Source organism: Robbsia andropogonis (assembly GCF_000970345.1).
Lineage (GTDB): Bacteria > Pseudomonadota > Gammaproteobacteria > Burkholderiales > Burkholderiaceae > Robbsia > Robbsia andropogonis.
The window spans coordinates 1-57,671 of the sequence record NZ_LAQU01000011.1; the positions used below are offsets into that span (position 1 = coordinate 1).

A 57,671-nucleotide genomic window follows, 5' to 3' on the forward strand; every position below is an offset into this window, starting at 1 on the left:
CCGGGACTAATTCCGGGGTACGGTCACATTTGGAACGGACTCTACATCATTCGCGTACTAATCGCGGGGAGCAGGTCAAACAGGTTTTTCGCACGTCAAGGAAGATGTATTGACGAGAATTACGTGCAATCATTTTTTATGAATCTTTTGCGTTTCACCCTAGATGTTCAGGTCGGATCTTCCAGAAAATTCGCATAAGATTCACATTGGTTTTGAAAATTTTACGTCTCTTCCCAGTAGTTCAATAAGGTCAAAGATGTGCCACCGCTCTGCACAGTGGTCTACCTTGCCTTCACCGAGATGATTGCTTTTGCCGAGACACACCCGCAGCACGGATCATTATGCGCAGGATACTAATCTACCCCTGGCCAATGACCGGCAGTGCGAGCGCAAATTCGATTATGCGTTTTCTGAGCCATGCATGAGCGGGGTCGTGGTCGAGATGGCGTGGCCATACGAGCGTCTCGACAATTCTTGGCATACCGAGCGGCACGTCTCGCACGACAACCGGCAAGTATCGAGCGAAATGTGCTGCCAGCCGGCCGTACATGGTGGCTGTGCGTTGCGTTCCAACAATGAGATGCCCAAGTGTACTGAAGTTATCGACAGTTGCTTCAATACGCCGTTCCTGCCCGTAATGCTGTTTGAACCAATCCTCAAAAGCCACGGCCCGGGAATCCCCAAACCGGACGGCGACATGTCCGAGGCCAAGATAGTCGTTTATATCCATTTGACTTTCGGCCATTGCGTGCCCCGACCATAGCAGGCACACATGCTCATCATCGAACACCACTTGTTGGGGATGGGGGAGCGTAGTGGCGTATTGCTGAGGCACGAACAGCAAATCAATCATTGCCCTATCTAGTGACTCCTCCAACCCGGGTGGCGGATTTCGAATGTCCAGTGTCACGCCGGGCGCTTCTTTTGCGAGTTCCTGCATCAGTGCCGCCAACAACACGGTGGTGACATAATCTGACGCGCCAATACGGAAACTGCACCGTGCACGGGCTGGGTCAAAACTTGAGCGATAGGAAAGGGTCACCCTCGCCTCGTTCAACGTGTCTCGAACTGGCTGAAGAAGGGTTTTTCCTAATGGACTTAGCACCAGTCCGCGACCAACGGGAACAAGCAATTCATCGTCGAAATAATCACGGAGCCTTGCTAATGCAGCACTGGCTGCCGATTGTCCCACATGCATGCGGGCGGCGGCATGCGTGACGTTGCACTCTTCGAGTAAGGCTTCGAGCGCAATAAGAAGATTAAGGTCGAAGCGATCCAAGCGCATTGAGGACAAGAAAGCTAAAAAGAAAAACGTTAGAACCTAGCGGCAGCACCTCAAACGGAGGTATCGATGCTGTCGATGCCAGTGACCAATACGATTGGTTTCCCATTATAGACCGCCATCCCTAATATGACTCTTATAAAGCGTCCGGGGTCCCGTCGTAGCGGACATCGAACTAAAAACAAGCGTTGTACGTGATTGGAGACAAGCATGACTACCCCGGACACCCTCGGCGGGCGATTCACCTTAACCATAGCGCATGTCGTAGGCATGATCGATATGGTTGCGCTGCCTATCTGGGTTGGCACACTGATGCAGTACAACCATTTCAGGCCGGCTCAAGCGGGTTTTGTCGTTACGCTATTTCTTCTCGGCGCATTAACCACGAGTATTTTATGTGCGCCACTGTTCAACCGACTGCCCCGCCGCTGGGCAGCGGCCGGCGGGTTTGGCATATCAGCCGCAAGTTTTGCCCTCGCCGCCCACTACTCCATCGCGTCGAACAGTTTCGCAATGATTGCCGCCTTCCATATTTTCGCTGGATTTGGGGTAGGCACGGCCCTTTCCCTCACGGATGGGAGCATCGGACGAAGTGCGAATCCTCATCGACTTTTTGGCATCGTCAATGTGATGCTTGGTTTGTCCGCATTGCTGTTCTTGGGTATTGTTTCAAAGTGGGTTGCAAGCGGTGGTTCCCCTGTCCTTTTCACGGTCTTCGCAATAATGATGGCCTGCGCGGCAACCGCAGTTCTTTTGGCATTCCCAACGGTACTCCCTAGGGACGACGATGCGAAGCAATTGCGGTTAGAGCGTATACCACCAGCAGTCTGGTTGCTAGTCGGGGTAGTGATATGCATCACGTTGACGCAGGCCATGGTGTTTAGCTTCATGGAGAGGGTCGGCATCTCTAAAGGCTTCACCGCGCAACAAGTGCACCTTGTACTGGTTTCACTAGGATTCGCCAACTTGCTACCGGGATTCCTGGCGGCCGCTTTGCAGCGGCGCATCAACCCGCTAGCAGTCGGCATGATCGGACCGCTAGCGCAAGCCACGCTCGCTGTCATCTTGTCGCAGAGTACCAGCTTCTGGCCCTACGCGGTTGCGTCCGTGATCTTCGTGCCGGTGCTAATTTTCACCCACACGTTTCTCTTCGGCCTCATCACCCGTCTCGATACAACTGGACGAACCGCGGCAGCGACGCCAGCAATGACAATGGCAGGAGCTTGTATCGGACCAGCATTCGGCGGAGTTATCGTTCAAGCGATCGGATATACCGGCCTTGGGATGGCAGCTTGTCTACTTTCGTTCGTGGCGATCGTGCTGATGGTTCTCGTCCGCCATAACATTCGCAACAAAACTGCGCAGCTGGTACGCGTGCAAGTTTGAATACCTGCTGGCAAACACCAACCAGCGACGTGCTTTTGTATTAGCGCGGAATCTTCTTATCACACGACTATTACCTGATACGACTAAGGAAAGTGCATCATGGATTCGCAGAAAACAAACCCCATCCGTTTCCCCGACGACGTCGTGTTTCAGGGCTACGCGGCGCCTGTTCGCATAGAAGCCGATGTCTATGATTTAGAAGTAATTGGGCAGATCCCAACAGCGCTAAACGGCGCCTTTTTCCGCAACAGTGCGGACCATTGTTATCCACCTCTTCTAGGCAAGGATATTTTTCTGAACGGAGACGGCATGGTGCATTGCGTCCGATTTGAAAATGGACATGCGGATCTGAAAACCCGTTTTGTTCGAACTGAAAAATTTCGGCTTGAAAGACTGGCAAGGCGCGCCCTTTTCGGCGCTTATCGCAATCCTTACACCGATGATCCGAAAGTTTTCGGCCGTGATAACAATACGGCGAACACCTCTATCTTGTGGCATCACGGTAAGCTGTATGCGCTCAAAGAGTCCGGGCGGCCATATGAGCTTGATCCGAACACCCTGGATACATTGGGCGAGCGGGACTTTAACGGTGCGTTAAAGAGTCGAACCTTTACGGCACATCCTAAGGTCGATCCGCAAACAGGCGAATGCATTGCTTTTGGATACAACACCGAAGGCGTTCCGGATAACTGGATCGAAGTCTATACAATCGATCCCGACGGGATACTCGCACGCACCGAGCGGTTTCAAGCGCCATATTGTTCTATGGTTCACGATGTACTCGTATCGCGTAATTACATCGCGTTTGTGATCTGCCCGATGACCAGTGAACTCGAGAGAATCAAGCGTGGAGAACCTTACTGGCATTGGGACAATACAAAAAGCACGTTCGTAGCGGTGATCCCACGTAAAGAAGGGGTCAGCGCTATCCGATGGTTCAAAAGTTCAAGACGGGTTTTCCAGACGCATACTTTTAATGCGTGGGAAGAAGATGGCCCGCATGGTGTTCGCCTGCATCTTGAACACTTCATCACGGAGTCGGGCTGGCTTAGTCAGTTCCCTGACCTGTACGATCCCGCCGCTGAAGAGAAGCCACCGTTCGGCGAGCGCTGGACGCTGGAACTTGGACTTCCGGGAGATCACTTCGAGACAACACGTTTTATCCAGCACATTGGTGAAATGCCGGTGGTTGATCCGCGTTACGCTATGCGAAAAACACGCCACTATTGGTTTGGAACAAGCAACCCGGCTCTGGGCCCCATGCTGCCGTGGGGGCCCAAAGGGCCGCCATTCACCTGTCTAGGGTACTTGGATAACGAGGTTGGAAAACTTGATTTTTGGTATGCCGGCCCGGACGCATCACCTGAAGAACCGCATTTCGTACCTCGTAGCCCGGACGCCGTGGAGGGAGACGGCTGGCTGCTCAGCATGGTGGGCCGGCGTGCCGACAATCGCACTGATTTGGTAATCCTGGATGCGTTGCGACTCGGTGCCGGCCCGGTTGCAACCATAAGGTTCCCCTGTCGGGTGCATGAAGGATTTCACGGACTTTGGGTTAGCGCTTCGGCGCTTGGCTGGTAAAACGCAACCCTACGCATTTCTCACTCCATGAAGCGCTGGGTGCTTCTTAGGCGCAGCATCACGCTTGAGCCTTGAGAAAACTCCGAAAACGGCAGATATGGATTGCTTTCCGTCAATGAACTTGGAAAAACATTTACTTCATAGATGTATAACACAGACAGAATATGAGATCGATTGTTCAGATGTTCGTTAGTGGCCAAAATAGAGGGGCAAGCAACGGTGCTACTTTCGAGCGTCGCAACCCGTTAGATGGTGAGCTAGCCTCGTTGGCCCCGGCAGCCACGCTGGAGGATGCGACAGCCGCGGTACAGGCCGCCTCCTCGGCATTTCCCGCATGGGCAGCACTAGGCGTACGTGAGAGGCGTATGTTGCTGCTCACCGCTGCGGATGTGTTGAAATCATATACATCAGATTTTACGGCGGCAATGGCCGCCGAGACAGGGGCCTCGAATCAGTGGGCTTCGTTCAACGTGGAACTCGCTGCTGAAATAATGCGTGAGGCGGCGGCACTCGTTACCCGAATTGATGGACAAGTTATCCCGTCTGATACGCATGGTTGCCTCTCCATGGCAATACGCCAGCCAGCAGGTGTCGTTCTGGGCATCGCGCCGTGGAATGCTCCCGTGATACTTGGCGTACGAGCGCTAGCCACACCGCTTGCATGCGGCAATACGGTAGTCCTAAAAGGAAGCGAACTGTGCCCAGCAACGCATAGCCTAATCGTTCAGGCATTACATCAGGCCGGGTTTCCTGCCGGTGTCGTGAACTTTCTAACGAATGCACCATCGGATGCTGGTGCGATCGTGGAAAAGATGGTGGCGGATCCGGCGGTTCGCCGGGTGAATTTCACGGGGTCGACCCACGTGGGCCGTCTTGTAGCGCAAATCTGTGCGCGATATCTCAAGCCAAGCGTTCTCGAACTGGGTGGAAAAGCGCCTGCGTTAATACTGGACGATGCCGACTTGGACAACGCCGTGGAAGCAATCGCCTTCGGTGCTTTTGCAAATTCAGGCCAAGTATGCATGTCCACCGAGCGCATTATCGTGGATGAGTCGATCGCGGAATCGTTCATAGCAAAACTTCGCGATCGCGTTTCCACGTTACCGATAGGTGATCCACGTCACGAGACCGTCGTACTTGGTTCAGTCGTGGACAATGCTACCGTGTACCGATGCAACGAACTTATTAGTGATGCACTTGATAACGGCGCGAAGTTGGTATGCGGCGGCATGTCTGAGACGACCCTCATGCAAGCCACGTTACTCGACCGCGTCACGCCAGCTATGAGAATCTTTCATGAGGAAACGTTTGGACCCGTCAAGGCCATCGTACGTGTTAACAGTGAGAAAGCGGCGATCGCATGCGCGAACGATACTAAGATGGGATTGTCTTCGGCCGTCTTCAGCCGTGACGTTGCCCGCGCCTTGCGGGTCGCTCGCCGGCTTCGAACTGGCATTTGCCACATTAACGGCCCAACCGTTCAAGACGAGGCGCAAGTACCGTTTGGCGGTATAAACGACTCTGGTTGGGGTCACTTCGGAGGGCAGGCAGGCATCGACGCCTTCACGGATCTACGTTGGATGACGGTAAAAAACACGACGGGAGACAACGTTTTCTGACCTATCGAACACCGTTCATGCATATCGATTCAAGAATATAAAAAGTAAAAATATTATTGGAGACAAGAATGAACATCGTGAAGAAAGTGGCGATCACAGTCTGTTCGGTGACCACGGCCATATTTTCACCTTTGACTTTAGCACTAGAGGGAGGCGTTTCATCTTATCCCGCCGGCGCGGCCGGCAATAACATTGCATCAATGCCTCCTGTATCAGGTCTTTTCGCGTTACAACAATTCAATTACGCATTCTCCAACGGACTTTATGGAAACGACGGCAAGAAGTTGCCGATCAGATTCCATTCTTCCAGTTTTTCGGCAACGACTCGCCTGCTGTTTGCCTATCCGGTGACGTTTCTAGGAGCAAATGTCTACTCCCAGTTGGTCTTGCCGGTCGTGTCACTTCACACAAACGTCGCTGGGAATAGGATGACACAGAACGGCTTATCTAACATTACCCTTTCGCCAGTAATCTTGAAATGGAACTGGTCATATCTTGCGATTTCTCCGGGGTTTGATTTCGTATTCGCAACGGGCTCCTACAGTGCTTCGAAACCAAGTGTCTCGGTAGGATACAGCTCAATCCAGCCAGTATTATCAATACGATACGACGTTCCCAACGGCTTTGATGTTGGTGTCTCGAATCATCTGATGTTCAACCAGAAAAACGGGGACACCGGCTACCGATCGGGAACCGCATATATCGGCGAGTTCCAAGCGGGTTGGCATTTCAATAAATGGGAGGTTGGGGTCGTTGGCGCATATCTAAACCAGTTTACCGATGATCGGATAAACGGTGTCATCGTTGCTGCCAACGGATATCGAACGCGTACCCTTGCCTTGGGCCCGTCGATTGTCTACGACGCGGGGGCCTTTAAAATCAATTTCAATTACCAGCAAGGTATTTATGCAGCCAATGCATCGAAAGGTAACAGCGCCTGGGTAAATCTGACAGTACCGTTACGGGTACTGACCGGGCGATGACCCTGTAGTATGCCCCAACCGTGACCCGATCGACCTCGTGCTAGGGACAGTTGGGCAGGCTGCGGTCCGATCCAAGAGGATGACTGGATTTGCTGCGGTTGGACTTTGCCGTTGCTGATAGCATGACGCGTCTCACCCGTCAGTTCGATGCAAAGCGGCGCTTGATCCGGATATGTTTATTCAACAATCCGAAAAACCTGCACAAGATTAGCCATTGAAGCAGACTGCGTGGCCATCGATTGCGCGGCAGCGGCAGCCTCCTCGACCAACGCAGCGTTTTGCTGCGTTGCGCCATCCATCTGCGCTATGGCCTCGTTGATTTGCTCGATGCCGTGAAGCTGTTTCTGAGACGCTGTCGTAATCTCGCCCATGATGTCGGCGACTTGTTGCACTGATCGGACGACAAGACTGATCGATGCGCCAGCGTGCGAGACCAACGTGGAACCGGCATCCACACGCCTCATGGACTCAATAATCAGTGATTTGATTTCCTTGGCGGCGTCCGCACTACGCGTGGCCAAGGTTCGTACTTCGCCGGCAACCACGGCGAATCCGCGTCCTTGTTCTCCTGCTCTTGCCGCTTCCACCGCCGCGTTTAGCGCGAGAATGTTCGTCTGGAAAGCGATACTCTCGATTACCGTGATGATTTCCGAGATCTTTTTTGAACTCTCCGCAATGCCCTCCATCGTGATGACCACCTCTTCCACAACCTGTCCTCCCTGCTTCGCCTGTTCCGATGCCGTATGCGCCAGCTTGTTTCCTTGTTCCGCGCCTTCCGTATTGTGCTTTACCGTTGCGGTGAGTTGATCCATGTTGGACGCAGTTTTCCCCAACGATGCTGCTTGTTGTTCGGTCCTTTGACTAAGGTCGGTGTTGCCTGAAGAAATCTCCGATGCGCCAGTTGCAATGCTTTCACTGGTATCACGCACTTTGTGTACGATATCGCGTAATGCACTATTCATTCTATTAAGGGACCGCATGAGCGTTGCCGTTTCATCGTGCCCAGTCACCGGAATCGCCGTAGTCAAATCACCTTGTGCAACGCGTTCAGCAACGGAACATGCGTCAGCAATCGGCCGGGTGATGGCACGAATGAGATACCACGCCATGATAAATGTCGCAGGGACACCAAACGCTAAAGCAATAAAAGTGTAGATGATCGTAGTCCGGTAAGCGTCATGCGCTTGGCGTGCGGATTCCGTTCCTCCCATGCGCTTGATGGCAATATCACGTTCAATTGCCTTGGACACTTGGGCGAAGACGTCCACTGACATTTGCCCAGCAATTTTCCTTGCTTCGCCAAATCGGGCTTCTCCTGCTTCCGCAGCAGCGATCATCGCCTTATTGACCTCCAGATATTTCACCCATTCGCGCTCTATATTATCCGCGACGGCCTTCTCTTCCCGTGAAGCGATCAGGGCAAGGTAACGTTGCCAGACAACGGCGTATTGCTCGACTTTTGCGGAAACCTTTTTTATCGCATCACGCTTACGCGCCGGGTCCTCCTCGAGAACCGAACGCAAACCAGCGCGTCGAACGTCATTTGCCGAGGCTGCCAGTTCACCCAGTATCTGAATACTCGGCAGCCATTTCTCGCTCATCGCCAACGCTGTGACATTCATAGTTTGCGTTTGTCGAAGCGATAACGCTGCCAAGGCACAAAGAATCAGGCAAGAAAACACATATCCGAGCAGCAATTTTGACGCCAGGGTACGAGTATTTAATAGGTGCATGTTTATCTCCAAACGACTTCTTTGGAAACTTAACGGACGAAAAGGAACTTGCTGAAGTGTTGTTGGCAAATTTTTTAAGAAATGGCTAGCGCGTTTTTCGCTTGCGTACGCCATTAATCAGCCAACTCACGCAAAGCAACGTGCCTTCGCCGAATGCCGTCGGTGCCCATTACGAGATGCGCATCCTCGATCGGAAGATTTATTATTTCTTGTAAACCCTTGGGCTTCTTAACCGCGTGACATTGCTTTTACAGATAACATCGTTGCGCCTTAGGGAACGAGGCACCGCGCCGATCGTTTCTTCGGTTGCTAGAGATCCAATACGAGCACTGGCGAACGAGCGCGCGAGCAGCATGGCAGGAAGTAGTCCCCAGCCGCTTTTTCTTCGTCGGTCAGGTAGCTGTCCCGGTGATCGGGCTGACCTTCCAAGACACGTGTCATGCACGTGCCACACACGCCCTGCTCACACGATGTCACCACGTCCACGCCTTGTCTCGCGAGTGACTCGACGACCGAGCATCCAGGAGGCACCTCTACCAACATGCCATTGCTCGCAATGCGCACGTGAAACGTGGTCTCTTCATGCGAATGCGCTTTGGCATCCGCCCCCGAGAAAAATTCTCGATGCAACCGATGATCAGCCCAGCCTTGTGATTGTGCTTCGGCCAGCACAGCCTCCATGAAGCCGCGCGGGCCGCAGACATAGAGATGCGTGTCTGGGGGGGCCGCCGCGATTACGGCGCCGACATCGAGAGCTTGTGGCGCGCCTGCATCGTCGAAATGATACTGTACTCGCTCGCGAAACGCGGCGGCTGTCAGCCGCTCTTTGAACGCCGTTAGCTCACGCGAACGCGTGCAGTAGTGCATGTCAAACGATGCGCCCTGGCTTGCAAGATATTCGGCCATGGCTAGGATCGGCGTCACGCCGATTCCCCCGGCGATCAACAGATGATGCCGGGCTGCCCCTGCCTCGACAGGAAAATGATTACGCGGCGCGCTAATCCGGATCAGATGGCCCTGTTGCACCTGATCATGCATCGTTACTGATCCGCCTCGACCGTTTGCATCGCGCAATACCGCGATTTCGTAGCGGTCGTTACATGCCGGATTACTACAAAGGGAGTACTGGCGAATAAGCCCATCCGGTAGGTGCACGTCGATGTGCGCGCCTGCGTCGAAGTTCGGCAGAGGCGTGCGATCCGGGCGTCGCAGCTCGAAACAGCAGATTCCGTGAGCCTCGTCCCATTTACGCACCACTTCGACCGTCAGCATAGTGTCATTCACGAAGCCTCCTTTGACGATACGATTGGCACCGGGGCGTGTCCGAATTGTTGAGACCTCTCCTCCGCCAGCAAACGGTCGATCACCTTGCGAGACAGTACGCCGCCGGCATCGATGTTGAGCTTCAGTAGCGCACGCTCTGGCCAGGCCAGAAGGTTCTGCTGCTGTCGCTCAAGTATTTCCAAATCTTCGGCAAAGATTTTTGCTTGTCCTTCGCGAATCTGCGCCGTCAGATCGACGTCGTCTGGCCGGAAGCTACGCGCCATGCCCCAAAAATACCAGATCGACGTTTCCGTTTCGGGTGTGATGAAATCGACAACGATGGACGACGCCTTGCGCTCCGTGGGCGCTTCGTAGCCGCCATGTCCCGCATGCGCAACACCCACCTCGATCATGACGTGACTCGGTGGCGTGAAGCGGCAGATCTGCCAGCGATCGACCGGCACGTCGTCGGCGAGGCCGTTGCCGCGTAGCGCCATTTGCCAGAAAGGCGGTGCCGCGATGTTACGCATGAAGCGGCTCGTCACCACTTCATCGCCGTGACTGGTGGTCTTCGGCGGTGCCTCGTCGATTTCCTTCTGGCCTATGCTGCCGGCATGCACATAGGTTTCGTGCGTCAAGTCCATCAGGTTGTCGATCATCAGCCGGTAGTCGCAGCCGATATGATATAGCCCACCGCCATATGCCCAGCCCGGGTCTGTCGCCCAGGGCAGTGAACACCGCTTCGTAGGATCTGCCCGCGAGGCCTCGCCTGGCCACACCCAGACAAAACCGTCTCGTTCGAGCGCCGCATAGCGCTTTACTGCCGGAAAGCCCGCGACCCGTTGCCCCGGCATTGACGCCACCTTGCCATCGCAGCCCATCTCCAGGCCATGATAGCCGCAGACTAGCTTGCCATCGCGGACGAATCCAAGCGACAGCGGCGCGCCGCGATGCGGACAGAAATCCTCAAGGACAACTACCTCGCCAGCCGCGTCACGGTAAAACACCATCTGCTCGCCGCAGATCCGCCGTCCCAGAGGCTTGCCATCGAGCTCGTCTGGTGTGCATGCGACGTACCACGCATTTTTAAGAAACATGGCTCTGCTCTCCTCCTGATATAGATGCGGTTCGATTCGAGCAATACGAACCGTACACAGCAATCGTCACATTCGGTACACTGAATGTGAATCAGTGTACTGAGTGCGGAGGTACTCGGCAACGCGAGTGGCATGCGGGTTTTCCCTAAAAACAATCGCGTTGCCGTACAAGCGGCTCAGCGAATAATTATCTGCTTACCTTGCCATGAATGAACGAAATGTTCGCAATGCGCCGCGTTCGCCGATGCAACTGTATGAAGAACCCGGTCATTTGATCCGGCGCGCAAATCAGATCGCCGTCGCGATGTTTTATGAAAAGCTCGGGCGCGACATCACGCCAGTACAGTACGCGGTACTGCGCATGCTGGCAGAGCATCCGGGACTTGATCAGGTGACGCTGGCACAGAAGACCGCCCTTGACACATCGACGACGGCTGATATAGCGGCGCGCCTTGAAAGCAAGGGGTGGATCGTCCGGCAAATATTGCCACGCCGTCAGCGCAGCCTTGCGCTGACGGCGAAAGGTGAGGCCTTGCTCGAACGCTTGACGCCGTTGCTGCACGATCTGCGCGACAACCTGTTTCAAGGCTTGCGCGAAGAAGAGGCCTTTGATCTGATGCGCTTGCTGACCAAGTTTGTTCATCTTAATAACGAGCAAAGCCGGGCACCACTCAAGGCATAGTCTGGACGAAGCGCGGCTTTCTTTCGTCGACGTGGAGCGCAATGTTGCCGCCTAGGCGAGTTGAATCCGGCCAACGCTATCACTACTCCCCAAGCTGGTAAAACATCACATTGAAAAGCAGTGGATTCTATTTTTTTCGAAATAGCGTGAAATCGAAGAGCGCTTATGCCGAGCGGTCTAAATAGTGCCAAAATTACACGTTTCCCCTTACTGAAAATTCCATACTTTCGTTTAATCGTTTTAAGTAGGATGCGGGCGTGGCTTAATGACTGGCATGTGAAACGACCACTGTGGCAATTACGCAGATGTATAAAAAACGACATCCACCCAACGTATATCGAGAATTCTTGACAGTTACATTTAGGTCGTTGAAAGTTACATTAAGGCGTCCTCTTGCCATTCGACTACAGCAATCCCTTTACATCCTCTTTTTCTAACGTTCTGTTTTCACGAAGCATCCCACTTGTTTTCGCGGGTGGATTCGCTTAGTCGGCCGTTTTGGGAAGGCGAAAGCACATCGCCGTCCTTTTTCATGTTGCTTAGCGCCGTATTTACGGCTGCAATTCTTGTTCGAAGGAATAAATAATGAATAAGCGCTGCATTAATACGATGTTCGTGCTTCTTGGAGGCATTGCGTCCGTGGCTTACGCCGATGGGCCAGTCGAGGATTACGATCACAGCAGTCCTGCCGTAGCACGCACGCTGTCACCTGGTGAATATCTGGTCAATGCAGACGGTGCTCAGGAAGATCCCGAACACCGGATGAGCGATGTGGCAAGAGCTTACCGGAATGGATTGATCGCGGGGCGGAAGGAAGCGGCGGCGAAACAACAGGCTGGTAGCGTACCGCCGCTTCCTCCTGATATGCAAAGCGTCGCCGTCAAGCCGCCGCTTGTCAGTCATCGCTATGTCTATGCTGAACGCCCAACGGCACCAACGGTGCCGGCTGAACAGGAGGTCGTACAGTACCAACAGCCGCAACAACGGTTGGCGCCAGCGCCAATGCAATATATCGCGCAACAGAACGTTTATACGCAGCAGCCGTCTTACGCGGAGCCGCAGGAGTATGCCGTCGAAAGCTACGCCCCTCCTCCGCCAGTATACGTTCAGCCTGAACCGCGCTACGTCGTAGTCCAACGTCCACCGCGACGTATGTGGGCGCCGCCGATGGGCTACTGGCAAGGCGGCGGGTATTATCCACCTGAGCCGATGGGGCGCCCATATGCCTACCAGCCTTACTGATTTGGTTTGGTGACCTTCGTATCATGGCGGTATTCGACGCCGCCGGGCAACGGCTGAGCGATCGGCGACATATCGACACCTAAAGTCCCGATCGGCTTTAAGTGGATAATGACGTGACTAGCGATGCCTTGCCGGCATTGAAACACGGATCGCCTTGTTCATGAAATGTCGGTATGCCGCGTACCAAACGGCACAGGCGGAACATCCCGGCGAAGGATGCGGGTGACAATTGCTTTCGGAAGCGCGAGCGATAGTCGAACAAGAAGTCCCATTTGCCATGGAAACATCGTGTCTGCACGTTGCCGGCGCATTGCCGCCAAGATATGATCGACCGCTTTGTCTTCGGACATCTCCAGCGGGGCCGGCATGCCATCCCCTATTGTTGCCTCTGTCGCGATAAACCCGGGATAGACGGAAACGAATTTGATTCCCAGATGTCCAAACTCGACGCGACAAGCGTCGATCAATAAGCGAAGTGCGCCTTTTGCCGCGGAGTAAGGCCCTTGCAAGGGAACGCCAAGAAAACCGGCGAGCGAATTGGTTTGCACCACCATGCCCTTGGTTTGGTGGCGCATCTGCTGAAGCACGGGAAAAAGGTAGTTGACTGCAACGTCGTAATTTGAGCGCATGTAAGCATTGACTTGGTGCGCACGCATTGCGCGCATATCGATGGCTGGTGCGCCCCCCGCATTGAGTATCAATATATCGATCCTCCCATGTAACTGGAGGCAAGTATTCACAACGTGCTCTGCTGCGTGGGGACTTTCCGCATCGGCCGCATATGCTACGCAATGTCCTCCGATTCGCACAATGTCATCGGCGACTTTGTCCAGTCGGTCTTTGCGTCGCGCCGTAATAACCACACGCGCGCCTTCTGAGGCAAGCCTCAAAGCCAATATTCTTCCTATCCCCGACGACGCGCCTACAATCAGCACGACCTTTTCATCGAAATGCATTGCCCCTTCTCCAAGCCTCGAAAATACCTGCAACCAGACGACGCCGATAAGCGCATCTGAAATTGTTTGTCCGGCGGTTAGAAAAACGCGTTGTGTGGAACGCGATCTTCCGTGGTTGGCCCACCTACGAAATTACCCCTCTTTGAACTCGATATTCTCTGGAAGAAAAGTGCGGCAGTAGGACACCGCGATCAAAACACTTTCTTCCGCATATTCGTCAGTGATCGTGCGATGCTTTGTGTACGACAAGCTCCAGACTGCATCGACCAGGGTCAGCATCAGATGCCACTTCCGTTGCGCATTACGGATGACGGGCATGTGGAAGTATCGGTCATAGGCGGCTTCCATTTCCTCTGCTATCTGCTCATTGAACCCGGCTTCGGCGAGCACTAATTCCCGGGTCGCGTGCGTACCAAGAAATAGCTTTTGCATTGGAGGATTTGCGTTATATACCGCGGCCGCTCCGAGGAGGCGCTGACGCAGCAACGTCTGCCACCGACGATCCTCGGGTATTTCTAGATCGAGCGTTATTTCCCTGAAAGACTGATGATAACGCTCGGCCAGCGCAAGAAATACCGCCACGGGCGTAGGAAAAAAATGATACGCCGATGCTGGTGGCACGCCTGCTTTTTCAGCGATGTCATAGAGCCCGATGGCGTTGAGATCTTGCTCAAAGAGCAAGACATGCGCCGCATCAAGCAATGCGTTATAACGCGCAACGCTTCGCCCTTGTTGCGGTCGCTTTGGGGCATTCGCGTCTTTTTTTGTGCTGGTCGAAGTAGAACGCATTTGGTTGCGATGAATTGGTGGATGCCACGGCTTGAAAATCGCGCGAGATGGCGGCCCGCAAAGTATGGCATAAGTTCCCGTAGAAACAAAATTACTCGATAAATATCATGTTTAAAAAAGACTAGGTTCCGCCCTGGCAGCGTAGGTTGTCTCTTTGGGTTCAGGGATGGTGTGCACGTTTGTTGCCCGGTGATTGCGCAGACGGTGTTTACTTATCCCATCGACCAGCATCGTATGTAATAGCGCGGCTGAATTCGAGGCCCCTGAAAGGCGAGTCAGGCGTCGGCCATTCGGCAAAGGTGTTGTCTGACTCCGCACGGAACGTTCTCAAGTGGGGCGCCATCGCACCAAAGACGTCATCGCGGGATTCAAGATGGTGCAAGTGCGCGCGAAAGTGTCGCTTGGAAAGCCTGCCACACAAGCATCTCATATGGCACAGCATTTGCTTTTATGTCAATAAACGATATTTATCGACTTTAAATTTTCAACACGCTACGCTACACGTGCTTGGATCGAATGGGAGTGGCGCTCATGAAGCACACCTGTAGTCGGAGGGAGAAGTGAGGTAGGTTTTCTGATTCGATAAGCACGCTCGTCAAATCAGTGCGTCACCGATCGTGCATGTGCTGTTTCTAGCGATCCACATAACGACACGGCTATTTATGTCTGAATAGAGGCGCAGCGGAAGAAAAGTTGTTTACGAGTCGTGCATAAACATGAAATTCTATTCTATGAGTAGCATTACTAATTTAATTTCGCGATTGAGAAGTACTTACCAATCGGCACCCTACCGATTATTTCGCCGGTCACCTGCAGCATGTAGTCAACGAAAAAAATGGGTTCATACCTTGAAAAAATGAGCCGATCTACGTCTTTTCTTTTGGGGATTTGATGGCACACATTGCCCATACGAAGCAATAAGGTTAAGAAAAGCGTCCTATATCTTCTGACTGGATCTTTACTTACGCTTAGCAAGTAATAAAAAATGCATATGTCATCTTTGGAATGACATGTGGAAAGTCTAGGAATGAAGGCGTCCCGGATCTTCATGTCCAGGCGTTTATCGTGTGCAAATGTCTCGTGGTGCAACAAGATCGATTGCAAAGATATTACTTTTAACCCTTTCATGGCCTAGTTCTTAATAGAACGAAAATACAGGTAAACTTCATGGACACACAATATCTACGATTCGTACTACTTATTGTAATAATCCTGATCACAGGTACGAGTGCTTATGCGGATGATAACGTCGAGATAGCATCCTACTCAATTGATCGGAAAATCAGCCTTCTATCAGATATTCGCACACGAGGCACATCCGACTCCTTGAGTGGGCCGGGTGCACGGCTTGAAATTGACGTAGCTCACCAAAGCGGGTTGATCGCGCTTGCAGAGATCAATAATGTCAGCAAAAAAGTCATGACAGGGGGCGACGGGGTAGGCATGCTTTTCGCAGTGGGGTGGCGTACTGGCAACCCGGAAAAATGGCACTTCGGGATTGGGCTTGCCGCAGAGGTATTTCCCGGCGCCCAATTTTCCGCGCCGCACTCAATTGATTTGGACACCGGGACGCCTGGCGACCAACGCACCACCAACTATAACACCGACTACGCGGTACTTGAGATTGGGTATGGCAACCTCCAAGGCCGAATCATCAACGTGATTTCGCGGACATACCGCGGAGCCGATACCGGTGGCGTGTGTGGTGCAATGCTCCAGTACTCGTCGGATCCGACAAAGGCGCTGGAATGCTATGCACGAGGCGATCACGGGTCACGCGGCACCTGGTTATTCGATCTCGACTACAAATATCCGATACGCAGCGATACCACGATCACCGTGCACGGTGGCTACCAGAAGGTTGCCAACTTTCCAGAGGCGGACAGCTTTGACTACAGCATCGGGGTTTCACATGTTCGTTGGGGAATTGAGTGGCAGGCAGCCTGGACCGGTGCGATCGTAAGAACGCGAGAGCTATATCTCGTGCAGGACGGCGATTCGACCAAACGCACTTATAGGCCAACACTTGTTGTTTCGGCAACGTATCGATTCTGAAATCGGGTTACGTGGCCTGCCGCCTTCCATCATCGCGTGGCAACTTGCCCACTAACCCGTTAAATATCGATTTGTTTTTTTGAATCGGCCACAATTCAGCACGACAGCACCAAAAAGGATGCTCGCATGTCAAACCAACATCGCATTGCGCCAACTCCCGGGCAACTGATCTGCTCGTTACTCTTGGGGAGTATCGCTGTTCTTATCGTGGGGGTGCAGCCCATTCTTCTCGGTGCGCTCGTGGACGCCCACCGTCTCATGCTCGATGACGTCGGCGTAATGGCCATGGGAGAGATAATTACCTTGGGGATTGGCGCTACGATAGGAGGTGTTCTGCCTCTACGACATTTTCGCTTTATCGCTATTCTCTCCGCGATGCTTTGCGCGGTTGCCGATGTCGCGACGCCATTGGCCACAAGCGCGATGGGATTAATTGGGGCCCGCGCGCTTGCGGGGTTGGCCGAAGGAATCCTTCTCTGGACGAGCACTTGCATCATTGTTCGTACTACCGCACCGTCTCGCATTGCCGGCGTTTTCATGGTTGTCCAGACACTTGCCCAAGCTGGCGTCGCCATGCTGCTGGCAAATTTTGCCCTCCCACGGGCAGGCTGGGCCGGTGGCTTTTATTCATTGGCCATTTTGTCAACATTTGCTGCCTTTCTGGCGCTGTCCCAGCCTGCCGGCCTCGAACCGCTGCGGCGAACTGGCAACGATGCCGCACGTCGAAGCTGGACGCTCGGTAATGCATTCCCGCTGGCGGTGGTTTTCCTCGAACAGGCGACCATAGGCGCACTGTGGGCCTACTTCGATCCTTTGGGCCAAGCCATTGGACTCAATGCCCAGGCTAGCCAGACGATGGTCTCACTGGTACTGGTCGCGCAGCTATTTGGTGGCGGACTAGGAGCGCTTGCGGTCAACCGCATAAGCCCATTACCTGGTTTGACGTTGAGTTGCATGCTGCTTACGGGCGTTGCACTCGGGATACAGGCACTCGGCTATGGCGAGTCGACGCGATTCATGCTTCTAGCGATGCTTTTAGGTTTTGTCTGGGTATTTTCATTTCCTTTCCAGATTGAGCTTTGCTTTAAAGCGGATCCTACGGGAAATGTTGCCACCATGGTTCCGGCCGCGCAATTGTTAGGCAGTGCGTTTGGGCCGTTGATAGCGTCCTTCGTAATCGTCGGCGACGACGCACGGCCTGCCACGCAAATCAGCCTGATTTTTGGCGTACTTGCAATCACCTTGCTTTTGACCGGCTGGCGCCTCACTACCCGAGCCTGGCGGCGAAGCGCTTAGACGCAGACCTTCCCTTTAGACAAGACCAGGGAACATCATCGGCCCCAAAACAGGGCAAATCGCACCGATCAAGTGCGGCCGCACCAAAAAATCTTTTTTAAACATACAAATGCCTCGATCTGGGCGTCTTTTTAGCCCTATTTGACGAAGGTCGCGCCGCTTTTGTTCCAAAAATGCCAGGCACAGATAATGCCAAGCAATCTAAAACCGATAAATATCGGTTTTAGATTGCTTGCTACGTAGCGAAACTTTATTACGAACATATCAGGTGAAGCTTATGAATTGGTCCCAAAAGCAAGATCTCGATCTACGCGAGCGTGCACAAGCAGTGATTCCCGGGGGCATGTATGGCCACATGCATACGGCGCTGCTGCCCAAAGAATATCCGCAGTACATCCGCCAGGGCAAAGGGTGTCATATCTGGGATTATGACGGGCATGAGTATATCGATTACATGTGCGGTTACGGTCCGAACCTGCTCGGCTACGGTCATGCAACAGTAGAGTCGGCCGTCCAGGCACAACTTGTGGAGGGAGATGTGCTCACCGGACCAAGCGCCGTGATGATCGAGGCGGCGGAGACGTTTGTTTCAATGGTCTCTCATGCTGCATGGGCGATGTTCTGTAAGAATGGCACCGATGCCACCACCATGGCGATGGTCATGGCGCGTGCACATACAGGACGAGAGATTATTCTCGCCGCCCGCGACGCTTATCACGGCGCTGCGCCGTGGTGTGTGCCGCCATTGTTCAGTACTGGCACCCTCCCACAGGATCGCGCCAGTATCGTGTACTACGATTATAACGATCCGGAAAGCCTGACTGACGCCTTCAAAGCGCACGACGGCAAGATTGCCGCGGTTTTCGCCGCGCCATTCCGTCATGACACGTTTCGTGATCAGGAAGAGCCGGACGCCGAATATGCAAAAGCCGCCCGCCGCCTGTGTGATGAAAACGGCGCGCTACTTGTCATCGACGATGTACGGGCTGGATTCCGGCTGGCCCGCGACTGCAGCTGGTCAACTGTGGGCGTAGAGCCGGACCTGAGCTGTTGGGGAAAATGCATCGCCAATGGTCACCCCATTTCCGCTGTTCTAGGGCGGGAGCATGTACGCGCTGCCGCGTCACGAATATTCGTGACGGGCTCTTTCTGGTTCGCCGCTGCACCGATGGCCGCGGCGGTGGCCACGCTCAAAATCATTCGCGACACCGATTACTTGGAACGGATCATCGCGGCCGGACAAGCGTTGCGAACCGGCCTCCATGAACAAGCTCTGTCACATGGATTTATTCTCAAGCAGACAGGCCCCGTGCAAATGCCTCAGATCCTATTCGAGGACGATGCCGATTTTAGCAAAGGGTATGCGTGGGTAACGGAATGCATCAAACGTGGCGTCTATTTGCATCCTTATCACAACATGTTTTTATCAACTGCCCATACGCCACAGGACATCACCAAGACGCTCGCGTCGACCGACGAGGCATTTGAAGTGTTGGCGAAGATGCAGCATCTCGACGCAATTCCTCCAGCCTATCCGCTAGCGCCCCTATTCGAGAAATACATGGCAAGCCTTACCGCCGAGTAACAGTCCATGAGACATGGTCGGCCACGTTAGTTGGCGGTCGACTGCAGCCGACGAGTATTGCGTCTGTACGTGTGTGACTCGTCAGTCTCTCGACCACGTTTGGTCGCGAATACCGTAGATGCGCTTGTCGATAAGAAAATCACGAGAATAAAACGGAACTAAAATATGTCTGACTATCCTCAGCGCGTTGCCGTCACCGGTGGTAGTGGATTTATTGCTTGTCACCTTATCCAGCAACTTTTATCGCGCGGATTTCACGTCAATACCACTGTTCGAAATCTATTTAGTACTGGAAAAGTCAAACCACTTCAGATCCTGCAACAACGCTATCCAGGAATGCTTAAGTTGTTCGAAGCGGACCTGCTGAAACATGGATCGTTCGATGCTGCATTAAAAGATTGTGCCGTGCTACACCATGTCGCGTCACCGTTTCTATTACCAGAAAAAATCACCGATGGCCAAAGGCAGTTGATTGACCCGGCTTTGCTCGGTACCCGCAACGTTCTTCAAACCGTCAACCGCACTACCAGCATCCGTCGCGTCGTTCTCACGTCCACTATTGGTGCAATTTTTGGTGATTACATCGACGTGATGAAAATGACGAACCAAACTTTATCGGAGAAATACTTCAACACGTCCAGCTCCGTAGAAAATAATCCGTACCACTACTCGAAAGTGCTTGCCGAACAAGAGGCGTGGAAAATTCATGGCGCGCAAAGCCATTGGTCCATGGTTGTCATCAATCCAGGCATGGTCCTTGGCCCCTCGCTTACACCAAACTCGGAGTCCGGCAGCCTTTTCCTTCTTGACGAAATGCTAAGGGGATATTTCTTTTATGGCGTTCCAGATCTCAGTCTTGGTAGCGTGGACGTCCGAGAAGTTGCGGCGGCCCACATCAATGCGGCGACCAATGAAAATGCCAGTGGTCGATATATATTGGCTGAGAAAAAAATGATTTCACTTCTCGAGATTGCACACATCCTCCGGGAGACCCACCACCGTCCCATCGTCCTGCCACGCAACCAGATTCCTCATGTATTGGTCAAGCTTATAGGCCCTTTCTTTGGCTTGAGCCAGCAGTACATTCGCAATCATGTCGGCATTCGATTCGCCATCGACAACACGCGTAGCATCCGCGACTTGGGTATTGTCTATCGTCCCATCGAGGAAACGTTGACCGACCATTACTACAGTTGGCGAACGCAGCGTATGTCTTCGAGTAACTAAGCGACGTCAACGTCGTCCTATTTTAACGAGCCTTGAGGTCTTGCAAATGATGCGATCAATGGTCTTTTTGATGTGTTCCCTGGCAGCGCTCCAATCGGCGGTTGCAGCCACGGCTTCCGACGTCACGGGTCTTTGGCGTTCCGCCGATGGACAAGCAATCATCGAGTTCAAAGCATGCCCTGATGCACCGTCCGCAATATGTGGAACCCTTGTATGGGAGACCACTGCGGATAAAGCCGATACGTCGTGCGGCGTGCATATCGCCAAACTCAAGTCATTTGACGGCGAGGCATGGCGTGATGGTTGGGTATACGATCCACGCAACAATAAGTACTACAAGGGCGTTGTTCGAACGAATGAAAAAGGCTTACTTATACGGGCCTATATTGGTACGGAAATGCTTGGCGAGACTGAACAGTTGACGCGAGAGGCATCCCTTCCAACAGCACCGGTCTGCAAAAAATAGATCTTCAGAAAAAGTGCTTTCGCCATCCCGGTGATCGCCCAGGAATATCTTTATTAACACGGAATAGACATGACGACCAATACCATCATCACCGAGACCATTGCGAAAGTGAAAGCGGCACTCACAGTGAAAACCGCACCGTCGAAGAGTATCAGAATCGATATCAAGGAAATTGGAACGATCTTTGCAAGTGCCGAAAAGGTAGTCGAACAAGATCTGAGTGCAGACACGACACTTACCATTTCAGCTCAGCACTTGCGTGAACTGGCATCGAAACAACTCAATCCGCACATGGCTTTCCTGCAAGGCAAAATCAAGATTAAAGGCGACCCTGCCTACGCCCTGCAATGGCTCCCTATTCTTCAATGGAACGGCGATTGAACATATCGATCTATAAGTACGATAAAGACAATGTTGGTACCTGCTGCCCAGGAAATTGGGGTAGGAGGCCAGCAATATGGCGTCGCACTTTCTGCGAGCCTGACGATAGGCCGAAATCGATGAACGGGGAGCCTTCCGATAACAGTCGCCTGGAAAATCATGTAGTTCACGTTATTGACGAATTTCACTTGCGACGCCTTGCAAGCGTGTGAACGCGTCGAACCGCCGCAGGTGTTGTTCGGCAATATCCCCAGTGGACGGTTCATAATGCCTTTTAACTTTCGCCATCTGACGCATTGCCGAACGTAGATCGCCAAATTGTCCCGCCGCGACCGCCCCCAACATGGCTGCTCCTAGCAGCACCGGCTCATCGGCTTGCGTGGCCAATACCGGCTTTCCCGTGGCATCCGCCAGTAACTGGCGAACCAAATCAAGCCGGCCAGCACCACCACTGATGATGATTCGGTCCACCGGTGCACCGGCCGAAGCTTGTACGTCCATGATTTGACGCAAGCCGTATCCAATGCTGCAAATTCCAGCAATGTAAAGTGCAATCAGGCTATCCAGATCCCGGTCCATACCTAGGCCGGCAATCACCGCTCTTGCGTGAGGATCCGCCATTGGTGCCCGATTTCCCAAAAACTCCGGAACGATATGCAAATCCTTCGCCAACGATACCGTTTCAGATAATCCGCCCGCTGACTCGACCGCAAGCCGCGCCAGCATGCTCATCACGGTGACACCGTCCTTTTCCGCCTGATGCCGTGCCTCAATGTTCGCAGGATGCATCAATAGAAGTTGTTCGATCGCGGCGCCGGCAACGGATTGCCCGCCCTCATTCAGCCAGGTATCTGGCACCATCGCTGAAAAATACGGTCCCCACACACCTGGCACAAAAACCGGCTGCACAGTGGTGGTCATCGTGCAGGATGATGTGCCAAAGACGTAGGCGAGACAAGACTCCGGATCGCCGTCGGCTCCCACCGTACCAATTCCCCCTGCATGCGCGTCTATCGCGCCCGCAGCCACGAATGTGCCGACAGGCAGGCCGAGTGCCTCAGCGGCGTTTTCGGTAAGGCCGTTGCCAAGCGCGGTACCCGGCGCAACCACCTGCTGACCGATGCGCATGAAATCTTCGTCGGCCAAAATGCCAAGTCCGATTGAGCGAAAATAACTTTCATCCCACTTTTTTTCATGCGCTAGATACGTCCATTTGCATGTGACGGTGCAGGTAGAACGAGCGAGACTTCCGCTGGCACGCCAGGTCAGATAATCCGTGAGATCAAAGAACTGCCACGCCGCCGCGAATACGCTTGGCTTATTCTCAAGCAGCCAAAGCAGCTTGGGGGTTTCCATTTCCGGAGAGATCTTGCCGCCGACAAATTTCAATACGTCGTGACCGGTCGCGTTGATCCGTTCCGCTTGATCCACGGCGCGATGGTCCATCCAGACAATAATATCCCGGTTGATATCACCGGATGTGCCCACCGGCATCGACTGTCCTTCGGGCCCTATCACAACAAGAGAACACGTGGCGTCGAAGCTGATTCCCACGATCGCTTCGGGAGCCAGCCGAGCACTGGACAATGCGTCTTTCACAGTCCAGCAGACCGCATTCCAAATTTCCGAACTGGATTGTTCTACAACCGATCCACTTGCCTGGTGCAGGGTAATGTCGTGTTTTGAAAGGGCGATCATTCGCCCCTCAAGATCGAATATCGCGGCGCGGGCACTCCCCGTACCGACATCGACCCCTATGACGTATCGTGTACTCTCGGTCACGGCGGTTGTTGGATGTGTTGGCACCATGATTTCAGAGATCGACGTTATTGGGCAGGATGACGAGATCGCGGATAGTAACGTTGCGAGGTCGGGTCAGCATGAAAAGCACCGCGTCAGCCACTTCCCTGGCCTGCATCAAGCTACCCGAGGCCAATGCCTCGTCCATTTTTTCTTTTGGCCAATCGTCGAGTAATGCGGTGACCACCGGTCCAGGAGCGACGGCCCCAACCCGCACGCCATGCTTCGACAACTGTCGCCGAAGCGTATGAACGAACGCCTGCACGGCGAATTTGGAAGCGGTGTAGACAGGCTCCCACACGACAGGTACGATTCCGGCGATTGAACTGGTAAAGATAATATCGCCCGATTTCTGCGCAACCATATGTGGCAAAACCGCGTGTACAGACCGAAACGCGGCGTTGACATTCAGGTTCAAAACGAGATCCCACTGGTCCGGATTGCCTGTCATCACGTCACCGCCGACATACGCGCCGGCGTTCGCGTGGAAAATATCCAGGCCACCCGCAAGCGCAAGAATGTTCGGCAACAAATTAGATACGGCCTTCGGATTTAACAGGTCAACGACCAACGGTACAGCGCCTGATCCAAGGTCGGCGCAAAGCTGTTTCAGCTTATCCTCTGCCCGATCGATCATCACCACGGTAGCCCCGGCAACCAGAAACGTGCGCGCACATTCCAGACCGATTCCCGATGCCGCACCGGTAATGGCAACGACCTTTCCCTTTAGCGATTCACTCATCTTTAGATTCCGTCGAGCAATGGATTAGGACCGACCGTGAGAAACACGGGATCGCCTGGCAAGCGAATCGACGATCACGGCGATGGCGAGCACGGCACCCGTAATCATGAAGCGTAGAGAAGAAGAGAGATTCAATAAGGTTAGGCCACTAGCGATAGATTGAATGACGATGATCCCGAGAACCGCCGAGTATGCGCTACCTCGTCCGCCGAAAAGACTGGTTCCGCCAATGACTGCCGCCGCGATGGCGTTCAGGTTGACATCCCCGCTTCCTGCCTGCTGACTCGCGGATGCGAGGCGCGCGGCCGTCAGTACCCCGCCGAGCGCAGCTAAACTGGCGCATAGCACAAAAGCACTCGTATAGATCGCACGGACATTGATGCCGGCACGTCGTGCTGCTTCATGGTTACCCCCTACCGCGTTTATCGATCGTCCCCAGCGCGTTCTGGTCAATGCGTATTGCATGATGACGGACAAACCGAGAAACAGACCAAACATCAACGGTATGCCACGACCTCTGTTCAAATAAAGTACGAATACTTCGAGCAATACCGTTATTGCCAGGCTGCGCACGATCAGCGCGTTCACCGAAGGCGCTGAAAGATGCATCGTGCGTCGGCGTCTTCCGTTCTGGATGCCTATCGTCAATATCACGGCGCCGGGTACTAACGCCAGTAAATGCGATATGGGCGCCGGGATGACAATCAACTGTCCCAGACTCACGAGGGCCGAGTCATAGGGCAGATTGATGGATCCGCTGGTCCCCAGTACGTAGAGTTGTAGTCCCAAGAGCGCCAGCAAGCCCGATAGCGTCGCGACGAAACTCGGCATGCCCAGCCGATTGAACAGCACCGCGTAAAGTGCACCTACAATGGCGCCAACGGCCACAGCGGTGGCGATTGCGAGCAAGACGGGCCAACCTTGGTTGACCCAGAGTACGCCGACCAATGCCGATGCAAAGCCGCTGATGGAACCTACTGAAAGATCGATCTGCCCGACCATCAGTACGCAGACAATCCCCAGGGAGATGACCCCTACGGTAGAACAGTCAAACAACAGATTGACCAGATTGTCTGCCGATAAGAAGACTGGATTGAGAGCAGTGAATACAGACCAGATAATGATCAGTCCCACCACTACCGGCAACGAACCCAGGTCCCCAGATCTCACACGACCAAGGAAAGCGAGCACGGTGCTCTTGATACCACTGGCGTGCTTTACGCGGACATCACTACGATCGAGGAGTGGTGGGGGTGTAATGTGATTTTCATTGCTCATGGTCATCCCTTTGCCGTAGCGCTCTGTTCGGCTTGTTCCGGCGCGGCTTGACGTCGACCCGCACGACGCGACACGGCATTTTCGGTGGCGCCTGTAATAGCCGCCACCAACTCTTGATTTGATGAGTCTGGATAAAAGACGCCGTTGTTGCGCCCAAGCCGCAGCACCACGATACGGTCCGCCACCGCGCGGACGTCTTCCATGTTATGGCTGATCATAATCACGGCATGTCCACGATCACGCACCCGTTCGATCAGATTCAGCACTTCAGCAGTCTGAGCCACCCCCAAGGCAGCGGTCGGCTCGTCAAGCATGATCAGCTTCGGGTCCAGCAGTAGTGAACGAGCGATGGCAACGGTTTGCCGCTGGCCGCCCGATAGTGATGCAACAACATCTCGTACGCTAGGGATACGCGCAGATAACTCATTGAGCAGGGTCCAGGCGCGTACTTCCATCGCGACTTCGTCAAGCCGAAGCGCATTCAGCTCTCGCCCTAAATAGATATTCGCAACCACATCAAGGTTTTCACATAATGCCAAATCTTGAAACACCGTTGCGATTCCCAAATCAAGCGCAGCTCCTGGCGTGGATAACGTTATCTCTTTTCCCCCGAAACGAATCGTACCGGAGGTTGGCTGATGAACACCCGCGAGAATTTTGACCAACGTGGATTTACCCGCGCCATTGTCGCCGACCAATGCCACTACTTCACCAGCGTGGACGTCCAGGTCGATATCGGTAAGTGCGGATACTGCTCCAAAATTTTTTGAAACGCCACGCAAGCTCAGTACAGGCTGCGTGGTGCCTAATGGATTTAACGTATCAGTCATAGGACGGAATCTCATTGTGCGGAAGGTGCAGCCGAATATAGGCGGCTGTCTTCCGCGTTCCTGTAGGCGATGCGCCTAAAATCAGTGAGTGATTCCCAGGCTTGCGCATCCGGCCGCATAGCGCCCCGTGCACAGCTCTTTCGCCGTTGCAAAACCCTTATCCACCACTTCGGCTTTCAGATTCTTTGCCGTGATGACACTTGGCGTAAAGAGCTGCGAAGGCGTCTTAAAAAGCGTCGTCTCCGCTTTTGGCGTTTCTCCGGAAAGATACGCTACGGCGACTTTCGCAGCGGCAGCTGCCACAATCTCACTCGGCTTTAGAATGGTATTGTATTGATCGCCGGAGATAATCAATTGCAAACCAGCTAGTGTCGCGTCGTTGCCTGTCACAGGAGGTACCGGGCTTACGCCCGCGGCCTTGAATGCTGCAACCGCCCCACCCGCCGTGCCGTCATTTGCCGCAACGACCCCTACAATCTGCGATCCAAATCGTGTGATTTGTCCGCTAACCCACTGCTGGGCTTTTGGCGGAGCCCATTCGGGGGTATCGTACTCCGCCAGGGTTTTATAGCCACTCGCTTCCAAGCCGGCGTGCATGCCCTTTTTTATCAGTCCAGCGGCAGCATCCGTCGGAGATCCATTTACCGCAAGGATTCCTCCTTTGCTCGTAGCCACTCCTGTATCTTTCAAATGTTGCACGAGCGACTGAGAAATCAGCTTGCCAATGCCTTCGTTGTCGAAAGAAATATAGTAATTCGCTGGCGTAGTTGGCACTGGCCGATCATAGGCGATGACCTTGATGCCTTGTGCTTGAGCCATACGTACCAACGATGCCGCCGCTGTAGAGTCCACGGGATCGAGGACAATCACTTTAGCGCCTTGCGAAATCACTGAATTGAACTGTTGTTGCTGTTGTGCCACGTCCGCGTTGGCATTCTGATATAGCACCTTGCACGCGGGACAAAGTTTTGACATCTCTGCTTTGAAACCCGGGAAATCGTGTTGCTCGTAACGCGTGGAGGCTTGATCTGGCATCAGAAATGCCACCGTTCCGCTTGGCGCCGCCTGCGCCACCGTACCGCCGACAAGACTTAACGTCAGGCTCAGGGTCCGGACCGCATTCAAGCGATTGAACAATCTTTTCATTTTTGTGTCTCCTTTCTTCTTGGAAATCCCAGCGTTTACCGCCGTGGTTCATTAGATGGTTCCAACAGCGATGCCTCTCCGTCTTTACGCGCTACTCAAATCAGTTCTGCGTTTTCATGCGTGGCGTGTGTAGATGCCTCCTGATCAAGTTTGTTTAACAAGCACTGCGCACGCCACCGGGACGGAGACATGCCCTGCAACAGGAGAAATTGCCGGTTAAAGTTCGATAGATTATTAAAACCGACCTTGAAGCAGATATCGGTAATGGAAAGCTCGCCCGCCATGACTAATTGACACGCGAGATTGATACGTAAGCGATTGATATATTGGACGAACGAGACGCCGGTATGTCGCCGGAAGTATCGAGAGAATGCGCTGGGGCTTTGTCCCGTGAGTTCGGCGAACTCCGTTTCGCGCATCTCTTGCGAGATATTCCTTGCAATATAAGACAGCACATTATTGATACGCGCTCGCGCTTGCTGCGAAGCGTCGGCGCGGTAAACGGTGCTTGCCAACTGAATGCGCTCCGCGCTTCGGGCGAGCAGGTCAAGTAATGTCACAAACAAGCTGATCCGCAAAGGTCCTTTTGCTTGCAACAGCTTACGGAAGATGGGCTCGGCCAACGCGCCGGTCCGAGCCGAAAATAGCACTCCACGCCGTGACGCATCCAATAAAGGCTCGACACTCGCTAACTCCGGGAATACGCCAATAGCTTCTGAAATAAATTGTGCATCGAATTGCAATACGAGAGATCGTTCGTCAACGTCACAGCCTCCAGGCACACTGCTTACCCAATTGTGCGGGAGATGCATTCCAGTCATCACGAGGTTACCTGGCACGAAGTCCCCAATATAATCGCCGACAAAATATTTTCCCGATGTCTCAGTGATCAAATGAATTTCGTATTCCGGGTGGCAATGCCAGCGCACTGTACGATATGGATAACCATGTGACCAAACCTTGAAAGACTCGTTGCGTGGCACCTCGACCAATTCGATGTCCGGCTGAACGCCATGGCTGTCCTGGCCATCCGAAATGGCATGATGTCCGCTGGTATCGATAGTGCCTGAACGCGTCATTTTTCCTCCTGCCGACCTACCCCTCTGTCTTTTTGCACTCTAATAGACCACATTACATGCAACGATACAGCAAAATTACCTCTTTTATCGGTTATCAACTACTTAAAAATGAAGCGTCGACCGATACTTTTTTGCATCAGGGTTAATACTTATCTAACCGGACTGCGGGCAGTCCGTACTGATCGCATGCTGTTGAAGCGTGGTCGGTGCGTCCACGTTTGAAAAAGACACGTGATAAGTATAGGTAGCGTTATCTTTTCGCCATCCATCCACGCATTGCCTGCCCGTGCCATTGCGACCATCGGCCGATAAAGCGACAAGCCGCGGCAAGTAGCATCTCGACGGTTGTTGAATCAACCTTGTCCGCCGGCGATGTGAGAGGTCCATCTGACACGGTTGCTTCTCTGCTTCTGAAGAAGCAACCGGTCAGTAACGATGCCTCCTTTATTTCATACTTAAAAGACCTAAGTATCTTCGAAAAGATACGAATGTAAGCGGTTTTAAGGAAACCCTTTTAGAACAGCACAGGCGTTTCGATTGCTTTCTCTGCCCGAAGGTAACTATCGCTTATCGCTTACGCGCATCGGTGCTTGGCATGCAATTCGCCTTAACGAGACCGAGAGCACCGGATTTCCTTGCACCGACACGGCCATATATACAGGCGTCACACGGTGTTTTTATTCCGTCAACGATACACTCCTGATCTATTCACAATAACCATTGGTTACTTGCTGAAACGTTTCCAACCCTTGTTCTGCCATATTGGCGCCGAAGCGTCACAGCGCGATCGCAATGAGAATGCTATTTGAGCGCGGAAATTTCTCTTGCGCGTATCAGTCGTGCGCGAAGTACGTTTCTGCTGATGCCAAGTAACTTTGCCGTCTGGATTTGGTTTCGGTGACAGAAGTCAAAAGCTACACGAAATACCGTGCCTTCGATGTTCTCCAACACGTGCTCACCGCCAGCGCTATAAATAGCGCGCAGCACGTCCTCCAGGCGTGTCGTATCCGACACGATGGAAACATGCGACGTAGTGATCGGCGCTGGCCGCATATCGATCGTGGACAGCGGAAGGTCACCCTCACGCAAAAGATCTCCTCGGCTGACCAGCAACCCATGATGGATCGCATTTTCCAGCTCACGAATGTTCCCTGGCCAGCCGTATTCGCAGAGCTTGCGCTGCGCTTCGGCGTGTATGGTCACCGGCCCATAGCCCAGGCGGGCGCGATATTCTTCAACGAAATGGCGTGCCAGCGGCAGGATATCGCCCGGTCGTTCCTTCAGAGTGGGCACCGCGAGCGGCACGACATTCAGTCGATAGAAAAGGTCTTCCCGGAAATTGCCTGCAGCTACCGCCGCTTGCAAGCGAACGTTGGTGGCTGCCAGCACACGCACATTGATCGGTATGCTTTGACGTGAGCCGAGGCGGACAATCTCACGCTCTTGCAAGACCCGTAGCAATTTCACCTGGATCGGCATCGGCAGATCCCCCACCTCGTCCAGGAACAATGTGCCGCCATTCGCCGCTTCGAACCACCCCGGCTTCGCGGAAAATGCTCCTGTAAACGAACCCTTCTCATGCCCGAAGAGTTCGCTTTCGACCAGTGTTTCGGAAAAGGCGCCACAGTTCACGGCCAAAAAAGGGCCACCGCGGCGGTGACTCAGATCATGGACATGCCGCGCGACCAGTTCCTTGCCCGTGCCCGTTTCCCCGGTAATGAGCACATTGGCGTCACTTGGTGCGATCAGTTCGATACGTTCAAGCAAGGCGCGCGACCGTGGATCGACGAATACCTGGGCCGAGGCCCTCACCGACTTCGTCAATGCCCTTGGATTTGGTAATTGATAAAGCGGAGGCATATCCCCCTGTCCAGAATGCTCGGCGGCCGGTCCTCTCTCCGCGCCGCGACGTCTGCTGTTTTCCGAAAGAATGGTCATGAGTAGAAGCTCGGCGTCGGATATTGGCTTTTGAGCGCCCACTCGCCCAGTTCCTTGATTTTGTAGGCGAGTGGATCGTGTAAGGTGTGAGTACGGATATTGCGCCAATGACGGTCAAGGCGAAGACCACCATGCGTCGCGCGTGCTCCGGTGACGTCGAACATCCGGCTGCAGATGTTCAGTCCGGTTTCGCTGGCGGCAACCTTGGCACAGGCAGCAGCAAGTGCAACCTCGCCACGCTGTGCCTTCGTCAGCCCGGCGCCAATCAACCAGGCCTCGTCAAGTTTGTCTGCTGCGCGGTCGCTCAGCGCGCGCGCACTTTCTAGTGCGACCCAGAATTCGCCGTATTGCGACAGTATTAGTGGATCGTCCGAAGTCGTGTCGACACCGGCGGTATGCCACGGACGCGACTCTTTCAAGGTGTAATGTTTTGCATCATCGAAAGCGCCCTCCGCGATGCCGAGAAACACGTTGGTCAATACCAACTGCGCAATGATAGGCCGCAAACAGGCAAACGGCGTTGACAGCGGGCCGGGGTCGCGCAATAACTCATGCCCCTCGACGCGGACTTTATGGAAAGCAACGGTGCCGGAGTCCGTCTGCCGCTGACCCATGTTGTTCCAATCCGACGATATTTCGATACCCGTTCGCGCGCTCGGCAATGTCCCAATCAGAAGCTCGGTACCTTTCACGTCATAGGCCGAAGCAATCATCATTTCGGAATCCAAGGCTCCCGAACAGAAGCTTTTCGGACCGGAAAACTCGTACCAGTTGCCACACCGTGTCGCTATGGTTCGACGGTCCAGAGGATTCAGCGCGTTGCCCCAGAACCAGCGACGTTGCGCAGTTTGCTCATACCACGACCCCCATTGCGCTTCATTGCCGAACAGCCGGACCGTGGCAAGCATCAGATGATGAAAGCCGAAAACATGCGCCACGGAGCTGTCCACGCTGGCCAGTATCCTCACCGCATTCAGCGTTTGGCGCCAGCCCAGGCCGTCCCCACCGAATGAGCGGGGAATGCTCATGGCCAGTAACCCACTTTCACGCAAGGCGTCGCGTTGGGCTTTCGGCGTGCCGCCACATTCATCACGCTCTACCGCGCTGGCCGCAAACAGCGCCGCCATGTCGGCAACGCGCGCTTCAATCGGCTTTTCCAACAACGTCTGGTTCGACATCAGGCTTTTTAATAGGATGGGGTTGCGCTGTGGCCATGGGGAATCCGGCAAAGCAGCAAGGTCGCACACGACGATGCTGCCATGGCAGCAACATCACCTCGTGCTTCTTCAGCAGCATGCTGCTTGAATTCACGTCATATGCCAAACAACCTTTTTCGCTAAGGAAAGATGCGTTGCTGATGTAACAGCACGCTGCACAGCACCACTGCTGCTCATGACGCATCTGGGATGCGACTACTGCTGATAACGCAGCAGAACGTTTTGCAAAGACCTCGTATCTGCCTGTTTTTATCGGCGCATAGGATTGTTGGCACATTCCATGCGTTGTCGGCACCGCGATTCCTAACGAGAGCATGCAATGAATCTTTTCTGGTTTCTTCCGACGCATGGCGACAGCCGTTACCTCGGCACATCGCATGGCGCGCGTGCGGTCAGTCTTCCCTACCTGAAGCAGGTGGCCGAGGCTGCCGACGAACTGGGCTATGAAGGTGTGTTGATTCCCACCGGACGATCTTGCGAGGATTCCTGGGTAACGGCGGCGTCATTAATCGCGAGTACGCAACACCTCAAATTTCTTGTCGCGATACGCCCTGGCGTCGTCTCGCCGACCGTCGCGGCCAGACAGGCGGCCACACTGGATCGCTATTCCAATGGGCGGTTGTTGATCAATGTCGTCACCGGTGGCGACCCCGACGAACAGCACGGTGACGGCAATTTCCTTGACCATGCACAACGGTACGAGCTCACCGACGAATTTCTGCGCATTTGGCGTGGTGTGGCAGCGGGCGAGGTCGTCAACTACGCAGGCAAGCATTTACGAGTTGAGAATGCCAAAGCGCTATATCCGCCCGTACAGCGGCCTTACCCGCCTTTATGGTTTGGAGGGTCATCCGAACCTGCCATCGAACTGGCCGGAGAACAAGTGGATGTCTATCTAACATGGGGTGAACCACCCGCCGCGGTTGCGGACAAGATCGCGCTCGCCCGTGCCTCCGCGGCGCGTCATGGCCGCACCTTGCGTTTTGGCATTCGTCTGCATGTGATTGTGCGTGAAACCAGCGACGCCGCGTGGCAGGCAGCCAAGGAATTGATCAGCCATGCCAGCGAGGAAACGATCAACGCGGCGCAGACCGCCTTTGCACGCTTTGACTCGGTGGGCCAACGTCGGATGTCTGCGCTTCACAATGGCAAGACCGACAAGCTTGAGATCTCGCCGAACCTCTGGGCGGGTGTTGGATTGGTGCGCGGGGGGCGCGGGCACGGCACTAGTCGGTGACCCGCACGAAGTGGCCGCACGGATCAAGGAATATGCGGCGCTAGGCGTCGAAACGTTCATCTTTTCCGGTTACCCCCATCTGGAGGAAGCATACCGGGTCGCCGAACTGCTGTTTCCGCTACTGCCGCTGAATCACAAGCGACGAGATCAGCACTTCAACCTCACCGGTCCTTTTGGCGAGATGATCGGCAATGATATCGTCCCACCACCGAAATCACCGCGCCACGCATCCATCGCGGAGATACGCTCATGACACAGACCACCGTATCGGCATGGCAAGGACGGGTCGATGAGATTGCCCGCGCCCTGGCTGCTACCGCGAGGGAGCGCGATATTGCAGGCGGGACGGCGAAATACGAGCGTGATCTTTTACGGCAAAGCGATCTCTTGACCCTCAGTATTCCAACGTCCCTGGGTGGGATCGGTGCTGACTGGACAAGCGTCTTGTCTGTGGTGCGGTGCCTTGCCCGCGTCGATAGCGCACTTGCGCATTTGTTCGGCTTCCACCATCTACAACTGGCCACCACGCAGCTATTTGGAACCCCGACGCAATGGGCGTCATGGTTCGAGCAAACCGTCGAGCACCGGTGGTTTTGGGGAAATGCGCTTAATCCCCTCGACAAGGGTACGGCGGCAACCTTTGTCGAGGGGAATGCCGCCACGCGGGACGCGCCGCATTATTTTTTTTCCGGCATCAAGCGTTTTTGCTCTGGCGCGACCGATTCCGACCGGCTGCTGGCTTCCGCCTTCGACGACGATGGTCGCTTGCTGATTGCCGTTCTCCCCACCATGCGCAAAGGGATTACCGTGCAAGGCGACTGGGATAACATCGGCCAACGGCAAACCGATAGCGGTAGCGTTGTATTCGACAAGGTCGAGGTGCTTTCGCACGAATTGTTGCTCGAACCAGGCCCGCTTTCCACACCTTTCGCGACGTTGCGCCCCATTCTGGCGCAGCTCATTTTGGCTAATATATACCTGGGTATCGGTGAAGGCGCTTTAGAAGAGGCGCGCGATTTCACCCGAAGCAGGCAGCGGCCTTGGGTCACGTCGAATGTCACGCGTTGGACACAAGATCCCTATGTGCTAACGCACTTTGGCGATTTCCACGTCGGACTACTCGGTACCCGTGCATTGGCGGACCAAGCTGCAAATGCATTTGATCTCGCCTGGACAAAAGGCGCGTCGCTGAACGAGACGGAGCGCGGCGCAACGGCGATTGCCGTCGCCGCGGCAAAAGTCAGTGCAACGCGCGCCGGATTGGATGTGGCAAGCAGGATCTTCGAAGTAACCGGCCCGAGCGCCACGACCAACGCATTACGCATGGACCGGTTCTGGCGCAATATTCGCGTTCACTCACTACATGATCCGCTCGACTACAAAGTCCGAGAGCTTGGTGAATGGACGTTGAACGGCACGTATCCGACGCCAGGATTCTATTCGTAATCCCTTATATAAATTAAAATAATAAGAAAGGCAGAACTGCTGTTTTTCCAACAGTACATCAGCAGTACTGCTTTAAAAAAGCATCTATGAAAAATATAAGCTTTCTCGTTATTCGCAGTCTTTTCGGTCCAAGTCCGTTATACCTGATGGGCGGACCATTCTGGTAACGAAAAGGCACACTTGGCACGGTATTCGCAAAGGTTTCGCAGCACGCGTATTCCGGGCATCCTCCTCTTCTCTGAGTGATCATTGCAATGACCGAACAAACTACCTCATACCACAACGTCAAAACGTCGAAACAAGCTGATCCGCTAAAATTTGCCTATTGGGTGCCGAACGTCAGCGGTGGCCTGGTTGTCAGCAAAATCCCGCAACGTACCGAGTGGACGCTCGACTACAACCAGAGGCTGGCCCAAACAGCTGAAAAAGCCGGCTTCGAATATGGACTTACACAAATCCGATTCACTGCCGGTTACGGTGCAGAGTATCAGCATGAGTCGGTATCGTTCAGTCAGGCCTTGTTGCACGCGACGACCAAGCTCAAGGTACTTGCAGCAATCTTGCCGGGGCCTTGGCATCCCGTCGTGGTGGCAAAGCAATTAGCCACGATCGATCATCTAACGAATGGCCGCATTGGCATCAATGTCGTCAGCGGGTGGTTCAAAGGCGAATTTACCGCCATAGGCGAGCCTTGGCTGGAACACGACGAACGCTACCGCCGATCGCATGAATTCATTCAATGTTTAAAAGGCATCTGGACACAAGACAACTTTACGTTCAGAGGGGATTTCTATCGTTTCAATAGCTATACCTTGAGTCCAAAGCCGCTGCAGAAGCCTCATCCCGAGATATTCCAAGGTGGAAGTTCGCGCGCTGCGCGCGATAACGCGGCCAGCGTTTCGGACTGGTACTTTACGAACGGCAACACACCAGAGGCACTCAAAAAACAGATCGACGACATCCGAACAAAAGCGGCAAGGAATGGCCACACCGTGCGCATCGGTGTAAATGCCTTCATCATTGCCCGCGACACGGAAGAAGAAGCCAAGGCCGTTCTGCAGGACATTATCAACCATGCACACGTCGAAGCAGTTCATGCTTTTGGCGATGCGGCGAAACAAGCTGGACGCGCTTCGCCCGAGGGTGAAGGCAATTGGGCAGCGTCAACGTTTGAAGACCTGGTGCAGTACAACGATGGCTTCCGGACCAACCTCATCGGGACACCGCAACAGATCGCTGAGCGCATCGTTGCATTGAAAGCAATCGGCGTCGACTTGGTCTTGTCCGCGTTCCTGCATTTCATCGAGGAAGTGGAATACTTTGGTGAAAAAGTGCTACCGCTGGTGCGCGCATTGGAACAAGAACGAACGCAAGTGCGCGATGCAATCGACCAGGTTGCGTGAGCCATTCATGTCCGCCGCCCTCGCTATCCCCGACGCGCTACTGAAGCTGGACCATATCTCATTGGTTTTTGGTGGCGTCCAGGCGATCAACGATATTAGTTTCGCCGTCGCCAGCAATGAGATATGTGCGTTGATCGGTCCAAACGGTGCAGGAAAAAGCTCCCTGCTGAATGTGATAAATGGTGTCTATCGTCCTCAAACAGGTGAGATCCACTTTGATCGCGCGCCGTATCATCGAATCACCCCGTATCGTGCGGCCTCGTTGGGAATATCACGGACCTTTCAAAACATCGCGCTATTCAAGAAATTGAGTGTGCTGGATAACGTGCTGACCGGACGGACACGCCATCGATCCAGTACGTGGCTCGAACAGGCACTGCATGTGGGGCGCGCTGCAGAAGACGATCGCAGACAGCGAGAGCACGCGGAAGTCGTGATCTCCGCGCTTGAACTGCAAGCTTATCGACATCGCATCGTCTCTACGCTGTCATATGGCCTTCAAAAACGCGTCGAACTGGCACGCGCCTTGGCATCGGAACCGCGTTTGTTGCTGTTAGACGAACCTATGGCGGGCATGAATGCCGATGAAAAGCAGGATATGACTCGTTATATCGTTGATGCGAAACGTCAATTTGGCCTGTCCGTTGTGTTGATCGAGCATGATATCGGCGTTGTGATGTCACTCGCCGATCATGTGGTCGTTCTTGACTACGGCAAGAAAATTGCGGATGGCCTACCGGCCGACGTTCGCATTCATCCAGACGTCATCGCCGCTTATCTGGGGGTACGCCATGCCGCGTGATAAGCACTTGTACATCGGCATGATCACAGAGACGACGCGTGGATTTCTTTTTTGAAGTACTGATAGGCGGGTTATTGTCCGGCGTCATGTATTCGCTTGTCGCTATTGGCTTTGTTCTTGTCTACAAGGCATCTGGGGTCTTCAACTTCTCCCAGGGTGCGTTCGTTCTTTTTGGCGCGCTTACGTTCGTCAGTCTGGTCGAGCGGAATGTGGCACCTTGGCTAGCCTTCCTGCTGACCCTCATCGTGCTGGCAGCAATATCCATTGCCGTCGAACGGATCGTGCTGCGGCCTTTGATAAATCGATCGCCCATGGTCATCTTCATGGCAACGCTTGGATTGAGCTTCATCCTCGAGGGTGGTGCGCAATGGTTGTGGGGCGCGCAAGTGCATGCCCTCGACTTAGGGATTACCGATGTGCCATTGACCATTGGCGGCATCATGGTAAGCCGTTTCGATATCTTTGCGGCGACGGTGGCGATTGCCCTTGTCGTCCTGCTGTCACTGGTCGCGAAGCGGACACGACTCGGGTTGGCGTTGCGCGCCGTTGCTGACGATCCGTTGGCCTCTCTGGCCATTGGCATTCATCTTCCGCGCGTACTCGCCTGCGTGTGGACCATCGCCGGCTTTACCAGTCTCGTTGCCGGTTTATTATGGGGTGCCAGGCTTGGCGTGCAATTCTCCCTGTCACTGGTGGTACTCAAAGCGCTGCCGGTACTGATCATCGGCGGCTTTTCGTCTGTCGGGGGCGCGATTGTTGGCGGGCTGATCGTCGGCGCGCTCGAAAAACTCGCCGAAATTTATCTCGGCCCCCTCATCGGCGGTGGTATTGAAAATTGGTTTCCGTACTTCCTCGCGACGCTCTTCCTACTGGCACGCCCTGACGGCCTGTTCGGTCAACCGCCCGTCCAACGAGTCTGAGTCCGATTATGCCATCCAGGAATTTCATCATTTCAAATGATACGCCATCCTTATCGAAATCTAGAAGAAAGCGATCGCTGTTACTACAACATACGCCGCGCCTAGTACTACTTCTGCTCTTCTTTTTCCTGGTACCGCGTTTTTTCAACGAGTATTGGTTGTCGGCGATACTTACACCGTTTCTCATCCTATCTCTCGCCGGGATGGGTCTGAATCTGCTCACTGGCTATGCCGGGCAATTGTCATTAGGGTCCGCGGCATTCATGGCAATAGGTGCCTATGCTAGCTATAACCTGATTACCCGGCTACCCGGACTTTCGCCGCTGGTCGCGATTGTGCTTGGTGGCGGAATCACTGCGCTTGTGGGGGTCGTTTTCGGTTTGCCAAGCATTCGAATCAAAGGCTTTTATTTGATCGCATCGACGCTCACCGCACAGTTCTTCGTAGAATGGCTGTTGACCAGCATTCCATGGTTTTCACATGACGACAGCTCGGGTGTACTCAGCGCGCCAAATCTTTTGCTGTTCGGCTGGCCGGTTGCTTCGCCTGTTACCCGCTACTTGTTTGCGCTTGGCGTGACCGTCGTCCTGTTCTCGTTTTGCTCGGGGGTCGTCCGGAGTGAGCTCGGACGCCGCTGGATGGCCGTACGCGACATGGATACAGCCGCTGCCATTATTGGTATCCCCATAATACGAAGCAAACTACTGGCTTTTGGCATCAGTTCCTTTGTTCTCGGCATCGCCGGTTCTTTGTGGGCTTTCACCTACCTTGGTACGGTCGAACCACACGGCTTCAGCCTCAACCTGTCATTTCAGATCCTGTTCATCATCATCATCGGTGGCATGGGAAGTATCGCCGGCAGCGTATGGGGTGCCGCTTTTATCGTATCACTACCAATCCTGCTGTCGAACGCCGCCAGCACATTGGCCGGCATCGGCATTGCCGTTGGCGACTTACAAAACATACAACACCTGCTATTCGGCGCTTTAATCATTTTCTTTCTGGTCAAGGAACCTGATGGTCTCGCCTGCATGATGCAGCGTGCACGGCATCGCTTGGCAAGTCTGATCAGACGAACCTGAGAGTCCGGCTCATTTCTCTGACCTTCTTCTTTTTACTTCTTGCTCTATTCCAACTCGCACTACCAAAGGAATTCTGTATGACGACGTCCTCATCCCGGGTACGCATCCGCACGCCGTTCCATCATGCAGCACACAGTGCTGCCGCATGCGCGCGCGCATTACAACGTACACATCGACTGATCCGCGGATTGGCAATGCCCCTTGCACTCGCCGCAGTGCTGACGGTATCCACGACATTGGCGAACGCGAAAGCGGAAGAATACTTCCCGTTGCAGAGTTACCGTGTCGGTCCCTATGCGGCGGGCGGATCGGGTTTCTTCGGGGGATTTATCGACTACATGCAGTTGATCAACAAACGCGACGGCGGCGTTAATGGCGTCAAACTGGTCTGGACTGAATGCGAAACGGAGTACATAGTCGAGAAAGGCGTTGAATGCTATGAGCGCATGAAGCACGGATATCATGGTGCACCCACGGCGGCGACAAACCCGCTATCAGTCGGCATCGCCTATGCAACCATCGATCGCTCTACTGCGGACAAGATCCCGCTGATCACGATCAATCATGGCCGTACCGACTCGACCGATGGCGCAGTGTTTCCTTACGTGTTCCCGCTTCAGTTGAATCCGTATAGCGAAGTCTCTGCGATCATCAATTACATTGGCGAGCGTGCCGGCGGCGACAATCGTTTACAAGGAAAGAAGATCGTCGTGCTATACCACGGCTCGCCCTATGGCCGCGAAACCATTCCAGTGCTGAATCTGCTGGCGAAGAAATACGGCTTTGCGTTGACGCAGATAGAAGTCCCCGATCCGGGCAATGAGCAAGGTTCGCAATGGCTGAACATTCATCGTATCCAGCCCGACTGGGTGATACTGCGGGGCTGGGGCGTCATGAATCCGGTCGCATTGAAGTCCGCGCAGAAGGTAGGCTTCCCGGCAGATCACATCATCGGGAACATCTGGTCGAATTCAGAAGAAGATGTTCGGCCGGCCGGGGATGCCGCCAAAGGCTATATTTCGATCACGACGCATCCGTCCGGAACCGATTTTCCAGTCTTGCAAGCCATAAACCAATACGTGGTCAAACCTGGTGACGGCAATCTTAAAGATTCCAACCGTTTCGGTACGGTGTATTACAACCTGGGTGTCGTGAACGGTATTCTCAATGTCGAAGCGTTGCGTATAGCGCAAGCAAAATATGGCGACAAGCCGCTGACTGGCGAACAAGTTCGCTGGGGGTTCGAACATCTCAACCTCGATAACGCCAGGCTGAAGGCGCTCGGTGCGCTCGGCCTAGTGCAACCTTTGAAGCTGTCATGCTCGGATCACGAAGGTGGCGGCGCCGTCCGATTTCAACAGTGGGACGGTACACATTGGCAAGTCATTAGCGACTGGGTTCAGGCCGACCGCGCTTTGCTCCGGCCTATCATTGAGAAATCCGCAAACGCGTATGCCAAGGAAAAGAGCATCACGCCCCGCGACTGCGATAAGGAGCTTTGACGATGAACACGTCGTCACAGTCCGCCTTACTGGCAGTTGATGATCTTCATGTAACGTACGACGGTATCATTTCCGCCTTGCGAGGCGTGTCGCTTTCTGTCGCCGAGGGTGACATCGCGGCACTTTTGGGGAGTAACGGCGCAGGTAAGTCGACGACGCTAAAAGCCATTTCCCGATTGATCGGGGCGGAACGCGGGGAGATTACCCGCGGCAGCATATGCTATCGCGGCTGCGATCTCGCCCAGACGCCGCCCTGGCGACTTGCTTCGCAGGGTCTCGTGCAGGTACTCGAAGGGCGCCGTTGCTTTACCCATCTGAGCGTCGAGGAAAACTTGCGGCTGGCCGCTTTCGTGCGACGCCCGTCCAACGCCGCGCTGAAACAGGATCTGGAGCGCGTCTACACACTGTTCCCGCGGCTGAAAACCCGTCGTACGGCATTGACTGGACTGACCTCAGGCGGCGAACAGCAGATGGTTGCGATAGGCCGGGCATTGATGGCTCGCCCTACCCTTATCTTGCTGGACGAACCATCCATGGGCCTGGCTCCTCAACTGGTCGAGGAAATTTTCGATGCCATCGCCGCACTGAATCGCGACTCAGGCGTCAGTTTCCTGCTGGCCGAGCAGAATTCGGCGTTGGCCTTGCGGTTCGCGCGATATGCCTACGTACTCGAGAACGGACGCGTTGTCGCAAGTGGAAATGCTGATGTGCTGGGTACCCTAGACCAACTGCATGCAGCCTATCTTGGCACCGAGACCGGATAAATTTCGAAACCTGTTCCTCACGTTGTCTGGGCGTACATGATCCGATGGGAGCATTACTCCGGACGATTAGATATTAATGAGATAAGAGTTATGACACACCACATCGACAAGCAGCACACCATTCCAGCGAGCCTATCCCGGGGTACAGACTACGAAGCACTCGCGGCCCACTTTCGACCGATCTTCGCGCGTATTGCCGAAGGCGCGCTAGATCGGGAACGTCGCCGCGCCTTGCCTCATGAGCCGATCGAATGGTTGAAAGCGGCGGGCTTCGGTGCGGTGCGCGTGCCGGTAGAAGCGGGCGGGCGCGGTGCATCGTTGCCGCAGCTCGTGCAACTGTTGATTGAATTGGCCGAAGCCGACGCTAGCCTGCCACAAGCACTGCGCGGACATTTCGCTTTTGTAGAAGATTGCTTGAATGCCGCGCCTAGCCCCAATCGTAGTACGTGGTTCGATCGCTTCGTTTCCGGTGACCTCGTTGGCAACGCCTGGACAGAAGTTGGTGACGTCAAAATCGGTGATGTGATCACACGCGTCAAGCGGCAAGGCGATCGCTGGGTCGTGAATGGGAAAAAGTACTACAGTACCGGCAGTATCTTTGCGGACTGGATAGATGTGTACGCACAGCGCGATATCGACGGCGTCGACGTCATCGCGGTGGTCAATACCCATCAACCAGGGGTCAAGCAAACGGATGACTGGAATGGTTTCGGGCAGCGTACCACCGGTAGCGGCACGTCGGAATTTGTCGATGCGGTCGTCGAGACGGAAAACGTGATCGATTTCTCCACGCGTTTCCAGTACCAGACGGCATTGTATCAATTGGTTCTGCTGGCAGTCCTCGCCGGTACCGGACGCGCAGCGCTGCGGGACATTGCCGCCGAGGTTGCGAAACGTGACCGAGTGTACAGCCATGGCAATGCCGCGACTGTGAAGCAAGACGCACAGGTGCTTCAAGTGGTCGGGCAGGTGGCAGCTCAGGTGTATGCTGCCGAGGCCGCAACGATCCGCGCGGCGGAACCAGCGCAACGCGCATATGAGGCCCGCTTTGGCCACGATGCGGCAAAGGAAGAAACGGCCAATATTGCCGCGGAAATCGAGTCGGCGAAAGCACAAGTGATCGTGACCGAACTGATCCTTCAAGCCAGTACCGCGCTATTTGACGCATTGGGCGCCTCGGGGGTAAGCGAACAGAAGCTACTCGACCGACACTGGCGCAATGCGAGAACGGTGTCATCCCATAATCCACGTATCTACAAGCAACGCATCGTTGGTGACTGGGAGGTTAACCGTACGCCGCCGCCATATATCTGGCAGATCGGTGGCGTGCGCTGAAAAGGGCCGAGACGCGCTGCGCCAACGCACCGCAGACGTTAAACCGTGACACCGGCGTCGCGCCGCTCGTCACGGCAGTGCATGGTCGATCTTATTCCATTGATGTCATGGAAAACGCCGCGGACGTACCTTCGCCAGCTTCGCCCAAAAAATGCGTGATGGTTTGTTCAATCAACAACCGCGTAAGGCCTTGTACGATAAATACGACTCGGGTTGTGTGATCATCGTCAGGCCACGTGGCCAGCCGCAACGGCTCATGCAACAACTGCTGCACCCCGTGAAAGACAACAGGCCGCGATTCGCCGATGAAGTTGCCGATCCCCTTCACCCGCAAGATATGTTCGCCGTGGTAAGCGAGCAGTACCGTTAGTGCGGTTTCGAATGCATGCATCGGAAGGGGGCGAGAGTATCTCAGGCAGAAACTGTCAATATCTGGATGACGCAAACGCGGCGTCATCGCACCACGTGCCATAAACTTGCTCGAGGCAGGTTCGCTGCGCAACCAGCGCCGTAACGTCTGCGGCGTCATGATGTCGAGTACCTGTTGTGCGTCGATATCACCGTTATGCACCACGATACGCGGTGCACCGGGATTCAGCGCTTCAAGTGCTGTTTCCAGATCCGCGAGCGCGGTTACGTCAATCATCTCAGCCTTTGTAAGCAATAGCCGATCTGCGAACGCCACCTGCTGGCGTGATTCCTCGTGACGGGCAAGCTGCTCTATTCCATGTTTTGCATCCACGGTTGTCACGACGCCGTCGAGTTGCAATCGCCCTTCCAGCGCCACATCACCGAGCAGCAATGAAACCACCGGGCCTGGCCGCGCAAGACCTGTGGTTTCGATCAAGATACGCTCGAAAGCGGGAATCTCGCCGCGCGCCCGGCGCTCCAGCAGATCCGTCACGGTCGCGGCCAGTTCGTCCCGCACGCCGCAACACAGGCAGCCATTTTGCAGCAACGCGACCGTTTCGTCGCGTGAGGTGCTGATGAAGAGATGATCAAGACCAATCTCCCCCAGTTCATTGATCACCACCGCACATCGGCCCAGCGCCGGTTGCGGCAGCAGCCGATTAAGCAGTGTGGTCTTGCCGGAACCGAGAAACCCGGTCAGCAACGTCAAGGGAAGCGCAACGGATGACATGTCGACGTTTCCTGAGGCTCATATCACTTGCAAGTCATGGCCGACGATGATCTGCCCGTCGAAATGCTTTCGAACGTCGACTGCCCACATGTCGTCGGTAATCGCCGGATCGCCTCCCGGCACGAAATGGCTCAGCACCAGTGTCTTCACGCCTGCCGCCGCGGCGATTTTGCCGACTTGCTCTGTTGAGGTGTGGCTCTTCAGCAGGTGATCGAGCAGCGTTGGCGCATTGTCGACATTTGCCATGAGCTTTCTGAGTGCAGGCAGGTACATGACTTCGTGCACCAGTACATCCGCGCCTTTCGCGAACTCGGCAAGCGCGGGGTAGTAAGCCGTATCACCGGAGAATACAACGGTACGATCTCGCGTTTCGAAGCGGTAAGCGAATGCCGGTTTGATCGTGTAATGATCGACCAGCATCGACGTGACACGCACACGCTCATCTTCCATCACGAGACACGGGTCATCGAATTCATGAACGTTGATCAATGGCCGGAACGGCGGACGGCCTTCTTCGCGCATCCGCACATCGATGTCAATGGCATTCATGTCTACGAAGTCATCAATCATTTTTTTCATGCGGGGCGGGCCGTACAAATTGACCGACGTACGAAGGCCGCTGGCCCACGCCAGGAACACGAGGTTGCCAAGGTCCGCGTTGTGGTCCGAATGATGATGCGTCAGGAAGACATCACGAATGCCCGACAGCTTGATGCCCGCTTTGGTCAATTGCAGCGCGACCCCGTTACCGCAGTCGACCACGTATGGCTGGCCGTCGACAATAAGTACATTCGCCGGGGCCGCACGGAGGTCCGACGGGGTTGGGCCGCCCTTGGTGCCGAGCAAGATCAGTTGCGTGCCTTTTACCGGATGTCCTGGAACGGCGGTAACGTCTGTAGCACCGGGGGATGTGGCCGCCTGGGCATCCGGAATCCACGGCATTGCCGTGGCGGTTCCTGCTGTCACGGCAATTCGCATAAAATCACGACGCGAGCGTCCAAACGGCTGATCACTCATGGGCCTGGTATTTCCTGATAATGTGGGTAGTGTCCATGCACGGCTCGGAATGAACCGGGCGGTTCCGCACGCCGCGTGGCCAACGGAAGATACGGTTAACTCAGACGTATCTTGGGCTGTACCAGACCATTGATTCGCTCCGCGGTCCAGAGCAAGCTGGCTTTCCTGAAACCATGCAATCCTTGCTGATGCTGGCGGTATAACATGGCATGGCTAAGCTGCGCAAACCGCCCCTTGATAAAACCACCTTTGAACAGTCCAAATTGCCCAAGTGTTCCAAAAGCATTGTATTCGCTCAACGACACAAGCGATCCGAGATCACGAAACACAAAGTTGGGTAACGGGCGTCCGTCGAGCCAGTCCGGCAGGTGCTGGGCCAGGAATTTTGCCTGTTGCGTAGCAACCTGGGCGGTAGGAGCCAGAGGACGTTCGCTGCCCGGAAGCGACAACGTGGAACAATCACCGAGCACGAAGATTTTTTCGTCGCTGATTGACTGCAACGTTGGCAGGATGGCTATTTGATTCGACTTGTTTGCGGTGATGCCATCAAGCGCACCTAAAAAATCAGGGCCTTTCACGCCCGCCGCCCATACCATCAACTGCGCAGGCACCTTGCTACCGTCGCCTAGTTGGAGACCATCGGCATCGACGGCGCTCACCCGCGTATGCGTTTTGACATTGAAACCGATTTTGCGGAGCTGCTCCTCCGCCAATGCCGATACGGTCGATGGAAAGGCGGCCAGTACACGAGGGGCACTCTCTATGAGCGTCACTTCGAGGCGGGCGCGAATGTCAGGGTCGCCATAACCGGCGGCCAACTCCATTAATCTGCTCAACTCGGCAGACAGTTCCACGCCGGTCGCGCCGGCACCCACGATGGATACTCGCAACTTGCTGCCCGAAACCACGCTTTGGAATATCTTTATGCGTAATGCTTCATTGAACCATTCGGCCTGCGCCTGACTGTCAATGGAAAAACAATGTTCGCGTACCCCAGGAATCCCAAAATCGTTTGCCTGGCTTCCGACAGCGATGACCAGCACATCATATGGGATCGTACGTTCATCGATGACAAGCTCACCCGAAGCGGATGTGAGTTTCCCCAGTCTTACCTCCCGCTGATGACGATTCAGTCCTACCATTTCGCCAGGTTGATAGTCGAAATGGTGCTCGCGTGCGTGCGCGAGGTAAGTGACCTGCTGCTGCTTTATGTCGCGCGTGCCAGCCGCAATTGTATGCAGCATCGGTTTCCAGACGTAAGTCGGGCTTTTGTCAACCAACGTGATATGCGCCTTTCCCAGACGGCCAATCGAATCGCCAAGTTTCGTGGCAAGCAGGAGTCCGGCAATACCGCCACCGACGATCACGATTCGACTGGAATTAGGCATTTTCAATTCAACGAGTGATGAATAAAATATAGGATACGGCTTCGATGGACTTCGTGCAAGCGACGCGTCGGAGGACGGCGGCCGCGCTTCGAACGTTTCCGCACCGAAATGGCTATCTATTTTATGAAATGCACGGATATTCCGGCATCACCCAACGCGACCGAGGTAGCACCGCGACGTACGCGAGGGCGACCGGTGTTCGGTGGCTCCGACGCACCCGACATACTTCTGCGTGCTGCGCGTGACGCATTCGCACGACGCGGCTATGACGCAACAAGCATGCGTGGCATTGCGAGAGCGTCGGGCGTCGACCCAGCCCTCGTCGCGCATCACTTCGGGTCCAAGGAAGCGCTATGGTCGGCTGTTGTCAAGCAGATTGGTGATGAGTCGGCACCGCTTCTCGCAAACATCAATGCCCTGCGCAGCGATTCAAAACTCACGTGTAAAGCGAGAATGGAGGCCGCTGTATTGATGCTGGTAGAACAAGTGTTCCGAAGTCGCGATGTCGGAATGTTTTTTTCAACAGCTGCGACGGAAAATGGAGAACGCCTAGCCTTGTTGATCGATCTTCTGGTCAGGCCGATGTATGAAGCATTCTTGCCTTTATTTGTCGCCGCGATCACATCAAAAGACATGCCGGAACAAGATCCGACAATCTTGTTTACGTTACTGATCAATGGCATCAGCAAAACCGTGGCGTATCGCCATTTACTCTCGCCATTCTCACCACTGCCAAGCAACGAAGAAGATTTCAAACACGCTGTCACGCAGTCCGTTTTAGCCATGCTGCGCTAACCTGTCGCTATATGGGGGCATGACAGGAAAGCGCCGCACGAAGTTGAGTAATGCGCAATCCATTTCAACATCATGACAATTGCAAAATCTCCACGCCCATTGGTTCCAGCGTTAGCGATCCTGCAACCGTTCGTCCGGTCAGCGCGCTGATCGCTCCCGTTACGTTCAGGTCAACGCTATTTTTTTCTTTCGTGAGGTTGAGAACAAACATCAACCGCCTTCCGTCACCGGAGCGCACCGACAGCTCCACGCCTGTTGGCAAATTATCGACGGGATCTAGGCCGAGCATTTTGGCTATCTCGAATATCAACGCCTTATAACCGGCGTCGTCCAGAATCGTTCCAATATAATACGCACAGCCTTGTCCATATGCGTTGCGGGTAATCGCGGTGCGCCCCGCAAAAAAGTCCGTGGCATAGACGGCAATCGATTCTGCTGTTGTCGGAGTGAGAATGTCGCACCACTGAGAACAGGCCAGCTCCACCGTGCCATGCAATCTGATCGCCTGAACGTCACGACCGACAGGATCATATTCTTCGACGACAACACCCGCCACGTTGCCTAGCCCGCTTGGCAAGGCGGACGCCAGGCAGACGTTCCGCATGTTCTTTACCCCCGAGCGCGTCGTCAAGATCACTGCCCCGCCCTTCGCGACATAATCCGTCAACTTCTCCACGACTTCGGGGTTTTCAAGGAACAGGAATGGTGCAACCACGAGACGATATTTGGCAAAGTCGGAAGTCCAGTTAACGACATCCGTGCCGATGCCCAAGCGAAGAAATGTGCGGTGGATCTGTTTGAAGTTCGCAAGGTACTCGAAACCATCCGACTGCGGCTGGATCTTGAGTGCATTTAGCTGTTCATGCGAAAATAGCATGGCGACATCATTCACCACCGTCGTGCCTTCCAGCAACGGCGACAGGCGCCTTGCTTCTTCGCTGAATCGCTCAAATTCCGCAAAACGACGTCCCGGCTTGCCATGATGATCATGAAGGCCGTGCCAGAACTGCTCCGCGCCGATCCTCGCGGTACGCCAGCGGAATTGCACAACCGCATCTGCCCCGCGCGAGACGCTTTGCCACGCATACGCCCGAATCATCCCCGGAGACGGCATTCGCGACATGGGATGCCAGCAACCAGGCGTCCCGCTTAGCTGTTCCATTACCCAGAAGTTTTTCTGTTTGACACCGCGGGTCAGGTCGTGGGTCAACGCACCGTGGTAGATCTGGGATTTGCTGTCGTTCGCAAGGTCTGTGCTCGGATAGTAATCCACCGACGCAAAATCCATGCTGTCGAACAGATCGTAATAGTCGTTGATGACTGGATAGCCCCACAGGTTATGTGTTACAAACTGCCCCGGACAATGCTTGCGAATGATGCTCGCTTGGAAACGATTAAAATCCGCAACTGAATCCGAACAGAAACGATGGTAATCCAGCAGGAAAGAGGGATTCAGATAGGGGGAGCCACCGAGAGGCGTCGTGACTTGGGTCCAGTCCGTATATTCGCCGCTCCAGACGACCGTGCCCCATTCGCGGTTGAGCGTTTGAAGATCGCCATATTTATTTTTCAGCCAATGTCTGAAGTCATGGGCGGCACCATCGCTGTGACTCTCATTGCCAATCATTTCGTTATCAGTTTGCCAGCCGATCACGTTCCGATTCCCGCCGTAATGCGCAGCCAGTTTCTCGACGATGATTTCCGTGTAACGACGCAACGACGGACTGTTATAACATCGATGCAAACGCACGCCGGGATAAATCGGCTGGCGCTTGTTATCAAGTGGAAGCACATCGGGACATTTAGACACCAGCCAGTTCGGTGGGGTGGCGGTCGGGGTACCAATCACGATCTTGATACCGTGCCTGCCAAGCGTATCGATCGCCTCGTCGAGCCAGACAAAATCGAATTGGCCCTCTGAAGGCTCGAGGCGCGACCAGGCAAATTCCGCAAGCCGCACGATCGTGATCCCAACGCGCTGCATACGGGCAGCATCGTCTTCCCAGATCTCGCGTTCCCAATGCTCGGGATAATAATCAACGCCAACGTTCATAAAAAGGTTCCTGAATGTAAAGATGGCGGGTCAATTGCAACCCGGCTCGACAGACATGCACTGGCCTGCTAACCCTTGGTCGCACCAAACGTCAAGCCTGCGACGAAATGCCGTTGCATGCTGAAAAACAGCAATACGGAAGGCAACGCTGCCAGCAGCGACCCCGCGGAAACTAAGTTCCACGACGTGGTCCACTGACCCTTCAACGCCGCGACGCCAACGGTAAGAGGCGCTGCGTCATCACCCTGTGTCAGACATAGCGCCCAGAAGTAGTCGTTCCAGACGAAAGTAAAAACCAGTACCGCAAGCGCAGCGAGTGCGGGACGGATCAGCGGCAACACAATCCGGTAAAAGAGTTGCCATTCGCTCGCACCTTCCACCCTGCCGGCCTCTATAAGTTCATACGGCAATTCCTTGATGAAATTTCGCAGAAACAGGGTGCAAAAACCTGTCTGAAACGAAAGGTGAAAGAGGATAAGTCCGCCAACGGTGTTAAACAATCCCAGTTGCAACGTAAGATCGCGAACAGGAATCATCAAGATCTGAATAGGCACGAAATTGCCGGCGACAAATATGGCAAGCAAGGCGGCGTTGCCCTTGAACTCGTACGTCGAAAGCGCAAATCCGGCCATGGCGGAAAGCGCAATCGCGCCAAGAACCGATGGAAACGTAATGAGGCAACTGTTCCACGCGTAGTGCAACATGGGCGTGTCGGTGAGTACGGTCCGGTAGTTCTGCCACGCAGCGAAATCGTGCGGCCAGCCCCAGTAGTTGCCTTGCATGAGCTCATCGGACGACCGCACGGATGTCACGAGAACGGCAAGCAATGGTAGCAGCCAGATGATCAGCGAGATAGGCAGTGAAATCTTGTAAAGCACGCGATTCGCAGGCTTCCAGCGCGCAACGGGTAGTGGATACATGGTAGCTCCGTGAATCAGCGGTCAGCGCGCAGCAAACGGCGCAATTGATAGGTTATGAACACGAGCATGATCAGAAACAGTACAACTGCAATCGCGGCCGAGTAGCCAAAGCGGAAATACTTGATTGCCTGGTCATACATGAAGTACGCGAGTACCGTGGAACTGTCGAACGGGCCACCCGCCGTCATTACGGAGATCAGATCGAAGCTACGCAATGCGCCGATGACCGTCAGCGTGATCGCCATGAACGTCGCGGGGCGCATTTGTGGCAGAACGACGTGCCAAAGTAGCGACCATCCGCGTGCGCCTTCAAGGCGCCCCGCTTCGATCACCTCGGGATTGATGCTGGTGAGACTGGTCAGGAACAAAATCATGCATAACGGCACTTGTACCCAGAGGGCCGCCACGATGATGCCGAATGTTGCCTCATGCTCATCCCCTAGGACAGGGACGCCGTGACCTACGATGAGCTTCAGCAAACCGAAAGACGGATCATAGAACCAACTGAAGACGAGACCGATCACCACGCCCGATACGACGAACGGGGCGAAGAATAGCGACTTGACGATCCGCATTCCGCGAACGGTTTGGTTCAGATAAAGCGCGAGAACGAGCCCGATCGGCGGCGCGAGCAAGAGCAAGACAAGCCATATCACGTTATTTTTTAACGCGGTATAGAAAGTATCAGAATGCAATAGCTCGCGGTAATTACCGAGTCCGATAAAAGTGCTCGGCCCGACGCCATCCCAATCGTAAAAGCTCAGGACAATACTGCGAATGATGGGATAGATCACGTAAAGAAGAAACATGAGACACGCAGGCGCCAGAAAGAGCGCAGCTGCACGGCGACGACGACGTGCCAGCGGAGACGCAACGACAGATGCGGACATGATTCGGCTCGATAGGCGCGGATAGCGCTCGTGGATTCTGGACGTTCGGCCCGACCGAAAACCGTCAGGCCAGCATTGCTGAACGCTTGTCTTATTTCTTGTATATACGCTCGCGTGTTTCTTCGAGATGCGCCAGCACGGCATCAAGTGTGGAGGGATCGCTCACGAAGCGCTGCATCCCCTTCATCCCCTCATCCGCCATTTCCTTTGTCATGTCGCGGTCGTAGAACTGCGCGATGCCACCCTTGGTGTTCGAAAGAATCTGGAAACCTTTCTTTGCAAACGGGTCATCAGGGACCGCAGCCTGATTATTTGCAGGAAGTGATCCAAAGGCCTTGGCGAGTGCGCCGTTCATCTCGGGTCTCGACATAAACGCGAGGAAACGTCTTGCATCGGCTTTATTCTTCGCGCGAGCGGGAATGTTCAGGCAATCCGCGGACCCATCTTCAGCAATGGGCTGCTTCGGGTCCATGACAGGAAACTGAAAGTAGCCTATCTTCGATTTGACCCCATCGGCAAAGCCGCCGGAGATAAATGTACCCATCAGCATCATCGCGGCCTGCCCTTGTATCAGCAGCGGCTGAGCGGAATCGAGCGTATAAGACAGGGAATTATCGACGAAGTACTTATTGTCGATCAGGACTTTCCACGCTTCGTAGACTTTCTTGACACGCGGGTCCGTGTAGGGAATCTTGCCATCCATCAGTTGCATGTGGAAAGCATAGCCATTCAGACGCAGATCGATATAGTCGAACCACGCGGCGAGCGTCCAGGAATCACGGCCACCCACGGCAATAGGCGTGATGCCAGCGGCCTTGAGCTTCTTGCAGTCGTCGAGAAATTCCTGCCAGGTTTTTGGTTCACCCTTGATGCCGGCTTTTTCAAAAAGGTTTTTTCGATAAAACAGTCCCCAAGAGAAATAGTCGGTGGGTACCGCGTACTGTTTTCCCGCGTAAGACGACGGTTCCTTCAGCGACGCAAAGCTGGTATTCCATCCGTTCTTTTGCCAGTCGGACGAGATATCTTCAAGCAGACCACGCTGCGCGTAATAACGCATCCGCTCACCTTCGTGCCACTTGATGATATCGGGTGCCTGCGAGATCAGCCAGCCAGGAAGCTGGACTTTGTAGGCCTCTTCCTCCACAAACGATGCCTTCACCTTGATATCCGGATTTGCCTTCTCGAACTGGGCGAGCGCAGTGTCCCAAAAAGCACGCTGATTAGCACCTTTGAATGCGAGATTGATTGTCAGTTCGCCCGCGTGGACCTGCGCGGCGAACGCCAGCATCGCGCAAAGCGCAGTCAATCGGTATCTTTTTTTCATTGTCGTCTCCAAAAGGTTATGCGTCCGTTCAAATCGCGAGCCCTTCTTCAGTAAATAAGTGGCTGCATTTCGGATCGATTGCAAGGTGAACCGTATCGCCCGGCCGAACGGACGGATCGCCCGGCACCTTGACCAGAATCGTCGTCCCATCCGCGGCACTGCAATGTAGATAGCTTTGCTCGCCCAGACGTTCGACAAGCGTTACAGCACGTCTCAAGGTGGATTGCGGTTGCAGGGCTTCGGATTGTTGATGTGTCTTGGCGATCGAAATATGTTCAGGTCGCGCGCCGAGCGTCACCGACTGACCGGGTGTCAAACGTCGCCGCTTCCCCGCCACAAGGATCTGTTCGCCTGAACGCGTCAGGGTAATGGTGACATCGGCGCTCGTCGCATGACTTACAATGGCCGGCATGAAATTCATCTGCGGCGACCCGATAAAACCCGCCACGAAACGGCTATTTGGACGTAGATACAGATCCATGGGCGTACCCACTTGTGCAATGCTGCCGGCCGCCGCGGCGTCGCGACCCACGTTGAGCAGTACGATCTTGTCCGCCAGCGTCATTGCTTCGACCTGATCGTGGGTGACATAGACCGTACTCGCTTCAGTGAAGCGTCGGTGAATGCGTGCAATTTCCACGCGTGTCTGGCCGCGCAGCGTCGCATCCAGATTGGAAAGCGGCTCGTCGAAGAGGAACACGCCTGGCTCGCGAACAATGGCCCGGCCGATTGCCACCCGCTGCCGTTGGCCTCCGGATAGCGCCGCCGGTTTTCGATCCAGCAATGGCTCGAGCTGGAGAATTCGCGCTGCTTCCGCGACTTTGCGATTGATTTCCTTGGCCGGCACTTTGCCAAGTTTCAGTCCGAAGCACATGTTCTCCGCGACAGTCATGTGCGGGAACAGTGCGTAGCTCTGAAATACCATGGCGACGCCACGCTTGGCGGGGGGTACGGTGTTAACCACTTGTCCGTCAATGGCAATGTCGCCGCCGCTCGGATCCTCCAAGCCTGCAATGATCCTGAGCAAGGTGGATTTGCCGCAGCCCGAAGGTCCGAGAAACACACAGAATTCGTCGTGCTCGATCTCAAGATTGACGTCGCGCAGCACCGGCGCATTACCGTCGAATTGCTTCGAGATGCCCCGCAGGGATATGGCGGCCACGACCTGTCTCCAACTTGGTTTAACGTTAAATCAATTCACTTGAAAAAAGCGGTCTAAAGCCGTTCAGTGAATTCGACAACGCACATATGTGTGGGAAATTAGCAGTGCGGCGGAGTGTAGGCAAGTGTTTTTGATCAAGGGTCTACCCGCAATTCCCATCGTTATGTTGGTACCATGGGCGTTCGGATAGTAATGACTAACACAATGTAAGCGGTACCACAGAGGCAGGTTGGGATACAAAATGGGTAAGCGGGAAAGCCTGATGGCTACAATCAAGGAAGTCGCTGAGCTTGCCGGCGTCACGCCAACGACCGTGTCCAACGTGTTGCGCGACCGGGGGCGTGTTGGTATCGCTACTCGAGAACGAGTCTTGGAAGCCGTCTCCGCCAAGGGATATCGGCCGAACCTGAATGCGCGTGCCCTCGTTGAACGCCGTGCGCCGACGCTTGCACTGATGCTTGGCTGCATCACCAATCCGTTCTATCCTGAATTTACCTTACAAGCGAATAACGCCGCGCGTCGTCACGGGCGTTTTTTGCTGGTCTGCAATACCGATTACGAGCCCGACGGCGGCACAGGATTTCTAGCAGACGTCGCGGGCTCGCTATCGGACGGTATTCTTGTTGCAAATAACGGTGACATCCGGATTGACGAATTGAAGGCCATTCAGGCAACGGGCACGCCGGTAGTGATATCCGTATGGGAATTCCCGGAGGTGCTTCCGGGTATTCCCTGTGTTGCTTTCGATTCTCGCAAGGCGGGCTTCATTGCGGCGGAACATCTGCTCGATCTCGGGCATAGGCGGATCGGCGCACTCATCGGGAGCAAGAAGACGGGCATACATGGTGGTCGATACCAAGGGTTTCGCGATGCGCTTCGCGCGCGCAATGTCAGGCATGCCATCGCTGACGCCCGCTTCGGCACCGATTCGTATCAAGGTGGCTACGACGCCGCTATTGCATTACTGACTGCCCGTCCGGATCTCACCGCGCTGTTTGTCTCGAATGATCTTCCCGCGCTAGGCGCACTGAATGCCGCGGCATCGCTCGGTTTAAACGTACCGTCGGATGTCTCGATTGTCGGCGTCACGAATATCGAGCTAGCCAGTCAATCACGGCCAGCGCTCACGACTGTGGCGATACCCACTGCAGAGATGGCCGAACAGAGCATCGAGCTGCTTATCAAGCTTGCTTCGAACGCGCACGATACACCGGCCATGATTCAAACAGCAGAACCTGTACTGATCAAACGCGCCTCGACTGCTTTAGTAAAGCTACGCGCTACTAAGTAGGGTGCCAGAAGCACGCACTACCGCTGCTTTAGCGCATGATTCAGGCGTCCGTGGGTGCGGCCCGTTAGAAAAACAATACGCTCTCGGGCAACCTTATCGGGCGAGGTTCGGTTTTGCGAGTATTTTCGAGTCAGTTCGCTAACAAACCGATGCTTTCGCTAACGCTCGTGAATGTGTTTGATAAATCAAATAGACTTCCTGCCGCAGGTATTGTGTTTATCATGCGGCTTCACCGTTCATGTCATGTAATTGTACTCCCACTATTGTTCATCATTTGCTTCTCTTGAAGGTTCAGACGTACGGGCAATCAACCTGGTTCATACATAAATAAGAAAGATTATGAGCGGATATTCCATTGATAAACTATTCTGGCAACAGCACCTGTCCAAACCAGGATGGGAGAATGTGCCTGTCGAAGAGAAGCATCGGACGCATGAAGAGAAGAAAAAATTGCGGCGAGATCAACGTCTTCGCATACATGCAAGAAAGACCAACAATCTTCTGATCTTAGACAACGATGAACGTAATGCAATCGTCGATGCGAAATTGAAGAAATTGCTCAGCAAGCGGCAAGGACAAAATTGAAGTCGAAATAGTACACGTCGGACAGGCCAATCGCGCCATGCCGTTCGACATCCTGCTCAGGCTAAAGATCCGCTTGCTGTCGATAGTAGGAGCGACCGTGCGACGATAGATGAGGCCGGCATAACGGTCGTTGGCAACGATTAAGCGTCTACCAAAACGTGATACGTCGGAAAACGGGCTTGCGATACTGGTGCGCTGCCCTTTCAGTGTATTGAATATCCTGGCTATCCGCCTAAACTCGACTATCCCGCGAGTCGGATCACGCGATGAACGTTGCCTAACCTAACCAGCGGACAAATTGCGTCACACCGTCGCGAGGAAACCTGGCGTCATCATAATACGCATCATCCTCGGTCGTCTGCGCGTCCGAAAACATGGCGCACCATATCTGGCGAATACCGGTAGTTCCATCTCAGTTCCGTGCCTGATGCAATCGCCTGGCTGGCGAAAAATGCACGAATGGAAAACTGTCGACCGCAATAAGACGACGCGTGAAACGTACGCGCTTCCATGTTGTATCCGCGATCATCCGCTTGGCACACTGCCTTACCATCAGCATTGTACGCAAGCGAGGTATTCGCCATTGCAAGAATATTCTCGCCGTCAACAAACGTGACCGAAGCACCCGCTGCCGCATCCAGTACGAACGTGTCATCCACACAGCAGAAAAACATTGCCGCACTCATCAATCGACCGCCGTAAACACCAAGGCATTCACCGGCTTGTATGCGTCGCGCAGCAAAAACGCCGCGTTGTCCGATGAGGTCGTATTCGCGTTCATCACGCAGGTCGGCGGCAACGATCTTTCGAGAATACAACATGTTTTCGTAAGCCTGCCCGCGCGTGTGGTTATCGATGCGCGGATCGACATAGGGATAAAGATCCTCGATTCGCAGCGTGTTGGACGCATGGGAAGATATTGGCTCCATCACTTTAGAGGTTGCATCCCACAGTACCGCAATGTGAACCGGTTGTCCCAAAGCATCGCGATAGGGGTAGCGTGCATCCACGTCAGAAGAGTACGGCAGACGCGGAATTGCGTTAGCATGCTTGAATCTGTCGAAAGCATCCCGTAGGGCATCCATCGCCTCTTTCAACGCATCCGGGTCGTCTGCCAATGCCTGTTCCGCTTCGGCTTTCAATGTGGGTACGACGTCGAAAATGGCATTATGTCGCGCATCCAGGTCAGTAATGCGTTCCACACCGGCAATACGTTCTTGGATGGTGTCAATCAGCGCTTGCACACGCGACTGTGTCATCGTACTCATGGAATCTTCCCCTTCTCCGTTCGCGAGCTGAATCTTGTATTTCGAGATAAATGCAACGTTAGCCCGCATGCGCGATACACCTGTGCCACGACCGCGAAACAAGCGCGCTATCACCGAAAACATCATGATGTTTCGTTTTGAGCGCTGCTGTGTCGCCGTATCGCGTGACCCTTCAGCTTCCAAAGCATTACGCTCTCTGGCGTGGACGATCATCCGGAACGTGTGCATCGTTCGTACCAGGAGCACCAGATGAAAGGAAGAATCACTTCGTTGCACGGTTCCCCGACAGAAGCGGGGACGGATACCAACGCGGCGCCGAAGGATGCTGCTACATCGAACGCCCGGCTGACACGGCCCATAGGAGCCGGCTTGATGGGTGGGCCAGGCAACGCGTCGCCGCGGCAAAGACCGGCAGTGTCTACGCTGCTACGACGCACGGTGTCGCACAGCCACGCCATGGAACGCATGGCTGCACTCTCACGTAACTTTCAGCGTGAGCAGGAAACAACCGGGGCGGCGCGCCCCGAACCGGCTGCAGAAACACCAGTGCGACCAGCGGCGCCGGCGCCGGTGAAAGCGGCGCAAATCGAATCATCGCAAGCGCGGCCGCAGTTGACACCGCTGTCACAACCCACGGCGGCGAGTACGACTTCCTCTGCGTCCGCCGTTGCAACCCGGCCTTCGGAAACAGGTTCCGAGCCTTACGGTCAAACGCAGCATGCCCCCACGCCGCATCCACAATTCGCGACCCCTTACCCTGCTCCCTACGGGCAAGCAATGCACTGGCCTGCCTGGCACCCACAATTCGCCACGCCCTACCAAGCGCCCTCTCATTGGCAATGGACAGCGTCACACGGAAACGATGTGATGTCCCCGTCGTACTTTCACCATGCATATCAGGGATATGCGCCTGCGGTACAACCGAGCTGGGCGGTGCCGACTTATCACAATTGGGTGGTCGGAGCGAAGCGCCGATTTGGCCTTGCATTCGGCGGTGGCGACGGACCAAACGGCGCGCAGATGCATGCCGGTTTTCACTTCAATGGGCGGTTCCATTTGTTTACATTCGGCTTATATCCGAGTGCGACAAAGCCCTTTTTTCTCTCGACGCAGAGCGGGCGGATGCATCCACCTCATACGCCCGCGCTCGCGCAACACCCCTATCCGCCACCACAATCTTATCAGGCCAATCCGCTCCACATTACGCGTGGCGGGACGGATCCGGTTCACGACCCTGCCGCATACGCCCGCGCGTCACGCCCCTGGACCACGGTTTTAGGTATCACCGAGGAGCACGCCACTTCCCAACTTATTACCCAGCGCTATCGGGAAAAGCGACGCCGGCTATTGAATACGGACGGCCCAACCAACTGGGTGGGGTTTCTCGAATTGGCCGTGGCGCGCGAGAACGCATTGAAAGCGCTCGCGGCACGAATCGCTGGTACATCAAAGATGGAAACATCAACCCATTCGAATTGATGCCCTTCCGCGCCGGTTACGGACCGGCGTGGAGATCATCCACGAAACGCTAATTGACTGTTTCGCGTGTCCTGACAACAGGATCGATAATCAAGCACCGACCTCGACACCGGCCTTTGCATAAGCCTCGTCGCGTGCCGCGCGCAGTGCGTCTGGATTGATGTGTGGACCGGCATTGATCCGACCGTCGCCGGAAGCACGCAAGCGTTTTTGC

The 57,671-nt window shown here is 54.5% G+C and carries 49 protein-coding genes and 1 pseudogene (1 of these 50 running past the window's edge); 25 read left to right on the plus strand and 25 right to left on the minus strand.

Going from position 1 to position 57,671, the window contains the following annotated elements:
* Window positions 1-358 precede the first annotated feature (358 nt).
* Entirely contained in the window at window positions 359-1,279 is a 921-nt protein-coding gene (locus WM40_RS12060; protein WP_162199065.1) for a LysR substrate-binding domain-containing protein, read from the minus strand.
* Window positions 1,280-1,492: 213 nt separating this feature from the next.
* Here WM40_RS12060 and WM40_RS12065 point away from each other — a divergent pair, with 213 nt between their 5' ends.
* From WM40_RS12065 to WM40_RS12080, 4 genes are all read left to right on the plus strand, one after another.
* On the plus strand, window positions 1,493-2,668 hold the full coding sequence (locus tag WM40_RS12065; RefSeq protein ID WP_024903122.1) for an MFS transporter: 1,176 nt from the start codon (window positions 1,493-1,495) through the stop codon (window positions 2,666-2,668).
* 99 nt (window positions 2,669-2,767) lie between these two features.
* Window positions 2,768-4,249 carry a carotenoid oxygenase family protein gene (locus WM40_RS12070; protein WP_046152983.1) on the plus strand — a complete coding sequence of 494 codons (1,482 nt, stop codon included), beginning with the start codon at window positions 2,768-2,770 and terminating at the stop codon, window positions 4,247-4,249.
* 164 nt (window positions 4,250-4,413) lie between these two features.
* A complete protein-coding gene (locus tag WM40_RS12075; protein ID WP_046152984.1) occupies window positions 4,414-5,868 on the plus strand; it encodes an aldehyde dehydrogenase in 1,455 nt (484 codons plus the stop codon).
* 68 nt (window positions 5,869-5,936) lie between these two features.
* Complete coding sequence (locus WM40_RS12080; protein ID WP_024903125.1) at window positions 5,937-6,851, plus strand: SphA family protein; 915 nt, start codon at window positions 5,937-5,939, stop codon at window positions 6,849-6,851.
* Between the two features lie 176 nt (window positions 6,852-7,027).
* On the opposite strand, the gene WM40_RS32275 is transcribed toward WM40_RS12080, so the two are convergent.
* From WM40_RS32275 to WM40_RS12095, 3 genes are all read right to left on the minus strand, one after another.
* Window positions 7,028-8,698, minus strand: a complete 1,671-nt coding sequence (locus WM40_RS32275; RefSeq protein WP_081764888.1) for a methyl-accepting chemotaxis protein — start codon at window positions 8,696-8,698, stop codon at window positions 7,028-7,030.
* 195 nt (window positions 8,699-8,893) lie between these two features.
* The gene (locus WM40_RS12090) at window positions 8,894-9,868 is read right to left on the minus strand and encodes a PDR/VanB family oxidoreductase (RefSeq protein WP_024903126.1); all 975 of its coding nucleotides are present in this window, start codon (window positions 9,866-9,868) and stop codon (window positions 8,894-8,896) included.
* Window positions 9,865-10,944, minus strand: a complete 1,080-nt coding sequence (locus tag WM40_RS12095) for an aromatic ring-hydroxylating oxygenase subunit alpha (RefSeq protein WP_024903127.1) — start codon at window positions 10,942-10,944, stop codon at window positions 9,865-9,867. The genes WM40_RS12090 and WM40_RS12095 overlap by 4 nt, the downstream gene beginning before the upstream one ends.
* Before the next feature lie 205 nt (window positions 10,945-11,149).
* Between WM40_RS12095 and WM40_RS12100 the strand changes: the two genes are divergently transcribed.
* Both WM40_RS12100 and WM40_RS12105 read left to right on the plus strand, forming a co-directional pair.
* A complete protein-coding gene (locus tag WM40_RS12100; RefSeq protein WP_024903128.1) occupies window positions 11,150-11,626 on the plus strand; it encodes a MarR family winged helix-turn-helix transcriptional regulator in 477 nt (158 codons plus the stop codon).
* Between the two features lie 585 nt (window positions 11,627-12,211).
* Entirely contained in the window at window positions 12,212-12,868 is a 657-nt protein-coding gene (locus WM40_RS12105) for a hypothetical protein (RefSeq protein ID WP_024903129.1), read from the plus strand.
* Between the two features lie 158 nt (window positions 12,869-13,026).
* Here WM40_RS12105 and WM40_RS12110 read toward each other — a convergent pair whose 3' ends face one another.
* Together WM40_RS12110 and WM40_RS12115 are read right to left on the minus strand one after the other, a co-directional pair.
* Complete coding sequence (locus WM40_RS12110) at window positions 13,027-13,824, minus strand: SDR family NAD(P)-dependent oxidoreductase (RefSeq protein ID WP_024903130.1); 798 nt, start codon at window positions 13,822-13,824, stop codon at window positions 13,027-13,029.
* Between the two features lie 132 nt (window positions 13,825-13,956).
* Window positions 13,957-14,526 (minus strand): TetR/AcrR family transcriptional regulator, encoded by a 570-nt coding sequence (locus tag WM40_RS12115; protein WP_157684991.1) that lies wholly within the window; start codon window positions 14,524-14,526, stop codon window positions 13,957-13,959.
* A gap of 1,254 nt (window positions 14,527-15,780) precedes the next feature.
* On the opposite strand from WM40_RS12115, the gene WM40_RS12125 reads away from it, so the two are divergent.
* The 6 genes from WM40_RS12125 to WM40_RS12150 all read left to right on the plus strand — a co-directional run bounded on the left by WM40_RS12125 (window position 15,781) and on the right by WM40_RS12150 (window position 21,623).
* Window positions 15,781-16,668, plus strand: coding sequence for a TorF family putative porin (locus WM40_RS12125; protein WP_024903132.1), 888 nt, complete (start codon window positions 15,781-15,783; stop codon window positions 16,666-16,668).
* Between the two features lie 126 nt (window positions 16,669-16,794).
* On the plus strand, window positions 16,795-17,964 hold the full coding sequence (locus WM40_RS12130) for an MFS transporter (protein ID WP_046152986.1): 1,170 nt from the start codon (window positions 16,795-16,797) through the stop codon (window positions 17,962-17,964).
* A gap of 277 nt (window positions 17,965-18,241) precedes the next feature.
* Window positions 18,242-19,549: an aminotransferase class III-fold pyridoxal phosphate-dependent enzyme gene (locus WM40_RS12135; protein ID WP_046152987.1), complete on the plus strand. Its 1,308-nt coding sequence runs from the start codon at window positions 18,242-18,244 to the stop codon at window positions 19,547-19,549.
* 165 nt (window positions 19,550-19,714) lie between these two features.
* Complete coding sequence (locus tag WM40_RS12140; protein WP_046152988.1) at window positions 19,715-20,776, plus strand: NAD-dependent epimerase/dehydratase family protein; 1,062 nt, start codon at window positions 19,715-19,717, stop codon at window positions 20,774-20,776.
* Window positions 20,777-20,822: 46 nt separating this feature from the next.
* Window positions 20,823-21,242, plus strand: a complete 420-nt coding sequence (locus tag WM40_RS12145; RefSeq protein ID WP_024903136.1) for a DUF2147 domain-containing protein — start codon at window positions 20,823-20,825, stop codon at window positions 21,240-21,242.
* Between the two features lie 69 nt (window positions 21,243-21,311).
* Window positions 21,312-21,623 carry an SCP2 sterol-binding domain-containing protein gene (locus WM40_RS12150; protein ID WP_024903137.1) on the plus strand — a complete coding sequence of 104 codons (312 nt, stop codon included), beginning with the start codon at window positions 21,312-21,314 and terminating at the stop codon, window positions 21,621-21,623.
* Window positions 21,624-21,794: 171 nt separating this feature from the next.
* On the opposite strand, the gene WM40_RS12155 is transcribed toward WM40_RS12150, so the two are convergent.
* From WM40_RS12155 to WM40_RS30100, 9 genes are all read right to left on the minus strand, one after another.
* On the minus strand, window positions 21,795-23,432 hold the full coding sequence (locus WM40_RS12155; protein ID WP_024903138.1) for an FGGY-family carbohydrate kinase: 1,638 nt from the start codon (window positions 23,430-23,432) through the stop codon (window positions 21,795-21,797).
* A gap of 4 nt (window positions 23,433-23,436) precedes the next feature.
* A complete protein-coding gene (locus WM40_RS12160) occupies window positions 23,437-24,165 on the minus strand; it encodes an SDR family oxidoreductase (protein WP_024903139.1) in 729 nt (242 codons plus the stop codon).
* A 24-nt stretch (window positions 24,166-24,189) separates the two neighbouring features.
* Window positions 24,190-25,443, minus strand: a complete 1,254-nt coding sequence (locus WM40_RS12165; RefSeq protein ID WP_096335555.1) for a sugar ABC transporter permease — start codon at window positions 25,441-25,443, stop codon at window positions 24,190-24,192.
* A gap of 2 nt (window positions 25,444-25,445) precedes the next feature.
* Complete coding sequence (locus tag WM40_RS12170) at window positions 25,446-26,288, minus strand: ATP-binding cassette domain-containing protein (protein ID WP_236693487.1); 843 nt, start codon at window positions 26,286-26,288, stop codon at window positions 25,446-25,448.
* A gap of 66 nt (window positions 26,289-26,354) precedes the next feature.
* A complete protein-coding gene (locus tag WM40_RS12175) occupies window positions 26,355-27,419 on the minus strand; it encodes an ABC transporter substrate-binding protein (RefSeq protein ID WP_024903142.1) in 1,065 nt (354 codons plus the stop codon).
* Window positions 27,420-27,514: 95 nt separating this feature from the next.
* The gene (locus WM40_RS12180) at window positions 27,515-28,498 is read right to left on the minus strand and encodes an AraC family transcriptional regulator (RefSeq protein ID WP_024903143.1); all 984 of its coding nucleotides are present in this window, start codon (window positions 28,496-28,498) and stop codon (window positions 27,515-27,517) included.
* Window positions 28,499-29,299: 801 nt separating this feature from the next.
* On the minus strand, window positions 29,300-30,358 hold the full coding sequence (locus tag WM40_RS12185) for a sigma-54 interaction domain-containing protein (protein ID WP_024903144.1): 1,059 nt from the start codon (window positions 30,356-30,358) through the stop codon (window positions 29,300-29,302).
* A gap of 74 nt (window positions 30,359-30,432) precedes the next feature.
* A complete protein-coding gene (locus tag WM40_RS12190) occupies window positions 30,433-31,614 on the minus strand; it encodes an acyl-CoA dehydrogenase family protein (protein ID WP_046152989.1) in 1,182 nt (393 codons plus the stop codon).
* Window positions 31,580-31,969: a hypothetical protein gene (locus tag WM40_RS30100; protein WP_157685780.1), complete on the minus strand. Its 390-nt coding sequence runs from the start codon at window positions 31,967-31,969 to the stop codon at window positions 31,580-31,582. Before WM40_RS30100 ends, WM40_RS12190 begins: the two co-directional genes overlap by 35 nt.
* A gap of 3 nt (window positions 31,970-31,972) precedes the next feature.
* On the opposite strand from WM40_RS30100, the pseudogene ssuD reads away from it, so the two are divergent.
* From ssuD to WM40_RS12235, 9 genes and pseudogenes are all read left to right on the plus strand, one after another.
* A pseudogene (gene ssuD, locus WM40_RS12195) lies at window positions 31,973-33,143 on the plus strand (FMNH2-dependent alkanesulfonate monooxygenase).
* The gene (locus WM40_RS12200) at window positions 33,140-34,336 is read left to right on the plus strand and encodes an acyl-CoA dehydrogenase family protein (RefSeq protein WP_024903147.1); all 1,197 of its coding nucleotides are present in this window, start codon (window positions 33,140-33,142) and stop codon (window positions 34,334-34,336) included. Before ssuD ends, WM40_RS12200 begins: the two are co-directional and overlap by 4 nt.
* A gap of 254 nt (window positions 34,337-34,590) precedes the next feature.
* Window positions 34,591-35,739: a dimethylsulfone monooxygenase SfnG gene (gene sfnG, locus WM40_RS12205; protein ID WP_046153015.1), complete on the plus strand. Its 1,149-nt coding sequence runs from the start codon at window positions 34,591-34,593 to the stop codon at window positions 35,737-35,739.
* A gap of 7 nt (window positions 35,740-35,746) precedes the next feature.
* Complete coding sequence (locus WM40_RS12210) at window positions 35,747-36,541, plus strand: ABC transporter ATP-binding protein (RefSeq protein ID WP_024903149.1); 795 nt, start codon at window positions 35,747-35,749, stop codon at window positions 36,539-36,541.
* A gap of 38 nt (window positions 36,542-36,579) precedes the next feature.
* Window positions 36,580-37,461, plus strand: a complete 882-nt coding sequence (locus WM40_RS12215) for a branched-chain amino acid ABC transporter permease (RefSeq protein WP_024903150.1) — start codon at window positions 36,580-36,582, stop codon at window positions 37,459-37,461.
* Window positions 37,462-37,469: 8 nt separating this feature from the next.
* Complete coding sequence (locus tag WM40_RS12220; RefSeq protein ID WP_082102641.1) at window positions 37,470-38,543, plus strand: branched-chain amino acid ABC transporter permease; 1,074 nt, start codon at window positions 37,470-37,472, stop codon at window positions 38,541-38,543.
* A 194-nt stretch (window positions 38,544-38,737) separates the two neighbouring features.
* Window positions 38,738-40,045, plus strand: coding sequence for an ABC transporter substrate-binding protein (locus WM40_RS12225; protein WP_046153017.1), 1,308 nt, complete (start codon window positions 38,738-38,740; stop codon window positions 40,043-40,045).
* Between the two features lie 2 nt (window positions 40,046-40,047).
* Window positions 40,048-40,809: an ABC transporter ATP-binding protein gene (locus WM40_RS12230; protein WP_024903153.1), complete on the plus strand. Its 762-nt coding sequence runs from the start codon at window positions 40,048-40,050 to the stop codon at window positions 40,807-40,809.
* 90 nt (window positions 40,810-40,899) lie between these two features.
* The gene (locus tag WM40_RS12235) at window positions 40,900-42,144 is read left to right on the plus strand and encodes an acyl-CoA dehydrogenase family protein (RefSeq protein ID WP_046152990.1); all 1,245 of its coding nucleotides are present in this window, start codon (window positions 40,900-40,902) and stop codon (window positions 42,142-42,144) included.
* A 91-nt stretch (window positions 42,145-42,235) separates the two neighbouring features.
* Here WM40_RS12235 and WM40_RS12240 read toward each other — a convergent pair whose 3' ends face one another.
* The 3 genes from WM40_RS12240 to WM40_RS12250 all read right to left on the minus strand — a co-directional run bounded on the left by WM40_RS12240 (window position 42,236) and on the right by WM40_RS12250 (window position 45,690).
* Window positions 42,236-43,285 (minus strand): CobW family GTP-binding protein, encoded by a 1,050-nt coding sequence (locus tag WM40_RS12240; protein ID WP_024903154.1) that lies wholly within the window; start codon window positions 43,283-43,285, stop codon window positions 42,236-42,238.
* Window positions 43,286-43,303: 18 nt separating this feature from the next.
* Window positions 43,304-44,302, minus strand: coding sequence for an MBL fold metallo-hydrolase (locus WM40_RS12245; RefSeq protein ID WP_024903155.1), 999 nt, complete (start codon window positions 44,300-44,302; stop codon window positions 43,304-43,306).
* A gap of 95 nt (window positions 44,303-44,397) precedes the next feature.
* Window positions 44,398-45,690: an NAD(P)/FAD-dependent oxidoreductase gene (locus tag WM40_RS12250; protein WP_024903156.1), complete on the minus strand. Its 1,293-nt coding sequence runs from the start codon at window positions 45,688-45,690 to the stop codon at window positions 44,398-44,400.
* 195 nt (window positions 45,691-45,885) lie between these two features.
* Between WM40_RS12250 and WM40_RS12255 the strand changes: the two genes are divergently transcribed.
* Complete coding sequence (locus tag WM40_RS12255) at window positions 45,886-46,485, plus strand: TetR/AcrR family transcriptional regulator (protein WP_260843826.1); 600 nt, start codon at window positions 45,886-45,888, stop codon at window positions 46,483-46,485.
* Window positions 46,486-46,555: 70 nt separating this feature from the next.
* On the opposite strand, the gene WM40_RS12260 is transcribed toward WM40_RS12255, so the two are convergent.
* The 5 genes from WM40_RS12260 to WM40_RS12280 all read right to left on the minus strand — a co-directional run bounded on the left by WM40_RS12260 (window position 46,556) and on the right by WM40_RS12280 (window position 52,834).
* Window positions 46,556-48,538: a beta-galactosidase gene (locus WM40_RS12260; RefSeq protein ID WP_046152991.1), complete on the minus strand. Its 1,983-nt coding sequence runs from the start codon at window positions 48,536-48,538 to the stop codon at window positions 46,556-46,558.
* A 68-nt stretch (window positions 48,539-48,606) separates the two neighbouring features.
* Complete coding sequence (locus tag WM40_RS12265; protein WP_024903159.1) at window positions 48,607-49,458, minus strand: carbohydrate ABC transporter permease; 852 nt, start codon at window positions 49,456-49,458, stop codon at window positions 48,607-48,609.
* 14 nt (window positions 49,459-49,472) lie between these two features.
* Entirely contained in the window at window positions 49,473-50,348 is an 876-nt protein-coding gene (locus tag WM40_RS12270) for a carbohydrate ABC transporter permease (RefSeq protein WP_024903160.1), read from the minus strand.
* A gap of 91 nt (window positions 50,349-50,439) precedes the next feature.
* Window positions 50,440-51,672 carry an ABC transporter substrate-binding protein gene (locus WM40_RS12275; protein ID WP_046152992.1) on the minus strand — a complete coding sequence of 411 codons (1,233 nt, stop codon included), beginning with the start codon at window positions 51,670-51,672 and terminating at the stop codon, window positions 50,440-50,442.
* A gap of 28 nt (window positions 51,673-51,700) precedes the next feature.
* On the minus strand, window positions 51,701-52,834 hold the full coding sequence (locus WM40_RS12280; protein WP_046152993.1) for an ABC transporter ATP-binding protein: 1,134 nt from the start codon (window positions 52,832-52,834) through the stop codon (window positions 51,701-51,703).
* A gap of 262 nt (window positions 52,835-53,096) precedes the next feature.
* On the opposite strand from WM40_RS12280, the gene WM40_RS12285 reads away from it, so the two are divergent.
* Window positions 53,097-54,125, plus strand: coding sequence for a LacI family DNA-binding transcriptional regulator (locus tag WM40_RS12285; RefSeq protein WP_024903163.1), 1,029 nt, complete (start codon window positions 53,097-53,099; stop codon window positions 54,123-54,125).
* Between the two features lie 339 nt (window positions 54,126-54,464).
* Complete coding sequence (locus WM40_RS12290; RefSeq protein WP_024903164.1) at window positions 54,465-54,710, plus strand: hypothetical protein; 246 nt, start codon at window positions 54,465-54,467, stop codon at window positions 54,708-54,710.
* A gap of 344 nt (window positions 54,711-55,054) precedes the next feature.
* Here WM40_RS12290 and WM40_RS12295 read toward each other — a convergent pair whose 3' ends face one another.
* The gene (locus WM40_RS12295; RefSeq protein ID WP_024903165.1) at window positions 55,055-55,978 is read right to left on the minus strand and encodes an SET domain-containing protein; all 924 of its coding nucleotides are present in this window, start codon (window positions 55,976-55,978) and stop codon (window positions 55,055-55,057) included.
* A 249-nt stretch (window positions 55,979-56,227) separates the two neighbouring features.
* On the opposite strand from WM40_RS12295, the gene WM40_RS12300 reads away from it, so the two are divergent.
* Window positions 56,228-57,457, plus strand: a complete 1,230-nt coding sequence (locus WM40_RS12300; RefSeq protein WP_046152994.1) for a hypothetical protein — start codon at window positions 56,228-56,230, stop codon at window positions 57,455-57,457.
* 90 nt (window positions 57,458-57,547) lie between these two features.
* Here the strand turns inward: WM40_RS12300 and WM40_RS12305 are convergent, their stop codons facing one another.
* Window positions 57,548-57,671: the end of an amidohydrolase family protein gene (locus tag WM40_RS12305; protein WP_024903167.1), read on the minus strand. The gene runs 1,571 nt beyond the window's last position; the window shows 124 of its 1,695 coding nt (coding positions 1,572-1,695); its start codon lies off the right edge, out of view — the gene reads right to left on this strand; the stop codon is at window positions 57,548-57,550.

Excerpts from the sequence above, each read along its gene's own strand:
- WM40_RS12065 (WP_024903122.1), top strand. The coding sequence starts at position 1,493 with ATGACTACCCCGGACACCCTCGGCGGGCGATTCACCTTAACCATAGCG.
- WM40_RS12070 (WP_046152983.1), top strand. The coding sequence starts at position 2,768 with ATGGATTCGCAGAAAACAAACCCCATCCGTTTCCCCGACGACGTCGTG.
- WM40_RS12075 (WP_046152984.1), top strand. The coding sequence starts at position 4,414 with ATGAGATCGATTGTTCAGATGTTCGTTAGTGGCCAAAATAGAGGGGCA.
- WM40_RS12080 (WP_024903125.1), top strand. The coding sequence starts at position 5,937 with ATGAACATCGTGAAGAAAGTGGCGATCACAGTCTGTTCGGTGACCACG.
- WM40_RS32275 (WP_081764888.1), bottom strand. The coding sequence starts at position 8,698 with ATGGCGTACGCAAGCGAAAAACGCGCTAGCCATTTCTTAAAAAATTTG.
- WM40_RS12095 (WP_024903127.1), bottom strand. The coding sequence starts at position 10,944 with ATGTTTCTTAAAAATGCGTGGTACGTCGCATGCACACCAGACGAGCTC.
- WM40_RS12100 (WP_024903128.1), top strand. The coding sequence starts at position 11,150 with ATGAATGAACGAAATGTTCGCAATGCGCCGCGTTCGCCGATGCAACTG.
- WM40_RS12105 (WP_024903129.1), top strand. The coding sequence starts at position 12,212 with ATGAATAAGCGCTGCATTAATACGATGTTCGTGCTTCTTGGAGGCATT.
- WM40_RS12110 (WP_024903130.1), bottom strand. The coding sequence starts at position 13,824 with ATGCATTTCGATGAAAAGGTCGTGCTGATTGTAGGCGCGTCGTCGGGG.
- WM40_RS12125 (WP_024903132.1), top strand. The coding sequence starts at position 15,781 with ATGGACACACAATATCTACGATTCGTACTACTTATTGTAATAATCCTG.
- WM40_RS12130 (WP_046152986.1), top strand. The coding sequence starts at position 16,795 with ATGTCAAACCAACATCGCATTGCGCCAACTCCCGGGCAACTGATCTGC.
- WM40_RS12135 (WP_046152987.1), top strand. The coding sequence starts at position 18,242 with ATGAATTGGTCCCAAAAGCAAGATCTCGATCTACGCGAGCGTGCACAA.
- WM40_RS12140 (WP_046152988.1), top strand. The coding sequence starts at position 19,715 with ATGTCTGACTATCCTCAGCGCGTTGCCGTCACCGGTGGTAGTGGATTT.
- WM40_RS12145 (WP_024903136.1), top strand. The coding sequence starts at position 20,823 with ATGATGCGATCAATGGTCTTTTTGATGTGTTCCCTGGCAGCGCTCCAA.
- WM40_RS12150 (WP_024903137.1), top strand. The coding sequence starts at position 21,312 with ATGACGACCAATACCATCATCACCGAGACCATTGCGAAAGTGAAAGCG.
- WM40_RS12155 (WP_024903138.1), bottom strand. The coding sequence starts at position 23,432 with ATGGTGCCAACACATCCAACAACCGCCGTGACCGAGAGTACACGATAC.
- WM40_RS12160 (WP_024903139.1), bottom strand. The coding sequence starts at position 24,165 with ATGAGTGAATCGCTAAAGGGAAAGGTCGTTGCCATTACCGGTGCGGCA.
- WM40_RS12165 (WP_096335555.1), bottom strand. The coding sequence starts at position 25,443 with ATGAGCAATGAAAATCACATTACACCCCCACCACTCCTCGATCGTAGT.
- WM40_RS12170 (WP_236693487.1), bottom strand. The coding sequence starts at position 26,288 with ATGAGATTCCGTCCTATGACTGATACGTTAAATCCATTAGGCACCACG.
- WM40_RS12175 (WP_024903142.1), bottom strand. The coding sequence starts at position 27,419 with ATGAAAAGATTGTTCAATCGCTTGAATGCGGTCCGGACCCTGAGCCTG.
- WM40_RS12180 (WP_024903143.1), bottom strand. The coding sequence starts at position 28,498 with ATGACGCGTTCAGGCACTATCGATACCAGCGGACATCATGCCATTTCG.
- WM40_RS12185 (WP_024903144.1), bottom strand. The coding sequence starts at position 30,358 with ATGCCTCCGCTTTATCAATTACCAAATCCAAGGGCATTGACGAAGTCG.
- WM40_RS12190 (WP_046152989.1), bottom strand. The coding sequence starts at position 31,614 with ATGTCGAACCAGACGTTGTTGGAAAAGCCGATTGAAGCGCGCGTTGCC.
- WM40_RS30100 (WP_157685780.1), bottom strand. The coding sequence starts at position 31,969 with ATGCTCTCGTTAGGAATCGCGGTGCCGACAACGCATGGAATGTGCCAA.
- WM40_RS12200 (WP_024903147.1), top strand. The coding sequence starts at position 33,140 with ATGACACAGACCACCGTATCGGCATGGCAAGGACGGGTCGATGAGATT.
- sfnG (WP_046153015.1), top strand. The coding sequence starts at position 34,591 with ATGACCGAACAAACTACCTCATACCACAACGTCAAAACGTCGAAACAA.
- WM40_RS12210 (WP_024903149.1), top strand. The coding sequence starts at position 35,747 with ATGTCCGCCGCCCTCGCTATCCCCGACGCGCTACTGAAGCTGGACCAT.
- WM40_RS12220 (WP_082102641.1), top strand. The coding sequence starts at position 37,470 with ATGCCATCCAGGAATTTCATCATTTCAAATGATACGCCATCCTTATCG.
- WM40_RS12225 (WP_046153017.1), top strand. The coding sequence starts at position 38,738 with ATGCCCCTTGCACTCGCCGCAGTGCTGACGGTATCCACGACATTGGCG.
- WM40_RS12230 (WP_024903153.1), top strand. The coding sequence starts at position 40,048 with ATGAACACGTCGTCACAGTCCGCCTTACTGGCAGTTGATGATCTTCAT.
- WM40_RS12235 (WP_046152990.1), top strand. The coding sequence starts at position 40,900 with ATGACACACCACATCGACAAGCAGCACACCATTCCAGCGAGCCTATCC.
- WM40_RS12240 (WP_024903154.1), bottom strand. The coding sequence starts at position 43,285 with ATGTCATCCGTTGCGCTTCCCTTGACGTTGCTGACCGGGTTTCTCGGT.
- WM40_RS12245 (WP_024903155.1), bottom strand. The coding sequence starts at position 44,302 with ATGAGTGATCAGCCGTTTGGACGCTCGCGTCGTGATTTTATGCGAATT.
- WM40_RS12250 (WP_024903156.1), bottom strand. The coding sequence starts at position 45,690 with ATGCCTAATTCCAGTCGAATCGTGATCGTCGGTGGCGGTATTGCCGGA.
- WM40_RS12260 (WP_046152991.1), bottom strand. The coding sequence starts at position 48,538 with ATGAACGTTGGCGTTGATTATTATCCCGAGCATTGGGAACGCGAGATC.
- WM40_RS12265 (WP_024903159.1), bottom strand. The coding sequence starts at position 49,458 with ATGTATCCACTACCCGTTGCGCGCTGGAAGCCTGCGAATCGCGTGCTT.
- WM40_RS12270 (WP_024903160.1), bottom strand. The coding sequence starts at position 50,348 with ATGTCCGCATCTGTCGTTGCGTCTCCGCTGGCACGTCGTCGTCGCCGT.
- WM40_RS12275 (WP_046152992.1), bottom strand. The coding sequence starts at position 51,672 with ATGAAAAAAAGATACCGATTGACTGCGCTTTGCGCGATGCTGGCGTTC.
- WM40_RS12285 (WP_024903163.1), top strand. The coding sequence starts at position 53,097 with ATGGCTACAATCAAGGAAGTCGCTGAGCTTGCCGGCGTCACGCCAACG.
- WM40_RS12290 (WP_024903164.1), top strand. The coding sequence starts at position 54,465 with ATGAGCGGATATTCCATTGATAAACTATTCTGGCAACAGCACCTGTCC.
- WM40_RS12295 (WP_024903165.1), bottom strand. The coding sequence starts at position 55,978 with ATGAGTACGATGACACAGTCGCGTGTGCAAGCGCTGATTGACACCATC.
- WM40_RS12300 (WP_046152994.1), top strand. The coding sequence starts at position 56,228 with ATGAAAGGAAGAATCACTTCGTTGCACGGTTCCCCGACAGAAGCGGGG.